The organism is Rhizobium sp. PP-F2F-G48 (genome assembly GCF_004342335.1).
Classification (GTDB): Bacteria; Pseudomonadota; Alphaproteobacteria; order Rhizobiales; family Rhizobiaceae; genus Ferranicluibacter.
Genome location: NZ_SLVH01000011.1, coordinates 1 through 57156, shown reverse-complemented (window position 1 = coordinate 57156; position 57156 = coordinate 1). Strand labels below are relative to the sequence as shown.

Genomic DNA, 57156 nt, shown 5'->3' with positions numbered 1-57156 from the left:
CGCCGCTTGTCCTCGTCGAGGCGCGCAAGCTCCTGGCCGTCGAACAGGCAGCGGCCGGAGACGATGTGGCCGGGCGGGCAATCGACCAGCCCCATCAGCGTGCTGGTACTGACACTCTTGCCCGAGCCGCTCTCGCCGAGAATGACCAGCGTCTCGCCGCGCGCGACATGGAAGGAGACGTCGTCGACCGCGCGGACGGGATCGCCATCGGAGAGAAAGTCGACCGTCAGTCCCTCGACCCGAAGGAGGGGAGCGGGCATTCCCGCGTCTTCGATCCTGCTCATCGGGCAGCCTTTCTCAGAGCCTGCAACCGCCAGCGCTGCTGCGGGTCGGCGACGGTGCGCGCCCAGTTGGAGAGAATGTTGAGCGACAAGGTCGTCAGCATGATCGCAAGGCCCGGCCAGAAGGCGATCCACCACGCCGTCTGCAGATAGCCGCGCCCGTTCGCCACCATCGCACCCCAGGTGAAATCGGGCGGCTGGATGCCGAGGCCGAGGAAGCTCAGTGCGGATTCGGCAAGGATCACGGTCGCGAAATCGATGGCCGAGATCGTGACCAGCGTCGGCAGAACGAGCGGCGCGATATGGCGGAAGACGATGCGCATCGGCGAGGCGCCCATCGAGCGGGCCGCGCTGACGAACATCCGCTCGCGAAGCTCCAGCACCTCGGCGCGGGCGGTTCGCAGGTAGATCGGCAGGCGCGTGATCGCCAGCACGATGACGAGGTTCGTCATGCTGGGCCCGAGCGTATAGAGAACGATCAGGGCGAGGAGCAGCGACGGAAAGCTCATGATCACATCGGCGAAACGCTGGATGACGTGGCTGTACCAGCGCTCGGAATAGCCGGCGACCAGCCCGAGCGCGCCGCCGACCAGCATGGAACTGAACACGGCGGCCGCAGCGATGAAGATCGTGTTCTGCGCGCCGACGATCAGCCGCGCCAGGATGGGGCGCCCGAGCGTGTCTGCCCCGAGCACGTAGAGAAAACCGCCATTGAAGGTGAAAGGCGCCAGGTTCCGCTGCCGCAGCCCGAGCCGTGCGGCGGCGTCGCCGACGAGCAGGGGGCCGAACATGACCAGGAGCAGGAGCAGGAGCAGGACCAGAAAGAGGGCGGACGCGAAGGCCATCTTGTCGCGCCAGAGATAGGAAAGGAGCGGCATGCGCGGAGAGATCGCCGCGACGGGAGCCGAAAGAAGCGTCATCGGGCGAGCCTTCTAGTAGCGGATGCGGGGATCGAGGAATGCGTAGAGGAGATCGATCGCGATGTTGAGCAGGAAGATCGCGACGGCCGTCACGAGGATGGTCGACTGGACGACCGCGAAATCGCGCTGGATGATCGAGTCGATCATCAGCTTGCCGATGCCCGGCCAGCCGAAGATGGATTCGACCACGACCGCGCCGTTGACGAGCCCTGTCGCGAGGTCCCCCGCAACCGTGACGATCGGCAGCAGCGAATTGCGCAGCGCATGGCCGAAGATGATCTCGCGGCGCGGCATGCCCTTGGCACGGGCCGTCTTGATATAGGCGGCGGACAGGGCCGACAGCATCGTGCCGCGAACCACCTGCACCAAGAGACCGAACGGCCGCAGCGTCAGCACGAAGATCGGGAGCACCCAATGCGAAGCACTTCCGGTGCCGGAGGTCGGCAGCCATCCGAACCCGACCGCAAAGAGAAGGATGCCGACGATGGCGATCCAGAAATCGGGCGCGCTGGCGCCGGCAAGCGAGACGAGGCTGGCGATGCGGTCGAACAGGCTACCCGGACGGGCCGCGGCGAGCGATCCGACGACGATGGCAAGCGACGTCGCCAGCGCGATGGCGAGAAAGGCAAGCTTCAGCGTTTCCGGAAACGCCTCCAGCGCGACCTCCATGGCCGAGCGGTTCTGCCGAAGCGACTGGCCGAAATCGAGTTGCGCCAGATTGCCGAGATAGGTGAAGAACTGGACGATCGCCGGCTGATCGAGCCCGTTCAGCCGTGCGAACTGGGCGCGGGCATCGGCGCTCGCGTCCAGGGGCAGGTAGAGCGCGGAGGGGTCGCCGGTCAGGCGTGTCAGGAAGAAGACGAGCGTGACCAGGCCGATGATCGAGATCAGGCTGTACGACGCACGACGTCCGAGATAGCGGAGCATGGCAGGCCCTCGTTTGAGACCGTATCAGCCGGCGGAGGGCCGGCATGGCGGACAGACGCGCGGCAAGGCACCGCGCGTCTTTTCCGTTCTCAGGACTTGATGCCGATATTGGCCAGCGGGATTTCGCTGTTGGTGGTGATATCCGGCTTCCAGTCGAGGCGCTTGCCGACGCGCGTGTAGCCGATCATGTGGAACATCGGGATATCGGACACAACATCGGTTCGGACCTTGGCAAAGAGGGCCTTGAACTTCGCCGTGCGGTCGTCGCCGGTTGCCGCCAGCGCCTCGTCCACCTGCTTGTCGAGCGCCGGATCGTTCACGGTCGCATAATTGCCGGTCGAGCGATAGAAGATCGGAAGGGTGAACGCCGCGTCGCCCTTGTTGTTGTCGTGCATCATCTGCAGCATGTTGGCACCCCGGTTCTCCGGATAAGGCTTCTGCAGGTAGCGCAGCCAGTCGGCGACATCGAGCATGGTCAGCTTTACGTTCAGCCCGGCGTCCTGCCACATGGCGACCATGGCCTCCATGGCTTCCGAGCCGTTGGGATAGATGCCGTTGCGGCCGATGAGGGTGATCTCGGTTTCGACCGGGACGCCCGCAGCCTTGGCCTCTTCCACCAGCTTCTTGGCCTCTGCGGCATCATAGGTCCAGGGCGAGAGGGCATCGTCATGGCCGTTGATGCCGGGCACCACCATCTGCGACGCGCGCTTGATGTCGTCTCCGAACAATTGGGCGAGCCCCTCCCAGTCGATGGCGAGGTTCAGGGCCTTGCGGATGCGCAGATCGTCAAGCGGCGGCTGCGCCGCATCGATGCGGATCGCCGTCGTCTCGGAGTTGAGATAGGAGAAGTCCGTTTCCGGATTGGACGCATCCTGGATCGCGATCGACGGGGTCAGGTCAGCCTCGCCGGTTTCGATCATGGCGGCCCGGATCGAGGACTCTGCGCGCCAGACATAGGTCGCCGCCGTCACGTTCGGTTTGTCGCCCCAGTATTTGTCGAAACTGACAAGTTCGACGGTCTGCGTGTTGAAGGTCTTCAGGCGAAACGGCCCTGTGCCGACCGGATCGTTGACCGCCTTGTCGGCCGGCGTCTTCGGCGACACCACCATGACCACGCTGAGCAAGGTGGGCAGGATCGGCTCCGGGCGATCGGACTTGATCTCCACCGTCAGGTCGTCAACGGCGCTCACCGTCAGCTTGGCATCGCCGAACTTCGCCATGTTGTTGCAGTTCAGCTTGCCGCCCGTCATGCGCTCGATCGAAAAGGCCACCGCCGCCGCGTTGAAGGGCTCGCCATCCTGGAAGGTCACGCCGTCCCTGAGCTTCAGCCGCCATGTCTGCGGATCGACCTGGCTCCATTCGGTCGCGAGCTTCGGGCGCGGCTGCCCGGTCGCCGCATCGATGACCGTGAGCGGTTCCACCACGTTCTGGGCGAGAATCTGCCCGACATTGGTGATGATAGTGCCGCAGGGCTCGAGGTTTGCTGGCTGCTCCGGCAGCACGATGCGGATCGCCGTGGCGTCCTGCGCCATGGCATAGGATGCCGACGCCGCGGCCAGCAGGCCTCCTGCGATAAGACGTAATGTGATGCCAGTCATGTTGCTCCTCCCGATTGAACACGATGTCGTCTGAAGTCGTTCGGACCGCTGCGCGCGATGGTCAGGGCGCTGTCGTCCGATCCGTGATCCGATGGATGCGGCCACCGCCTCTCCCTGCGCGGCGGCGGCACGCGTCGTCAGGCGCCGGCGGCCTCGATGAGGCTTGCCAGCATCTGCTTTTCGTCAGGGGTCAGGTCCGTCAGGGGCGGACGAACCGGCCCCGGCGTCTGGCCGATCAGGTCGACGCCGGCCTTGATGATGGAAACGGCGTAGCCGGCTTCGCGGTCGCGCAGGGTGGCGAACGGGAAAAAGAAGCGGTTGAGGATATCCTCCATCGTCGCCCGGTCGCCCGCCCGCATCGCCTTATAGAAGCGCTGCGCCAGCGCCGGCACGAAATTGAACACGGCGGAGGAGTAGGTCGTGACGCCGACGCTGTTGAACCCTTCGGCAAACAGCTCATGCGTCGGCATGCCGCCGATATAGCAGAGCCTGTCCCCCAGCTTGGCGGTGACGTGACGGACCAGATCGACCCGTCCGGTGCCGTCCTTGAAGCCGATCAGGTTCGGGCAGGCCTCGGCGAGCCGCGCGACGGTGTCGGCGGTCGCAACCGAATTGGCTCTGTTGTAGAGAATGACCCCGAGCGGCGTGGACTGGCAGACCGATTTGACGTGCCGGTAAATCCCCTCCTGCGACGCTTCCATTAGATAATGCGGCAGCAGCAGCAGGCCATCCGCGCCGGCCCGCTCCGCCTGGCGCGCGGTGTCTATGGCAAGCGTGGTGCCGTAGCCGCAGCCCGTGATGATCGGCACGCTGCCGGAGGCCTCTTTCGCCGCCTTCGTAACCAGGCCGACTTCTTCCGGCGACAGCGAAAAGAACTCGCCCGTGCCGCCGGCTGCAAAGAGCGCCGCCGCATCGAAGCCGGAAAGCCACGCCACATGCCGGCTGTAACTCTCCAGGTGAAGGCTCAGGTCCGCGTTGAAATGGGTGACCGGAAACGACAGCAGACCCGATGCGATGGCCGATTTGATTTCCTCAGGCGACAACAGAACCTCCCAGTCGTTGAAGGCTCAAGTCGTATTATGACTTTTGAGATGAGTCAATCCTTAGTCGGCGGCTTATACTTCGGTTGCGACACCAGGGAGCGGTATCGCGCCATGCCGGTCAGGAGATGCAGGCGCATGGCTTCGCGGGCGGTTTCAGGCTCCTGCGCGGAGATGGCATCGGCAATGGCACGGTGCTCGTCCAGAATCGGATGATCGCGGCTCGGCAGGGGATCGACGCCGCCCATGACGCTTTTGAACTTCACGCGCGGGATCATCCGGCGGCCGATATGCTCGAGGAAGGTGCGGAAGCGGGCATTGTTGGTGGCGGTGGCCACCGCCATGTGGAACTGGAAATCCACCTCGTCCGTCGGCTTTCCCATGTCCATCAGATCCCCGAAGCGCTGGACCTGCGCCTGGATTTCCGCCTCCTGCGCCGGCGATCGACGCGACGCGGCAAGGCCTGCGGCTTCCACTTCGACGCCGATGCGAAGCTCCAGTTCTTCGATGATGTCGGAGATCCGATCCGTTTCCCGGCTGAAGAGATCCTGCAGCGGGTCGCCCTGTCGCGACGCGATGACGAAGACACCGGCTCCCTGGCGCGACTCGACCATGCCATCGGCCCGCAGCGCCGCGATCGCCTCGCGGATGACGGTGCGGCTGAAGCCGAAGCGGCTGATCAGAACCGGTTCCGTCGGAAGCTTGTCCCCGACCGTATAGACGCCCTCCCTGATCTGGGCCCGGATGATGTCGACGACGTCACTCGAATAGCGTCGCCCCCTTTGTGGTGCTGCGCTCATGGGAGAGGCCTTGCGATATCGGATGACTGTCTAAAATTCGTATGATGACAATGGTGCATGAGCGCGCGTGCCGGTCCACTTCCTCGTTGTGAGGGTGAAGATCTGCTCGTCACGAAACCAAGTCAATGCATCCGGTGCGATGCCGATCGAGATCCGGTCGCCGGCGGCCGCAAAACGCAACCGGGGACGCCATCGTCATTCGCCATCGTCGTTCGCCCACGCCGGACAAAGGCAAAACCTTGGGCCGTGAAGGCAGGACCGGGAGCCGTGAAGGCAGGATATGCGGCCACCTTCACGGCCGCATATCGAGACGATCTCGTTGGTCCGGGAACGGTTACATCGCCGGGAGGATCGCGATATCGCGAAGGTCGTTGCTGAGGCCGGTGATCGCACCGATTTCCGTCGCGGCACCGGTCTCGAGATTGACGCTGTAGAGCGTCTTGCCGGCGGCGAGATAGGCGGCGTTGCCGCCCGTCTCCATGCCCTGGATGTCGAAGGCGCAGGTGGCCGGCTTGTCCTTGAGGCCGAGCTTGCCGATGGCTTTCAAGGTGCCGTCATTCGGCTTGGTCTGCTGGATCAGGCCGCCGATCGTCGCATCGATGTTGTACATCGCGGTCTTCTCCGGCTTGCCGATCGAGTTCGTGTAGGCCGCAGCGACGATATCGGGCGTCTCGCCCTTGTGCATGTCGCCCTCTTCATAAGCGAGCGTGCCATCGACCGTGACGGCACCCGTATCCGGGTGGACGCGGTGGTTGGTGGTGCCGGTCATGAAACGCAGACGATCCGCCACCGGGTTGAAATCGACCACCACAGGTGCGGCCGTCATCGCCAGCGCCTTGTCCATCTTGGCAACCGACGTTGCGGCACCCGTCTCAAGGTCGATCGTGACGATCTCGCTTTCCGGGGTGACGCCGATGACGGTCTTGTTTCCGGGACGGAAATCGATGCCGACCAACCTGTCGACACCGGTGACATCCATGCTCTTCGTGACGGCGGGCTTGTCCGTATCGAACAGGACGAGGGTCTTGTCGCCGGTCAGGCCGAGGACCGGCGCGGCAAACAGGCTGCCGGTGCTGGCAACCAGAAGAGTGGAGGTGATCAAGGCGAAGCGAACGGTCATCATGGAATTCTCCCGTTGTGTTGTTCCATTTCGGAAGACATCTGCGCGCGCACGGCGATGCTTCCTGTCTTGAAGACACGGGAGCAGGGCCGTTTGGATGCAGCCACATGAAAAATATTCTCAAAGCGCATCCAATCCTGCGCGCCGGCGGGTAGAGTGGGTCAGACCGCACGGATGGTGCGGCGAAGGAAAAGGATTTCGATGTCGATGGGCTCACCGCCGGACGATCTGACGACGGCCCTTGCCGCCTGCGCGAAGGGTGACCGCACGGCATTGCGCAGGATCTTCGATCGGGAGGCTGGACGTCTGGTCACCGTCGCCGAACGCATCGTGCGGCGGCGCGACCTTGCCGAAGAGGTGGTTCAGGAAAGCTTCATCCGCATCTGGACGCAGGCCCACCAGTATCAGCCGGATCGCGGTTCGGCCCGCGGCTGGATCTATGCCATCGTTCGCAACCGCGCGCTCAATCTGCTGCGCGACGGCAGTCGGGAATATACGGTCGAGGATGTCGAGGTGCTGCGCGAGCGCGAACAGGTGGATCATGTCATGGCGGCCTGGCACCGGCTCGATCGCACCTCCCGCCTTCACGATTGTCTGGGTGCGCTCGAGGAAACCAAGCGGCGCGGCATTCTCATGGCCTATATCGGCGGATATTCCCATGGCGAGATCGCCGGCCGGCTCCGCATTCCGCTGGGCACGACGAAGTCCTGGATCCGGCGCGGCCTCTCCGCATTGCGGGAGTGCATGGCATGAGCGACGAGCGGGTCGATCAGAACGGGCGGGGCGATATCGGCGTCGTCGCCGACGAATATGTGCTGGGCCTTCTGGATGCGGCGGACATGCTGCGGATCGAGGCCGATCTGGAGAACGATCCCGATCTCAAGGCCGCCATCGCCGCCAGCCGCGAGCGATTTCTGCCGCTGGACGATACGGCGGAGGCCGCCATCGTCGGGGACCAGCTCTGGAGCCGCATCGAAACCGGGCTTTCGGCGCAACATGCGGGCAGCACGGGCAGGCACAAGGCGACCGCAAACGACAACAGGCCGGGCGGCTGGCGCGCGACGGCGCTTGGCGCCACGGCGGCGGCTGTCACGCTCGCCATTGCGCTCACGTTCAGCCTGATTCGCACTGTCGATCCGCTGGTGGTGGCTGTGCTCGTCAACGAGACCGGCGACATCAAGGCGATCGTCGAGGATTTCGGCAACGAGACGGCGGCCGTCCGGCTTCTGGCGGATTTCGCCGTTCCCGAGGGCAAGACGATCGAGGTCTGGACCCTGCCATCGCCCGAACGCGGCCCGGTTTCCCTCGGCCTGATCGACGACGCGCGCTCGGCCCGGCTGGACGGGCCCACCCTCCCCAAGCCGCACGACAGCCAGCTCTACGAACTGACCCTGGAACAGACGGGCGGCTCCCCGACGGGCAGGCCGACAGGCCTCATCCTCGCAAAGGGATTTGCGAAGATGGCGCGGTGAGGGACGGTTGGGGAGGAAAATAGCGCTTGGCAGCGCGTTCACCGTCGCGGATAACCGTCCTGCGCGTCTTGAAGCCCGCGCCTGAGCCTCTCGTCCCCTCGGCGCGGGAAACGAGACCATGACGGTGGCTCGACACCTCGGATCTATGCAGATCCCCTTATGTGTGCGACGGAAGACCGTCATCGACTTCGGCGACGACCGCCCACCACGCTCTGGCCGGTGCGGTAAGATGTGGTGAAACGATATTAGGGCCGGCATGACCATCGCAAAGCCAATTCGTGCCTGTCTGAACGGCTTTGCGCTGCTGGCAGCAGCGGCCATCATCACCGTCGCCTTCGTTCCAGAGGGCAACCTGCACTGTGACGAGCCTTACTTGGTCGAAAAGAGCCCCGACGGACACTGGACACTGACGGTTTGCGGCCGGCCGATGTTCTTCGCCATGCCGGGTAGCGGAAGCGATGCACCCGGCTGGATCGTCCTTCGCGATGAGAATGGCGCCATTCGAGGCGTTTCAGACCTTGGAATGCTGCAGCTTTATGGGGGAGCCGTGTCCGGTTCAAAGCTCGAATGGTCGAACGATCGCGTGACACGCAGGATGGTTCTCGATCTGCCGTTGGACCGGGCAACGAACCTCTTGGAGCGCTGGTGGACCGACCGCATCTGGCGGCTGCGCGCACTGGCCGGCCTGACACCGGACGACGACGCGCTTCGCTAAAAGCCGTGCGGCTTCGGCTGCGGGAATGGACGCGCCGCCACACAGGACGGTGGTCGCGTGCACTGCCACGCCCGAATTCGTCGCGGCTGGAGCACGTCAACCGCCGAAACAGTCTTCGGCGTCTGGCTTGTCATCAATACAATTTCTCACGAGTGGTGCCTTCGGCAAAGCCGGATCTGAAGATCAGCCTGATGCCTTAAAGGACAGCCGCGGGCGAGAGGTTGCGGATCTGCCAGGTTGAGTTCACGTGTCAACGCATCCGGATCGGGCGTTTCCAACGGCGTGTCGGGAACACCGTTCGAAGAATCCGCGATCGCCGATGCGTTCGCAAAATCTGTCTGCTCTGCGGCGTCCAGCACGACGATCGCAACCGGCGAGGCATTGAACAGACGGCGGCCCGAAAAATCGCTGAAACGAGTTCTCCTCAACCAACGTTTCGGGCCTGTCCGAACGGGTTCAACCGCACGATCCGCGCCATAGATGAGCGCGAACCAGAAGGTTACAGTTATTCCCAAGGAACGAGTTCGGCAAAGCGATCGCCCGCGCAATATCCCGGGGTTCAAAGAACTCGTACAAAAAATGCGGCGGCAATCGCGGGCTTCGAAGCCCATAAAAACACCGAACCGCCAAAAGTTCCATAAGATTAATTATGCCATCGGCATGTGTAGCCGCAAAGTTGAAGTGTCCTGTTTCTGCAAAGTTAGAGTGTCACACTCCCCGCGTTTGATAACGCGGAGACGAGCAGATGGGATTGATAGCGATGAGCGAGCGCGATCTTCAGCGGATCGAGGTTTTGTCAAAGGTTGTTGCCGGCCGGATGACATTGGTATCGGCGGCGCATGTGCTTTGTCTGAGCGAGCGCCAGATCCGCCGGTTGCTGGAGCGCATGCGCACGGGTAGTGCAGCGTCGATCCGCCACAAAGCGATCGGCCGGCCATCGAACAATCGGATCAGCGCCGGTATTCGGAATTACGCTGTATCGCTGGTTCGCGAACGATATGCGGATTTCGGACCGACCCTGGCGAGCGAGAAGCTTGCCGAGCGGGATGGATTGCGTGTGTCGCGCGAGACGTTGCGTGGCTGGATGTCGCAGGCGGGACTTTGGCTATCGCGCAAGCAGCGCCGCACGTTTCATCGGCCACGGCTGCGACGCGAAGCCTATGGGGAGCTTGTGCAGATCGACGGGTCGGAGCACCGTTGGTTTGAGGATCGCGGGCCGCCATGTTCGCTGCTGGTGTTTGTCGATGATGCGACGGGCAGGTTGATGCAACTGCATTTCGTGCGGTCCGAAAGCGCCTTCACCTATTTCGAGGCGCTGGCGCTCTATCTCACGCATCACGGTGCGCCGATCGCGTTTTATTCCGACAAGCATTCGGTGTTCCGGGTGGCGAGACAGGATGCCAAGGGCGGCCAGGGCATGACCCAGTTCGGGCGTGCGCTTTGCGAGCTAAACATCGAGATTCTCTGTGCAAATTCGAGCCAGGCCAAGGGTCGTGTCGAGCGGATGAACCGCACGCTACAGGACCGGTTGATCAAGGAACTGCGACTGGCCGGCATTGACACCATGGAGGCCGGCAATGCGTTCCTGCCGGGATTCATGGAGGCCTACAATGCGCGATTTGCGGTCGTCCCTGCCCGGCCGGACGACGTGCATCGGCCGATGAACCTGGCGCCGGATCGGCTGGCCGAGATCCTGTGCAAGCGGGAACAGCGCTATGTCGGCGCACAACTGACGTTTTCGTTCGAGCGCAAGCGGATCATGCTAGAAGAGACCGAGGTGACGCGTGGTCTGGTTGGTCACTATGTCGAGACCTATGCCTATGCGGACGGCCGGCTGGATGTGCGCTGGAAGGGCCATTGCCTACTCTATACGGTGTTCAACAAGGATCAGCGGGTGACGCATGCGGCGATCACCGAGAACAAACGGCTCGGTGACGTCCTGGCCTATATCAAGGAGCGTCAGGAGACGCTCGACAAGCCTGACGTAAAGACCAACAGCAACAAGAACGGCTATGTCAAACGCGCTCCCGGATCCAGCCGGCGCACGGACGTCACGAAGGATCCGGCGGTTATTGCGCGACGGGAGAAGGCATTGTTGCGGCGGCAGGCTGCCGAGTGAATGACGGATCGGATCGTCCAAAAGCTCAAGCCGAAGCGGTGTGCCCCACCCGCCCCGATCTGATCTTGCAGTTGCGATCAGCCGACCAGATCGGGGCTGGTCGCGAAGCCGTTTGGTGACCGGTCGGACATTTCTACTTTGCACAACGCCGGACATTTCAATCCTGCTGCCATAGCATGTGTAGCGGGGGCAGATTCCATTTTCAAATGCAACGAGGACAACAATAGCCCTGGTTTCAGGAGGATGGAATGGCCCGCTCTTTTGTGCAGTTGAGTTTGGATGAACGCCGCATCATCGCGCGGATGCATGAGAAGAAGATCAGTCAGGCGGAGATCGCGCGCGCCCTTCACCGCGACCGCTCAACGATCTGCCGGGAACTGCGACGCAATTTCTGGCATGATCGTGACGTTCCGATTGCCGAAGGATACTGGCACGTCACTGCACATGGGATGGCGGTCGACCGGCGGCGCAAATACCGCAAGCTGCTGCGCGATCCTGGTCTGTGTGCCGCCGTGATAGATCGCTTGAAGGATGGCTGGTCGCTGGAACAGATTTCCGGGCGGCTGCGGCTTGCCGGCGGTGTTGCCACCCGGCTGAGCGATGAGACAATCTACCCGTATGTCTATTCCCAGGAAGGCCAGGATCAGCAGCTGGGACAGCATCTGCCTGAGCGACGCCGCAGACGGCGATCGAGATAGGCACGCAAACCCAGAAGCCTCGTCTTTCCAATGGAATGCGCCATTCGCAACAGACCTGACATCATCAATTCCCGAAGTGAATTCGGTCACTGGGAAGCGGATTTGATGATCTCCAGAAAGGAGCATGGCGCCGCAAACATCGCCACCGTCGTGGAGCGCAAGAGCCGTTACACTCTGCTGTTTCGCAACAACGACCGGCGCTCGAAACCGATCATGAGCCAGTTGATCCGGCATCTGGCACCCCTGCCCGTCCAAGCCAGGCAAAGCCTGACATTCGATCGAGGGTTGGAGTTCGTATCATGGCGCGAGCTCGAGCACGGCATGGGAACGACCGCCTGGTTCTGCGACCCCGAGGCTCCATGGCAGAAGGGCACGGTCGAGAACACAAACAAGCGTGTTCGACGATACCTGCCGCCGGAAACGATCGTGCTGGATGTCAGCAATCAGGAGATCCGTTCCTTGTGTGACCGACTGAATGACACGCCGCGCAAGTGCCTGGGATTTCAAACGCCAAGGGAGATGTTCAGCAGACATCTATTGGCTCTGGAAAGGCAATGCGTGTAGCTTTCGAAGTAAAGTTGCATTCGATCTGGAACCAGCAGGCTTGCAACGGTGCTCAATAGCGCGGGTCCCTCGCGAGAACGACGCGGATTTGAAGCTCGTCTCGCTGCATCGACGACCGAAGGCATGCAGTGGGATTTAGCGCTTCGGGAACAAATTCGGCGCCGGCGGAAAACGAAATCGCTCCTGAGCCTGACTAAGAATCTCTCGTTGCACCTGTGTGCCGAGCGCCTGAACCATACGAATATCCACCCCGCGCTCGATCGTTAAGCCGAGGGATTTTGCAGTTTGGGCAACGTCACCCTTGTGTAACGCCGAGCGCTCATTTGGAGAAAGCCGTCGGTTTAGCGCGAGCATCAAGCTGGAAAGCTCACGTCTGAGACCAGGGCTTTTGCGCAACAGGTGAGACTGCCCGTCAGGATGCGCCTCAAGTACCTCCGCCAAGGCTGGCGATGGCACCTTGAGCTCCTGACGCTGGCGGTGCTGCTCCTCTCGATGGCGAGACAACAATTGATGCCGCTCGAACTCCACCTTCTGACCATAGTCGGCCAGGGCCGCGGTCAGTTGTGGCGCATGCGCTTTCGCGGTCTGGCGTGAGGGGCTTTCCGACCGGAACCAGCTTCCGCCTTCTCCCGCCAAGGGTCCGAGCTTGCCGGACCGCATATCCTCTGCAGCCGAAGCGCCCTCAGACGCCGATCCGATCTGCCGCGTCAGAGACGCGACGGTAGAACTTTCCCCGTAGACGAGACGCGCGATCTCGCCGCGCTTTTCCGCAAGTCGGACCGACGCATCGAGCTTCTGCCTGATCTCTCCCTCGTCAAGATCCGGCAGCTCACGGGCCGGGATCAGGACGCCCGAGGTCGGGAGGCGCACTTCGGCCGGATGCAGCCGATATCCCGTACCAAGCCTGCGTTCGTTGTCGGCGACACTGGTCACGAACTCGTCCACGTCTCGCCGTCGGTTCGGATCGAGTCGGTCCTGGCGAGTGGTTTCGGACAGGACCTGCTCCAGCATCGCCTTGGCCGTCGCGCGATGGGCGATGTCCTGTGCCCGCAAGCGTAGATCCTCGCGCACCTGTCGCGCCGGCTGACCTTGACTATCGACGATCATCGCGGAGAGCGCAGCGCGTTCCATGACGGAGACATTGCGCTCGAGCTTCTCCTCTGCGCGACCGGCCGCCTCGCGATAGCCGGGCTCGACGATCCGCGTCATCGCCTCGTCGGGCGACATTATGCCAGACGCGACAGCGTTCGCGCCTTTGGCCAGGCTTGCCCGCATGCCGGCGCCTTCCATCCAGGCATCCGCTACATTGGCGATCCGCGACATCAGGTCGGTCGGAGCGAACACGTCGCGGTCGATGGCCACGCGGTTGAGAGGCACGGTGAAGAGATCGGTGAGACGGGTCTGAGTGCCGTCCCCGGCCTCGACTGCGAGATCGGCGGGCATTCGACGCGCGGACGGAAACTCCCGGCTGGCGCGCTTGTCCCGGACCATCGCCCGCGTCGCAGCAATCTCGCCGTCCTCCGGCAGCAGACCGAGTTCGCGTGCGGCCTTGACGAGTTTCAGGGCGGCGTAGCTCTGGGCGAGCCGACCGGCCGCGTGCGCTTCGACATTGCCGATCGGACGGCGCGAGGCATCCCGCACGGCATTGTCGTAGAGTTCGACGAACAGTGCTAGAACGTCCGGAGCACGCTCCATCACGAAACGGCCACGGGTCCCGCCCTCGTCCCTGTCGGCATCGCGCCGCTGCGTCCGGAAATGCGCGACGTCTGTCTTGGCCTGAATCTCGACAGCGGCTCGCTTCTCGTCGGGTGCGGCACGCTCGTCCATGCGGGCGAGGACATGACTCCAGTCGTCGGCGAAGCGCTGCAGGGCGCCCTGGGCCAGAGGACGCTCCCGCTCTCGCTCCATAACGATGGCGGCCTCGGCCGGCTTTCGCCATTTCCCTGCCTCCAGCACATTGTCGTAGATGACGTCGCCTGTCCGCAGACGGATCTGAACGCGATTGGCGAGCCGCTCGGCCTCGACCTTCGTCAGGCTGGCGACGACGCCGGCAGCTCCCGCATCATGCACCTCGCGCGGCGGTATGCGAGCGGGCTCGCCGGCATGGTGCATCTCCTCGAAACGATAGTGGCAGCCCTGCCAGCTGATACGCGGATGGACGGCGACCACCCGGGCCTCGACGCGATATCCGGCCTCGCGGCCGCGCTTCATAATGTTCGCCACGGCCTCTGGCGTGCGCATCGTCGTCTCGAACACGACATGGACCTGGGCCTTCAGCGCTTCCGCCAGCAGCTTCTCGGTCCAGCGGCCGGCATCGCCTTGGGTGAACTGCGAGGCAGTCTCGGCATCACGGCGCTGCAGAACGGCGAAGGATGGATGATAGGCGCGCAGATCGTCGCCGACGATCCGGACGGCCGGGCCCGTCTTGGCCAGTTCGCGCTGGCTGGAGGTGAGGATCGCGGTCTTGCCGGCGCCGGGCTGGCCGCCGAGCACGATCAAGGTCGGGCGCTCCGCCCGCGCGAGATAGTCCGGCAGATAGTCCGGCGCGATATCGGCGCGAAAGATGCGCTCGTTCTCGGTCGGAGTGAGGATCTGGGTTTCGCGGGGCTCGGACATGGCTCAGAGCTCCCGCCAGAACCGCTCCTCGTCCCGGACCCTTGGCCCCCATTCCGCGATGAGCGGCTCGACGGTTTCCGGCATTCCAACGACGACGCCGTGCTGGAGCCCCAGCAGGTCACGCCGGCGCGACCGAAGGCGCTCGGCTTCGACCGGATCGCCATCGCCGATGTCGTGCAGCCGGGCCGAGATGATCCCCCGCCCCCGGTTCATGATCTCGATCGCGAGGTCAGCCCGCACGATCGCGTCGAAGTCCACAGTATTCCCCGTCATGGATTTCTCCTTGTCCTGATGATCACACCCGTCATTTCGGTCGCCCGCCGTTCATCGATCGATGCCCCGCGCCTGGTCGATCGCACGCAGCCTCCGCTCGCTCGCGACCGCATGCCCGATGACCGCAGCCACCGCGTGCTGGATCGTCCGAAGCTGGGGCTGCAAGGCCTTGAAGGCGGCCTGCTGCGCCAGCGGCACCATGGCGATCGCCGTCTTCTCGTCACGGCCGATTGCGCCGCGGCCGAAGCGGGCGTCGAGCGCTTTGGACACCGCGGCGAACTCCGCCTTCACGGCTGGCGCGAGCGCAAGGACCGCCGCATCGAAGTCCTTAGGCTGACGTGACACGAGCGTGACAAGCCGCTTTAAGCCGGCCCCGGCTGCGCGGGAGAGGCCTGGGACCGGCACGGCCATGCGGCTCCGCTCGGACTCGATCGCCTTGGTCTCGCTGGCGACCAATGTCGCGAAGGCCTGCGCCAGCGAGCGCGCTTTCCAAGCCTCGTCCTTCGCGGTGGCGACGGCCATCTTACGCTCCCGTCCCTGCCCCGTCAGCCGGTCGACCAGTCGATCCGAACCGCGCAAGGGGCCGAGCGTCGCCGGGCGCGCGGCCATGTCGGTCTCAAGCCTCGCGGGGCTCGCGCCGGCGCGCACCTTCTCTTCAATGGCGACGACAGCCGCCTGCGGATCGCGCCAGATGCGAGCGGCGACTGCAGCCAGGGCATCGCGCTCCGCACGATAGAGCGGAGACGCCGGCACACGGGCCCTCGCCTCTTCCTCGGCGCTGGTCGGGAAGGCGGTGACGGCCGGAAGGAGAAGCGCGTCGGGACCGGCGGCGTCACGCGAAGAACCGGGATCGTACGCGGCCGCTGCCACGAAACGGGAAGGATCGCGCTGCTCTGCAAAGTGCTGCTCGGCCGCGAAACGCCGAACCGCAGCAAAGCGTACTTCCAGTTTTGGCCGCTCCGCCTCCGGGAGATCGGGCAAGCGCTCGGTAACGATCCGTTTGGACGTCTCGTCGGCCTTGTCGGTGAAGGCGCTCCAGCCGAAACGGGCGGTCAGCGCCTCGGCGACGGCCTTGATCTCCTGCACGACACGGCGATCCTCTGTGGCAAGCATGAAGGCCGTCCGGTAGGCACCTGCGCCTCCGGCCCGACCGATGGCCTTGATCTCGTCGAGGCGCGCAACTGTGACCTCGGATAGCGCCGGCACGCCAATGGCCATATGGCTGCGCCGGCGCTCCTCGCGAGCGATGAAGCGCCCCTCGTCGGCACGGAACGTGGTCGCGAGTGCCCTTGCCGAAACCGCAAGGTCCGCGACGATGGAGGCGCTCTCCTTCGATGCCGCGTCCGTCCTGAGCACACCGAGCACCGATGGGACGCTGGCGATCCGCTCGCCGAGCGCGCGCGGATCGGTCTCCGGCCGCGTCGCCATGTCGCTGAGCCGCGCAAGCGCCGCCTCTGGCTCGACATAGAGCCGGGCGAAGAGCGGCAACAGCACCGCCTCACGCTCCTTCCAGGCGGGTGCCTCGCGTTGTGCTTCGCGCGCATCGTCGTCCACGCTTCGCTCAAAGCGGATCGCTGGCACCAGAAGATAGGCAGGGCCGTCCGTCAACTCCGCACCCTCCCCTTCCGGACGACTCTTCGCCGACATTGCCGCAACCGTCCCGCTGGCCGCCGGTCCGCCGATCGTCACCGACGCCGACGATCCCGACCCGAGCGGTGACACGACGGCGGACTCTCCGGACACGTGTTCGGGATCGATCGTGAGCCGTCCAATCTGAACCCGGAAGCGGTCCTCGACATGACGGGCGAGATCGATCATCTGGTTGACGCCCCGGCGATCGGCATAGTCGCGGATCAGAGCCCGGTATGTGTCCTCGTTCTCGAAGTCGAGCGTGGTGGATTTCTCACCGGAGCGGCCGAGACGATCGGCAAGCGCCTTGAAGATCGCCGGATGCTGGCTGGCGTCGACAGCCTCGGAGGAACCAGCCTCCTCGACGCCCCTGTGGACGAGGACCGCGCTCCAGACATTGCGCTCGACGGCGCGCTCCTCGAAACGTTTGGCGCCGGTTTCCTCGTCGATGACGGGCACTGTCTTCACGACGGTTTCCGTGCCATCCTTGGTAAGCGTCACCGTGTCGCCCACGGTGACACCCTCCTTGTCCAGAGCAGCCGGCAGGCTGACGCCCCAGAGACGGCTGTTGCGGCCGTCGGCGAGCTTCAGATCCACAAAGGGCGATGGCTCGACATCCAGATCGTCGCGAAACTTCGCCATACCGGTGTCGACAAGAACGCCGGTGACTCCGGCGGCGTGATCGGGGCGCGGCGCTCGTGCCCGAAAAAGTTCGGCCGGGAAGTCTTCCACCGCCGCGTAGAGATCGGCGCGCTCGCGATGACGCGACATGGCGACATAGGCCAGATGCCGGTCCATGCCGCCGGTCGCCAGCACGAAGGTGCGATCGACAGTGGCGCCCTGGCTCTTGTGAACCGTCGCGGCATAGCCGTGATCAATGTTGCGATAGATGGCGGTGGTGAAGGCAACATCGCGACCGCTGTCGAGCCGCACCGTGAGAAGGTCGGCGCGCTTGTCGTCACCCGTCGAAACGACCGTTCCGAGCATACCGTTCTTGACGGACTGCACGCCCAGATGCTGCACGATCGGCTCAACGAAGCGGGCATTCTCCAGAAAGATCATCCGGTCGCCGATGGCGAAGTCACGGGCTCCCCGCTCCGTCGCGAACGTGCGGGACGAGGTCAATTCCTCCTGCTCGATCCGCATGTTGCGAATGGCCGTGTTCAGTGCCTTCACGTCGTCGTTGGTGTGGGCCAGGACGAGAAGCGCGTCGCCCGCCGGCGGCCGGTTCTCTCGCGCGGCCTTCGCCTTCGCGTCGGTCCAAGCGCTCGACCAATCGGCAACGATCCGGGCGACGGCGTTCTCGCGCGTATCGGTTTCGACGACATGACCTTGCGCGCTGTAGCGGGCAAGTCCGTCCTCGACATCGCCGCGCGCAAAAGCTCTGGTCGCCTCACGCGCCCAGTCCTCGCGCTGACGGCGGACACCGCTGAGTTCCGCATGCCCGACGCGCGACGCGACGGCGCGGAAAGCGGCGCCCGCCTGGATCGGCTGGAGCTGCATCGCGTCGCCGACGAGAACGATCTTCGCCTGTGCCTCTTCCGCGATCTTCAGGAACCGCCCCATCTGCTCGGAGGCGATCATCCCGGCCTCGTCGATGACGAGAACGTCGCCCTTGCCGAGACGATCGCGGCCGTTCGACCAGGATCGTTCCCAAGAGGCGAGCGTGCGCGAGGCGATGCCCGAACTCTGCTCCAGCGACTCCGCCGCCTTGCCCGCCAGCGCAGCGCCGATGACGCGCCGGCCATCGGCCTCCCACGCGATCTGAGCCGCATCGAGAAGCGTCGATTTTCCCGCGCCGGCAAGACCGACGACGGTGGCGATGGCGGCCTTGCCCGTGACGTGGCGGACGGCATCGACTTGTTCCGCATCGAACCGGAACGGACGGTCGGGATCGCGCGTCTCGACCGCAGCGACGGCGCGCGCGACCGTCCTGTTCGATGCACCAAAGCCGCCGCGTTTCGACAGCGTGTCTGCCGAGCGCCCCATCTCGAATTCGGTGCGCAGCATGTGCTTCGTCGTGAACACCGCCGGCGCCACGACCTTGCCGGTTCCCGCCTCCTGCTCGGCCGGGCGCAAGGTCACGAGATCGCTCGACGCCATCAGCCCGGCGCGAACATTCGCGAAGGTCGCGGGATCGTCGATATGGCGATGGAGAGCACGCGCGATGTCGCGCTCGTCGAAGGTCGAGCGTTCGCCCGAAAGCTGCTTCAGGAGGATGCCCGGATCGGCGGCGATCTGGTCGGCGACTGCAAAGCGTCGCGCCATTTCCGCGGGCGCGGAAAATGCAAGGCGACCATCGCGCTTCAGCGCGGCGCGGGCGGGGCCGAGGTGTTTGCCGGCGAGCATCTCCAGTCCCTGTTCCGCGTAGGACCGTCCGTCGATACAGACGTCGTGGCCGGCGAGCGCCAAATGCCGGTTGGTAGTTTCGGCCCAACCGAGCTTCCAGCCCTTCATCGTCTCGGCGTCACCCGCCCAGAGCCGATAGACAATCTTGCCGTTCGGCCGATCCGGCGTGACTACTCGCAGCGGCTTGCCGTCCTCGCCCAGCACCGCGACCTTCTTCGCGCCAAACCCCTCCTCCGTCAGAAGCCGCAGCGTCGTCATGACATGGACATGCGGATTGCCTTGCCTGTCGTGATAGACCCAGTCAGCGATCATGCCTTGCCGCGTCAGGTTCTGTTCGACGAACTCGCGCACCAGCGCGATGTTCTCCTTGCGCGACAGCTCCTCCGGCAGTGCGAAAATCATCTCGCGAGCCAGCTGCGCATCGACGCGCGTCTCGAACGCATCGACCGCATTCCACAATGCCTCGCTGGCGCCTGCCACCGATCGTCCGTCGATCGCCTTGCGCAGCCAGGCCGGCGTCACCACTGGCAGCGCCAGTTCCTCGTGCACCAGCTCCGCCGCACCCCCCTCGTAGCGAAACTGCGTGCCGGCCCGCTCGTCCATCATCCGGCTGCGATGGCGATAGGCGGCGGCCGAGACGACGCTGCGTCCCGTTCCCCGTCCGATCACCTGCGCCCTGACGAACATGATCGCCACGCGATCCCACCTCCGAAGAATGTCGGCCACGCCGACGTATATTGCGCCCTCGAACAGATCGGACCGAAGGACCGATGCCGCTCTCGGGATGAGCCCCGGCGGGGCTCGACCATTTGCAGCGAGCTAATCGCTTGCAGCTTTCGCCAATTTTTACTATCTCATTCTGGTCATTTAAATCAATCAGAGTTGGACGAAATCGAGATGCAGACCAAACCATCACGCCGCACGTCAAGGATTTCCGATATCGATGCAGAAATCGAACGGCTCCGAGAGCGTCGGAAACAAGTCATTATGAAAGACAACGAGCGCTTTGCCCGAGCCGCTATCAAGGCAGGCCTTGCAGAACTCGACATTCCCGACGATGCGCTGGACGCCGCTTTCGCGGAGATGGCCGCTCGGTTTCGCAAAGGCCGCGCCAAGCCTTCCTCCACACCCGGTGGCGCGGATTGATCGGCGCCTTCTCCACCTCGAACGCCAAAGGCGCCGTGCGATGACGGCCGATCGGAAACGCGACGCCCGCGAGAAGATCACCCTTGGAGGCCTCGTCGTGAAGGCCGGATTGCGCGAGGCCGATCGGGCTTTCTTGCTCGGCGTTCTCATGGAAGCTGCCACCATTGGAGCGGACACGCCGACGCATCGGCGGCTCGCTTCGGTCGGGCGGAAGGCGTTTCACGCGGACACGCTGGAGACTGCGGAAAGCGAAAAGAAAACGGCTTCCGGAAGGGAACGGGTGTGATGCGGCGGTGGAGGCTGAAGCGGCAAGCTGTGGTGGCCATTGCGACCGCGCTGGTTCCTCTTCTGGTGACCGCTATGACGCTTGGCATGACCGCGACACGATGGGAGACGTTGGCGGCCGGGTTCGATCCACAGACCTCTTATTGGTTCCAGCGATCCGCGCCCCTGCCGAACCTCCTGTTCGGGTCAATCGCTGGCCTCGTCACCGTTCTCGTTCTGCCGCTCCACAAGCGCAGACCCGTCGCCATGGTGACGCTTCTTTGTTGGCTGGGGGTCGCGGGTTTCTATGCGCTTCGCGAGTTCGGGCGACTGTCACCGTCCGTCGTCGACGGCGGCATGCCGTGGTCGGATGTTCTTCCCTATCTCGATGCCTTTGCTGTCGCGGGCACCATCGCCGGGTTCATGATCGTCGCGCTGACGACCCGCCTCTCCGTCGTCGTTCCCGACCCCGTCAAACGGGCGCGACGCGGCATCTTCGGCGATGCCGACTGGATGACCCTGCGCGAGGCCGCCCGCGTGTTTCCGCCCGATGGCGAGATCGTCGTCGGCGAGCGCGCCCGTGTCGATCGCGAGACCATCCGCGATGTGCCATTCGACCCCACGGATCGCGCGACCTGGGGACAGGGTGGATCGAAGCCGCTCCTCACCTATCGCCAGGATTTCGACTCCACCCACATGCTGTTCTTCGCAGGCTCCGGCGGCTTCAAGACGACCAGCAACGTCGTGCCGACGGCGCTGCGCTACACCGGCTCCCTCATCTGCCTCGATCCCTCGACCGAAGTCGCGCCGATGGTCGTCGAACACCGCAACCGCACCCTCAAGCGCGACTGCAAGGTGCTCGACCCCGCAAACCCCGTTATGGGTTTCAACGTCCTCGACTGGATCGAGACGTCGAAGACCAAGGAGGAGGATATCGTCGCCGTCGCGCATATGCTGCTGTCGGAGAGTTCGCGCATCGAAAGCTCCACCGGCTCCTACTTCCAGAACCAGGCGCACAATCTCCTGACCGGGCTTCTCGCCCATGTCATGCTCTCGCCGGAGTATGACGGCCTGCGCACGCTGCGAAGCTTGCGGCAGATCGTCTCCGAGCCCGAGCCGTCGGTGCTCGCCATGCTGCGCGACATTCAGGAGACCTCGCAAAGCGCCTTCATCCGCGAGACGCTCGGCGTCTTCACCAACATGACCGAGCAGACCTTCTCCGGCGTCTACTCGACCGCGTCGAAGGACACGCAATGGCTGTCGCTGGAGAACTACGCGGCGCTCGTCTGCGGCGTGGCTTTCCAGTCGTCCGACATCGTCACGAAGAACGTCGATGTCTTCCTCAACATTCCCCCTTCCATCCTGCGCAGCTATCCCGGCATCGGCCGCGTCATCATCGGCTCGCTGATCAACGCCATGACCCAGGCCGATGGGCATTTCGACCGTCGCGCGCTGTTCATGCTCGATGAGGTCGATCTGCTGGGCTACATGCGCATTCTGGAAGAAGCCCGTGACCGCGGTCGCAAATACGGCATCACACTGATGCTGATGTACCAGTCTGTCGGCCAGCTCGAAAAGCACTTCGGCCGCGATGGCGCGACCTCCTGGATCGACGGCTGCGCCTTCGCTTCCTATGCCGCGATCAAGGCGCTCGACACCGCCCGGAACGTCTCCGCGCAATGCGGTGAAATGACCGTCGAGGTGGAAGGCCGGTCGCGCAATGTCGGATGGAACACCGGCAAGGGCTCCGGCAAATCCGAGAGCGTCAATTTCCAGCGCCGGCCCCTGATCATGCCGCACGAGATCACCCAGTCCATGCGCAAGGATGAGCAGATCGTCATCGTCCAGGGCCATGGGCCGCTGCGCTGCGGGCGCGCGATCTGGTTCCGGCGCAGGGACATGAAACCGCTCGTCGGACGCAACAGATTCCATCCGGAAGGAAAACCATGAGAACGAGGTCTATCGCCTTCGCCGTCGTCACCCTGGCCGCGTTCGGCGGCGTCTGGATCGCGTATGATGACGGCCTCAGTCGGCCGCAGAAGTTCGTGGAAAGGGAGGAAGATTTCCGGACGATCCCAATCCGACTGCCGCGTTCTGATCCGTATGCTGCGACCTTCTCGCTCTGCTCCGGTCCGGTTCGTGTGAACTGCGTCATCGACGGCGATACGTTCTGGTTCAAGGGTGAGAAAGTTCGGATCGCCGATATCGACGCGCTGGAGATCTCGGAGCCGGAATGCCCGGAGGAAAGACGAGCCGGCGAAGCGGCGCGCGACCGCCTCGTTACCCTGCTGAATGCCAGACCATTCTCGATGACCTCGGGCTGGCGGGATCAGGATCGCTACGGCCGCAAACTGCGCAACGTCATCCGCTGGGAGAAATCGCTCGGGGAGACGCTTGTCGAGGAAGGGCTGGCGCGGCGTTGGGACGGGCCGAGGTTCGGCTGGTGCGACGGTGACGGATCGTGAGGACGTGGAGAAGGGCAAGACGATGAGGCGGATTAGGATCGGGGGATCGGACGTGACGGCGGACGGGAGCGACTTCGCCAGGCGACTGAGCGAAGCGTTCGACAGTGGCGAGCGTCCGCTCTGCCTTTGCCAGCCGGACGGCGTGCCGATGTATGTGGCTCGCAGCGGCCAAGGTCATGTCCTCAAGCGGATGCCGGGAAGCAGTGCCCGTCATGGCATCGACTGCGACTCCTACGAGGTGCCGGCAGCCTTGTCGGGGCTCGGCGAGGTCGATGGCAAGGCCATCGTCGAAAGCGAGGAGACCGGCGAAACGCAATTGAAGCTCGGGTTCAGTTTGACGAAGCTGACCAGCCGCAACGCATCCGAGGCTGCGCGAAACGCGGCCGAGGCCGACAGCGTAAAGACCAACGGCTCGCGCCTATCACTGCGCGCCCTCCTGCATTTCCTCTGGGACCAGGCAGAGTTTAACCGCTGGCGGCCGGCGATGGAGAAACGCCGCAACTGGGCGGTCATCCGGAAGTACCTCTTGCAGGCGGCCGAAGGCAAAATCGCCAAGGGCAAGGGGCTGGCGGATATGCTCTACATCCCGGAATTCTTCGACCCCGACAGGGAAACCGAGATTGCCGCGCGCCGCGACACGTTCCTCAGCCAAGCCGTCCGGTCGCAGGGCAAGCGCCGGTCCCTAGCGTTGGCGATCGGGGAGGTGAAGGAGGTCGCTCCGGCCCGGGCCGGCGCCCGGATGACGATGAAACACGCGCCGCGATATCCGTTCATGCTGCCCGACGACCTACATCGTCGCATGAACCGGGTCTTCGAAACGGAACTGTCTCTGTGGAATGCTACGGACGGCAGCCACCTGATCGCGGCGGCAACCTTCGGCATCGACGCCGCGGGCATTGCCGGCGTCGAGGAGATCGCATTGATGGTCGTCACCGACCGGTGGATTCCGTTCGACAGCCGCTACGACCTGGCGCTGCTCAGCGCCCTGACGCTGCGCGGCGCGAGCTTTGTGAAAAGCCTGCGCTATAACCAGCCGCGCTCTACGCCGATGGCCAGTCTCGTGCTGCGTCCCGACCGTGCACCGCCGATCGCCATGTACATCGTGCCCGACGACGCGGACGAGGCCTATGGCCAGGCTCGCGAGGCCCTGGCCGAGGAGAGCGGGATGGCATCCTGGGTGTGGAATGTCAGGGACGGAGCCATGCCGGACCTGACTGGATAGAGTTCCAGCCAGACGATTGATGCCGTGTGTCCATAACCATGATGAATCAATCGACGCGGATCGATTCATCGAAGTCGTTGGACGATATGATGGATCGAAGTCAAACTTGGCTTATGGACAAGCCTGTCGATGAGCCGCTGCACCTAACCCGGATCGATCCCGAGCGCAACATGGCGCGTTTCTACCTGCTCTCACTCCAGCCGACGCTCTTCGGCGATGTCTCTCTCCTACGGAACTGGGGACGGATCGGCACGGGTGGGCGGACGAAGATCGACACTTACGACGAGGCGGAAGCGGCAAGCGCTGCCTGCGACCGTCTCGAGCGCAGCAAGCGGCGTCGCGGCTACCGCTGAGTGGCATCGCTCCCGACATGGGAAGAGAGGCTTACGCCTCCGCCTCCTTCGCCTTCTCGATGAGGCTCGCGAGGCGCTTCAGGCTCTCCGCGCGCTCGCGCTTGGTAAGATAGCAGGAAGCCAGTTCGGCGCGCAGTTCAGCGATGTCGAGGAAGATGTCGTAGGTCATGGGAAGCTCCTTCGTTGATAAGGAGGTCCGGCGACGTGTGAGACGGACGCGGGTCAAGGATCGCGGCCACGCGACCGGCGGAGCCGGCGCATGGGGGAGCCGAAATGCGCGAGCATTTTGGGGTAACCGTGCGTCCTTGAGGCGCGACGCCGAGCCGTACACTGCCGCTCTATCAGGGAGGGAAAGGTCCAGTGTGGCACCCGTCGGCACCCTCGCGACGCGAAGCGGCGCCACTTAAGGAGCAATCATAATCTCCGCCAGATGCGGATCCAACGATTGCGCTCGCATCACTCAGCGTGCGAGGGACGATCGCTGCCGCCGAGCGATGGGACGACGGTGGTCAACTCAGCTCGTCGAAGACTGTGAGCTCGCGCAGGCGCAAGGTGTTTTCCATCAGGACGACCTCGTAATCGTCGGACTTCCAGTCGAAGTCGCCGCGACTGACGTCACCGAGGCGAGCCCAGGCGCCGTCGGGCCAGAAGGCGATGTCCTCGGCGTTCGGGGTGCGGGTGGATGTGGATGTGGATGGTTCGGCCATGTCGATGCTCCGGTTGTCGGCCTAGAGAAGGTGGCCCCGCCCTCTCGGGCGAGGCCCTTGCGCTGTCAGGCGTCGCGCTTCTGGCGGGACCAGACGAGGGCGTAGTCGCCGTCGGTCTCTGCAGGCCAGAGGGCAGCGGTGATCGGAGCTGGGAAGCTCGGATCGTCCAGCTTGACCGAGATGTAGGGCTCGCCGTCGCTGGACGTGGCCTTCCAGGCAGCGCCGACCTCGGCCATGCCGCTCATGACCCGGAAATCGGGCGCGTCGCGCGAGGTGCGGTCGATGGGGTTGAGGCGGGCCTTGAAGCCGACGGTGAGAGTGCGGACGGTGCCCAGGATGGTGTTGCCGCTGGTGGTGAATTCGCCGATGACTGCCATGGTCGTGATCCTTTCGGTTTGCTCGGGCCGCGCCCCTGCGCGGTCTCGATGGGGTGTCGAAGACCGCTGGCGATCGCCACCGCATCCCGAGGGGACCGAAATGGAATGTAGGACGGCCGGGAGCGGCTTTCTTGGACCGCGAGGAATGGGAGCGCAGCGAGCAGGGGAAGAAAGGTGCGGACGGTCGTTGCGGTCAGGCGATCGAGACGCAGTCGTCCCGCGGTCACACCCATACATCGAGGACGTGCCGGGGCGTGCCGATCATGGAACGCGGAAGGATCTCGATCCGTGGCGTGTCTGTCATCGACGAATTGAAGCACAGCCGGCCGCAGTACCGCCGTTGATGCAGGCTTTTCCTCCCGTCGCACAACTGCCGACCTTGATCTTATCGATCGTACCGTCGACGCCGAAATTCGGACAATTGCCGGCGAGAACAAAGCCCCGGAAAGCCCTCGAGCGCCCCGAACTCGCAAGCTCGCTCGCCGGGATCCGAGTTTCCCGCCCCTCATCGTTTGGCCTTGAAGGAGGTCGGGACCGATGGTGTCGCTCGCTCCCAACCGGGGCCTGCGCGGATGGCTGACAGTGCGAAGCTCCGCCGTCGGGGCGAGGTCGTCAGGAACGATTGACGCTGGATATGGGACGGCTGGCGGCGGCTTGCCTGATCGCAGCCGCGACGGCTTTCAGAAAGGCAGGACTCAAAGCGCCGACCGGTGTGGTGGACTCGAAATCGAAGGCCTTGTCGAGATCGACTCGATTGTACTCGTCGAGGATCATCCAGCAGGGAAAGTCGAGGCCGGCGCGGCGGCACTCCATCGGGCTGATGGCAAGGCTCATACGTGAAGGATCGGGATGCTGCGAGGTGATCGGAAACAGGAAGACTTTCCCGGGTCGGTCTGGTGTCCGGACGACGACGCAGACGGGGCGAGCCTTGCGGCCAGATTCCTCGCCCATGTCGGCTTGGCGCTTCCAGAGATAATAGAAGCGAACGATGTCGCCGGGCTCAAGCATGACGGTCTTCGCCGGCTAGCAAGGCATCGAGACCGGTCATGAGCTCGTCGTGAACGGATTGAGGCGCATCGTTCAATCCATATGCGACGGTGTGGGGATCACCGACGAGTTGGCCGTAGCGCTCAGCCGTCATGATCACCAGCTTTTCCTTGCCATGTTTGGTAAGGGCGACAGGTTCCATGAGCGCGGCTTCAAGAATTTCGCCGGACGCCCGGTTCATATCGGAAAAGGTGAACTGCTTCATGTGGCCTCCAAGGAAGTACCTACTATACGTAATTTACCTGATTCAGCAAGAACGTGATCATACACCGCACAGGTCCTCGCACTCATTGAGCCAGAGATCGAGCTGATAGCGATTGGCGGCGGTCGAGAGGTCGGCCTCATCCAGGGGGTACGGCCGAGCGGTGGAGGTAGACCTCGCCACGAATGCCGCGCAGGCCGGTGCGGATAGCCCGATCGACCGCGACGGCATCGAGCCAGGCTTCGGAGTCCTCCTCGCGCATCGTCCGCCAGCCCGCCGATCCCACGCTATGGCCGGATATTCTACGCTGGGGCTACACAAAAGCCGCCGATCGCCGCTCGATACACTGCCCGTCATTGTGGTGAAGAGCGGACGCAATCGATGAAAGCTCGCATCACGGGCCGCATCAGTCTGCGGCTGGGATAGTAGAGATAGAAACCCGAAAAGGGCTCGCACCAGTCTTCCAGAACGCGCACCAACGTGCCGGCCTTGATGCTGTCCAGCACCTGTCCCTCGAACGCGTAGACGAGGCCGGCCCCGGCCAGCGCCGCCTCGACGATCAATCCGTCGTCGTTCAGCGTGATCGGCCCTTGCATCGCGACCGTCATCGCAAAGCCGTCCCTTTCGAACTCCCAGTCATACAACGCTCCGCCCGCGAAGCGCCGGCGGATACCGACATGATCGGCGAGGTCGTGCGGTGTCGCCGGCGTCGGATGCGTCTCGAAATAGGCGGGCGACCCCACTATTGCCGTGCGCTGACGCGGTCCGATCGGAACGGCGATCATGTCCTGCTCCAGGCTCTCGCCGAACCGCACTCCGGCGTCGAAGCTGCCGGCGACGATGTCGGTCAGACCGTCCTCGACCCGCATGTCGACCGCCGCCCCCGTATGGCGTTTCGTAAAGGCGAGCACGAGCGGTAGCAGAACGAGTTCGGCCGCCGAACGTGGCACCGACAATCGGATCGTGCCCGTTATCTGATGGCCGGTTTCGCCTGCGCCTTCGATGGCATCGCTGATCGAGGCGAGCGCGGGGGCCAGGCCTTCGAGAAGGCGGCGGCCGGCTTCGGTCGGAGCGACGCTTCGGGTCGTGCGGTCCAGCAGTCGAAAACCGAGGCTCTCTTCCAGCCCTCGCACCGCGTGGCTGATCGCCGACACCGATATCCCCTCCGCACGGGCGGCCCCGCGGAAGCTGCCATGCCTGGCAACCGTGGCGAAGATCGACAATGCTGGGAGATCGGTCCGCTTCATTGGTGAGCAGAATAGAACAGGTCATTGAGCCTGTCGCGGCTTATCGATCAGTCTCCTGCCCTCTATTTTGAGGCTCTGTTCAACAAGGAGCAACATCATGGACAAGCGTCATCTTGGAACGGAGCTCGCGGTTTCGGCTATGGGCCTTGGCTGCATGGGAATGAGCTTCGCCTACGGCGGACAGCCCGAAGCCGATTCGATCCGCACCCTTCACCGCGCCGTCGACATCGGCGTCACGTTCCTCGACACAGCGGAAGTGTACGGTCCTTACGAAAACGAAGAACTAATCGGCCGGGCGATCAAAGGCATGCGCGAGCGCGTCGTCATCGCCACCAAGTTCGGCTTCAAGATCAGCGATCACGGGCATGGAACCGAGCGGATGATCGGCCTCGACAGCCGGCCGGCGCATGTGCGTGCCGTTTGCGAAGCCTCGCTGAAGCGGCTCGGCGTGGATGCGATCGATCTCTTCTATCAGCACCGCGTCGACCCCGACGTGCCGATCGAGGAAACGGTCGGTGCGATGGCGGATCTGGTGCGGGCCGGCAAGGTCCGGACGCTTGGATTGTCGGAGGTCGGCGCGGCCACCCTTCGTCGGGCGCATGCCGTTCATCCCATCGCGGCGGTCCAGAGCGAATATTCGCTGTGGAGTCGCGAACCCGAAGCCGAAATCTTGCCGACGTGCCGGGAGCTCGGCATCGGCTTCGTGCCCTATAGTCCGCTGGGACGCGGCCTGCTGACCGGGGCGATCCGGGAGCGCGAAAGCCTTGCGGCGGATGATTTCCGCCGGACATTGCCGCGGTTCGAGGCGGCGAACCTTGCCGCAAACCGGCCGCTTCTCGACGTCCTCGCGGCGATGGCCGCCGACAAGAGCATGACTCCGGCACAACTCGCGCTCGCCTGGGTCCTGCACCAGGGTGAGTTCATCGTGCCCATCCCCGGCGCCCGCAAGATCAGGCACCTCGAAGAAAATGCGGCGGCCGCGACGGTGACATTGTCCACCGAGGACCTTGCGGCGATCGAGCGGGCGATGCCGAAGGAAGGGATCAGCGGCGGTCGCTATACTGCTGAGGCTCTGGCTCTGGTAGATGGCTGAGTGCCGGTGGACAGTGGCTGCGGCCCCCGTCCACTGCATCCTTGCCAGGGCCATGGATGCTGCGTTAGAGGGCTATCGCGTAGACGTAGTGCTCATCATCGTCGCGCATCGTCCGCCATTCGGTATCGGAATGAAATGGGCAGCCGATACAGGCGCTCGTCGGCAGGCGGTGATAGCTGTGCCGCTCGATCATCGGCCAGCGGTTGACCTGCCAGGCCTCGCGCGAAGGCTTCATGCGCACCACTTCGTCCAGCGAAATCCCGAGCCATTGCTCGACGATGGCGTGCCTAGGCGAGCGCCGGCGGGTGAGGCCGGCAAGCTCGCGCACCTTCCTGCGGATCGGCACGATCTTGAAATCGCCCGTGCATTGGCGGCGGATCATGCCGATGGAGGCCGTCTCGGGTACCGTGCGCCGTGTCGAAACCTCGACCAGTTCGCCCTCTTTGTCCTCATCGAGAACTGGCACCTCGGTTCCCGCCGGCGTCACGATCTTCGTGAAGGCCGGGATCGACGCCCAGCGTCGCCCCCTCGCGGCCTCGATGAGGCCGTCGCGGATGCTCCCGGCCGAGACGATATGCTCGGGGAACGGCAGGCCGTTCGGCGACATCAGCCAGGCGAGGTGGTCGTAGACCGCTCGGGGCTCCCAGCCGGTATCGGCGAAGATGGCGCAGTCGGGCATCGGTCCGATCTCGCCATGCGCCGCCATTAGCGCCAGCGTCGTCGATTGCAAGCCGGCGCCGAGGCTGAGAACATGCAAGTGCGGAGATAAAGGTGCGGAGGCGCCCTCCCCTCCCCATATCGAAGCTGGAGACTGCAACATCAGGCGACCTCCCGCTCTTCCTGGGTCGCCGGCTGCAGCGCGTGCAGGAAGGCGACAGCGCGCTGCGCATGGGCGGCAGCCTGGAAGATCGCCTTTTTGTCGCCGGACAGGACCTTCAGCCAGGAGGCGAGATAGCTCGCATGATCGTCGCGAGGCTCCAGCTCCGGCACGATGCCGAGATCGGCGCAGAGGAAGCAGCTTCCGAGCTCGGCCACGAGTTCCTCGCGCGCGCGTTCGCTACGGTCCTTGTGGTAGCGCGAGAGATCGCGGCCGACGCGGTGGGCCGGCGCCGTCCAGTGGGTGGCCTCATGGCTGAGGACGGCGACATACGAGGCCGCGTCCCGGAAGGTCTCGAAGGGCGGCATTTGGATGATATCGGCGTCCGGCGCGAAGAAGGCCTTCGTGCCGCCATGGCGGATCACCGCGCCGGTCTGGGCGAAGAAGCGATCCGCAGTGGCGATCCGGGCAACGGGATTGAGGACGGGCTGGACCGGGGCATGATAGCGCTCGGATAGCCCGTCGATCTGCTCGACGTTGAAGACGGTATAGGCGCGTATGAACGGGATGTCCCGTTCCACCTCGCCGCCGGCGCCGTCGCCTTCCGTTTTGGTAAACCGACTGGCGAAGACGACCGTAGCGCCACTCTCGTCCTTGCGGACATGGGCACCGAGCTCGACGGATTGCTTGAACGTCATCCAGATCGGGGACGAAAACCCGCGCGCGACCGCCTTCGACCAGAGCAGGAGAACGTTCATTCCCGAATAGTGCTCGCCGTTATGGCGCAGCGGCCGAGTGATACGGCCTGACACATTCGCAGCGCTCCAGGGCTGCATCCAGGGTTTGACGCCTTTTTCCAGATCCGCGACGATGCGGTCGGTAATCCGCGCATAGATGTCGATGCGCCCCGCTTCATCCTGTTTCTTCTTCATGTCCTGAACCTCCGTCTGGAGGCCGCGCCGATCGCGGCCCCGTCACGGAGGTCCGTCAGCCGGGGCATTCAGGGAGATGGCGCACCCGAATGCGGCCGAGTGCAGCGAAGGATGCGAAGGGCCGGAACGCAGAGGAGGACGGCGAAGCCGTTGTGCCGGCGCCCGGCCCCGGCAGGACCGCCCGCCGGGACGGGGCCGCGAAACGCGGTCTGGCTTTTTTCCGCTTTGTTCCTCTTTCGCCTTTTACTTAAGGTGCAGGTCTATCGCTTAAAGACATGCTTCCTGGACGCACACGCGACGACTACATTCAAAAGAATGACTCGAAGCCACACGCGCCCCGCGAGGCAACTTGGTTCCTTGCGTCACTGACATCCGCCCTGCCCCGCTGGCGCTAGGTCCTGTTGACAAAGTGGATGCCCAAATTATCTGAAGTATGATTCAAGACTGCCTTTCAGGAGGCAGTTTTGGCTCGCGGCGACTTGACGGATATGTAATGGCGGATCATCGAGGGGCTGTTGCCCACCGAGCGTGGGAGGAAGTCTCGGCCTTCTCACGATAATCGACGATATCTGAACGGCATGCTGCATGTTCTTCGGGTAGGTTGTCCCTGGCGCGATATGCATGAGCGCTACGGAAAGTGGAATTCGGTCTATGTGCGTTTCCGCCGTTGGGCCGAACAAGGCGTTTGGGACGCTCTGCTTGAGACCCTCGTCGAACTGGGGCTGACGGATGACTGGCAGCATATGATCGACAGCACCACGGTTCGCGGCCATTCTCAGGCTGCGGGCGCTAAAGGGGGGCTTATCAGGAGGCTTTTGGTCGATCACGCGGCGGCTTTACGACGAAAATCCACGCCCGTGCAGACGGTCAGGGTCGCCCTCTTGGCTTCGTCCTGACGGGTGGCGAGGCTTCAGACTACAACGCCGGTCTGGATCTACTGGCAATACCGGTCTGCAAGCCGAGGCTGTTCCTTGCTGACAAGGGCTACGACGGTGATTTCCTACGTGAAGAACTCCTGATCCACGGGATCAGGCCGGTTATTCCCCCAAAAGCAAACCGGAAGAACCCGCCTCCCTGCGACTTCCGGGTATACAAGGATCGAAACCGTATCGAGCGGATGTTCAACCGCCTCAAGCAGTTCCGTCGCGTTGCGACCCGATACGACAAGACCCGAAAATCCTTTTCCGCATTCCTCGCTCTGGCCGCCGCAAAGATCTGGCTGCCATACTTTGTCGACAGGGCTTAACTCTATGGAAAGAGACACTTATCCTCCGGTGATGAAATCTTCTTTGAGAAGTTTGAATGCGAACGGGAACCGACCAAAAGGTCCGATCTCTTTGAAAAGGCGATCAAATTGAGCGCGCCATATCTTAAAAAATTCGTGCCCGAGCGCCTGTTCAACCGAACCGGTCTTTAGCGGCTCAGTCGTGATTCCTAGTCGAACAGACACGAGCCGGTAGCCTTTGCCGAAAACGGCTTCGAGATTTTCTGGTTCTACCTCCACCGCCGTTGAGGGATCCGTTGGGTCTGTGAAGGTCACCAATGTCGGAAAGCTTGCTCTCGGAATTTCCCGTGTTTCTCGGGATGCTCGGATAGCCTCGTTTTCCGAGCGGATTTGATTCCTGAAGCCATCCGCGGTGCTGTAAGGACGCTTAACGGGCTGCGGACGAAAGACTTTATTTCCAGAAGGAGCGTCATACGTTTTCAATAGCGCGAATAAATATTTGTTAGGGGCAACCTCGACAAAAGCGGCTTCGCCTTCCAAATCATTCGTGAACCAGCCGCCGCTATCCCCGATCTTTGACCAATGTGGACTTTCATACCACACGACATTTTGTACTGAATCGCCCGTTCTCACACCGTCCGGCGTCTCCACAATGATGGTGACCTTCTGGTTCCATTGCCACGAATGGAACCCGAGCATGTCACAACCTGTCAACAGGCTCGTGAGGCACATAACAGTGGCGCAACGAATAATACGATGTCGGGACATCATCTATCTCTTGGTAGAAAAACCTGAAATGTTCGACAGGAAGAAACAAATTTGTCGGACACTGTTAAAATTCGGAATGCCCGTCTCGGTAAATCCATCACCCCGAGTATCCAATAGATCGCGACGGGCCAACATAGCCTCCTAAAACGCAGGCTTGAGTCGCGCTTCTCCTGATTTTAAAATCCACTTTGTCAACAGGCCCTAACATCGCTCCAAGTTCCATTGAGAGTGGCAGGCCCGGCGGCATATCGGACGACTTTCCCATCCACATCTGCAAACAGGAATTCCAGGACCGAATGTCACGCGCGAAGGGAGGCTTCACCGTCGAATTGAAGCGGCCGAAACGGCATCTGCTCAACAGGTCGGCGATGCCGAAGGCAAGCTGGATGGAAAGCAACATCCATGGGACGGAGCCGCGCGCCGACCCGGGAACACGACCTGGCGCATCGTCGGATCACGATGCCCGAGCGATGGCGGAAAGGCTGTTTGCGCCGCGAACCGCCGGACAGGCGCGTATCCTGCCTGAGCTGTCGCCCATGGCTGCCGTTTCCCAGACGTCCGATGCCCCTCACGAACCGGTCGAGCCGCAGCTCCCGGAAGAGAAGGATGTCTCACATACGACAGCGGCAATTGCCGAGAAGGACGGTCCGTTCGTCGCGAACGATGCTGCCTTGGAGGTAAGGGAGGATGCCGTCTCCGTCTCCGAAACACCGGAGCCGGGCAAGCGGCAGAAGACACGCAGAGCCCCGGCGGTGGACCTGCCGCCGGGAAAGCGGTGGATGCGGCTGCTTCCGTCCGTCTTGCAGGAACGCGCCGTGCCCCGTTGGAAGAGGATGCGGAGCGCGCGACTCGCATCACGCGAGGGTCAACGCACCGACCAGACCTCCGACGAGAGCCGGTAAGCCGCGGAGCGCAGGAATACCGGGGTTGCCACCTATGGCACGACGTCGAGATCGGTCTTTGTGAACGCGTCGGCCGTCGCCAGGATCGGCACGCGATAGTATTTGGCGCAGGCATAATGCAGGCAGTCGCCGAGATTGAGACCATGCCGCCCGGCGCGATAGCGATAGGCGGCCGAAAGCGACAGGGCGACCGTGCGCTTGGCCGGCGGCAGATCCCGGATCTCGATGCCCCGCGCCTCCAGGAATTCGAGGACGATCAGTTCCACCGCCTCGACGCTCAGGCCGAACTTGTCGGGACGGGCGAGGCCGAGGACGGCTTCGAGGATGGCGACCGGCGAGGTGATGCGCTTGGCGGCGCCCGCCAACGCCGCAGACACCCGCTCCGCCTCTGGCTCGTCGGACAGGAGCGCGATGATCGCTCAGGCGTCGATATACATCAGCGGTTCTCCCACATCTCGTCGAAGGCTTGGGCCCCGAGCGGCATACGCGCAGCCTCGGTCAGCGTGATCCCGTCTCGCGCAGCCTCGCGGCCGTCTGAAGCGGCGTCTCGATGTTGCGCCGGCGCTCGATCGCCTCCTTCATGGCGATTACGATCGCTTCGGTGATGCTGAGGTCCGCCATCTGCGCGAACTTGCGTGTGAGGGCATCGGCCTCCGGATTGTTGACGTTGATCGGCATGAGGCCCTCTATGTAGGGAAACTGACAATGCAATGCAGATGACTGCGTCTACATCGCCGAGGATGCAAGAGCTTGCAGGCTTTCCCAGCGCGGTACGCGAAGCGGACAGGCGAGGCCGAAGCCCCGCCCGCCTTGGCTCTCAGCCAAGCGCCGCCATCTGGAGATCGGCAGCCTTGCGATCGACGGTCGCGCCGGCGTTCTCGATCTGCCGCTCGAAGGGCTTCCAGCGCTCGCCGACGAGCTGCTCGTAGGCCGCGACCGCGCCTTCGGCCGCCATGCGCAGGCTGTGGGACTGAAGCGCCATGTCGGCGGCGAACTCGCGCTTGCGCTGCGCGGCGCTCTGGAAGCCGGCGGGACCGTCGAGATCCTCGTCGCGCGTGTCGTTGGCAAGCTTGGCGGTGAGGTCGCGCGCCTCGGTCACGGCGCGGGAGTAGAACTGCCCGGCACCATAGGCCGAGCCGACAAAGGCGCCGACGATGCGCTGGAGGTGGATCTGCATCGCCCGGTCGCCAACGCCCTCCCGCATCGCCTCGGCGGTTTCGATCAGCAGGCGTTCGTGCCGGTCGCGAATGCCGTCGCTGTCGAGGAGGGGCAGGCCGAAACTTTCCGAGATGAGGCTGGCCTGGGTTGCGTCCGGGCAGGCGAGCCGGACCATTTCGAGGGTCGTACCCTTGCGCAGCTGGACAACGCGGGCGTTGGAGGAGGCAGTAGAGCGTGCAGCCTTGGCCATGGTGTGATCCTTTCGAGGGTCGTTTCCGAAGCAGCTCCGGCCCTTGCCGGTCTTCCCTTCGGTGCGGTCACCAGGAACCGGCGGAAGACGGGGGCTTCAGGGTCCGGGTTCTGCCAGGCGAGCGGAGCGGGCTTGCGGCCAAGCAGGGCACTTTGAGCCCTTGCGCGGGACGCGGGTGCGCTTTGCGAGATCGGCGGGACCCGGCCGCCCCGCGGCGCGGCACGCGGCCTTGAAGCCAACGGCCGCCGGTTCAGACCGCAGCAAACCGGAGGGGAGACCGACATGGGCCGGAAACGGGAAGCCGGGATCGAGAAGGGATCACGCCAGGGCGTGGTGAGGGAGCCGCTCGGCCACTGCCAGCCTCCCCGGGCAGTCTCGAGCGGAAAAGGTCATCAAGGTCCGGTCGACCTGACCTTCACGCCAACCCGCCTCGCTCGGAGGCCGCCTTCCCGCCGCGACCGGGGCGTCCGCGACGCGTCCACAATGCCGGTCGAGATGGTGGAGTCGGAAGAGAGGGGCACCGATAAGGCCAGCACAGGCCACCGCCGCCCGACGCTGACCGGCCTCGGCTCTGGCACAATGCAACAGGTCGCCTCGATCGTCGGGAACCGGCATGATGTCCTTCCGTCGGATCTGCTCAACGACGGAGGTCAGATCGCACGGCTTTCACGCGGCGGACTGCGCTGACAGCAGGCGACGTCGCCAGTGCTCGATGGCTTGATCCTGGCCGGGGAGCTTGCGCGACAGCGCATCGATCTCGGGTTGCCGCTCGGCCGTGATGGCGGAGAGGATCTCGCGATAGCGCCGCATGAAGGCGGCCGGGTCGGGCGACCTGTCGCGACAGGAACGCTGGCGTCTGTCGCGTAGCGCGGGCATCGCCGCCGTCATGGCGCGAACGATTTGTCGCTCGATCAGGTCCAGCTGGTGCCGGGTCTGCCGCCGTGCCTCCTCCATTCGGGCGAGCGCGCCGGGATCGAGCTTTCCGGGGTGAGGATGGTGCCGCATCATCGCGCGCGCCTCCCCTGCCATCCAACAAATCCGGACGGTCCGTCCGGTGTGCGAACGTCGCGTCGGGCGAGCGCCAAGCGCTCGCGGCGGTCGTCGAGATGCCGGTCGAGATGAAGGCGGAAGTCGGCTTCATCCGCGAGATCGCCGCCATGGCCGTAGACGTCAGACCGTGTCCACGTCTCGATGACCCCGGAGAGCCGCCAACCGGTGGCAAGGTAAAAGCCACCGATCCGGCCGGGGACCATGACGAAGGCGTCGTTGGCGACGCGCGCGGCCACCAGTCCGTCGGCCGTGCGCCCGAAGGTAACGACGGCGTCGGAAGCGGAGTCCAACGTTGCGCCGGTCATGCGACAGCCCTCCCCTCGACAACATCGGCGGCATGCTCGTCAGCCGTGACCGGATCGAGCACCGCCTGACGATAGCCACTGAGCTCACGCCACCGCTCCGCCGCGGTGAGATCGTCGGCGAGATGCAGAAGCTCCCGATCGTCGCCTTCGCCTGAAAGAACGCGCACCGAACCAATCCGGGGACGCTCAATGATCGTGAAGGTCAGGCGGCTGCGGATATCGAAGGTCTCGTGCACCCGGACGAGGATGATCCCGCCCTGACCGAGATCGCCCTTGTGGAGCGTGAACGTCGCCGAAAACCCCTCGATTCCGCGATGGCCTCCCGGTTGCTTGCGGATCAGCTGTCCGGCATTGTTGGTGTTCTCCCAGAACTCGAGCTTGCGCCGGTGATGCGCGGGCGGTCTTGCCATACCGTCGGCGTAGTGGATGATCGCGCCGAGCGGCGCGAGATCTTGGATGTGCTGTGCGGACATGAGCGCCAGAAACTCGCGGGCAGCCTGCGCCAAACAATGGCCGGGCACGACCAGCATAGCCTTGGCGATCAGGCCGAGCCTTCGCTGCTCCATGATGGCGGCGGCCATCGTCCTCGTCTTTCCCGCGCCGACCGCATGCGCCAGATAGGTCGAGCCTGCCGAGACGATCCGCCAGATGCCGCGCTTCTGATGGCCATAAAGCTGAAAGGCGCCACTGGCGCCGGGCAGCTGCAGATGCGATCCGTCGAAGGCCCGCGGGGCGATGTTGTTGAAGCGGTCGTTGTAGATCCGGGCCAGACGGTCTGTCCGGTCGGGATCGGACCAGACTCAGGACTGGAAGGCCGTCTTGATCTTCGAGAGCTTCTCCTTCGCCGCCTCCGTGTCGACGACGTTCAGCACCCGCCTCTCGCTGTCTCCGTCCCTCACGATGTCGAAGATCTGCGGGACGGACGAGTTCAACGCGTCGGAGAGAAGCTGGCCGGCATGGCGGCGGTCGGTGCCCCATTCGGACGTGCCGGCGGCGCTGTATCCGAGCTGATGCGCCTCGACTGTCCAGCACGCAAGCTCCGGCATGTGATGGATGCGGATCTCCGCGCCCATCGTCTTGGCGACGAAGGCCACGACATCGACCGCCGGTATCCACGGCGCACCCAGACGCGCGGTGATGTCGGAGGGCCTGAGGTCAGCAGGCTGCACGGCCTTGAGCGCGGCGACGTTGCGCTCATAGACGGGATCGAGAGCCGCGCCCGCTTCAGCCCCCCTCAGCTTGTCGCGGACGGGGCCGGAGAGATAGGCGTCGGCCGTCTGCCAGGACCCGTCGGACGGGTCGCGGAAGATGGCGCCTCCAAGCTCCGCGACGATGTCCTCCACAGGCCGATGCAGCAGTTCGGCGATATCGTCGGGATCGACATGGCCGCGTTCGTTGAGCACCACGGCGAGCGCGTCGGCGGCGGACGTGATGACCGGTGGCGCGGGCGGCGCGATCACCCGCTCGGTAAAAATCGGTCCGGGCTTTGCCATGTTCGTCTCGAGGTCGTAGTCCTCGATCGAGGCGACCAGCCAGCAATCGGGATCGTCGCGGAAGGGGATGAGGTTGGGCTGGCGGTGGATCTCGCGCACCTCGCCGGTCTCGGCATCCTCGCTGCTCGACACCACGGTCAGGTTGATCGGGCCGAAGCTTCGCACGAATGCGCTCCAGGCGATGCGGAGCCGGACCTGCGCATCGCGCCATGGCCGGTCCAGTTCCTGCGCCTTCAACACCTCGCGCAGAGCGTCGCGGAGGGGGATCAGTTTCCGGATGATCCGGACATGCTTTTCCGGCAGGCCATCACCGCTTCGGCCCCGGCGTGTGGGAACCGCGACGGGGATGCCGTCCACGATCTGCATCAGGCCGTGCCGGACATCGACCAGATAGCTGCCCTCGCGGATCGTTGCGCCATCGGCGACCGTGCCGATGCGGACGGGCTCGGTAACGTCAGCGTCGTCGTCGGCATCGATGGGCTCGGGTTCGCCGTCGTAAAGGGCTTCCGGAAGAGAGAGGATGGCGTCGTCGAGGGCGGTTGCCAGATCGGCGTCCGGTCGGGGCTGGCACGTGTAGGTCTCGCCAAATGGACCCGACGTCAGCGCGTGGTCGCCAAGCACGAAATCCGCATGCCGCGCAAACCAGCGGTTCACGCGGATCGCGCCCTCCTCGCCGGTCGCGGCGCGGACCTCGTCGATGTCGAGCCATGTCTGATCGCCCTCAGGCTTCCCCGCCTGGCGTTTGCGGAAGAACAGGATATCGACCACGACGTCCGTGCCGGCGTCGCGCCGGAAGCTGCCTTCGGGCAGCCGGATCGCACCGACGAGATCGGCCTGCCCGGCGATCGTCTCGCGGGCGCGGGCATCCGCCTTGTCCATCGTACCGCTCGAGGTGACGAAGGCGGCAAGCCCGCCCGGCTTCAGCCGGTCGATCGCCTTGACGATGAAGTAGTCGTGCAGCCTGAGGCCGAGTCTGCTAAAGGCCGGATCGCTGCGGACCGTCCGCTCGGAGAAGGGCGGATTGCCGATCGCGAGATCGAACGCAGCGGGCAAGTCGATACGAGCGAAGTCGGCGGCAAGGATGCGGGCGCGGGGCTGGAGAAGCCGGGCAATGCGGGCGGTCACCGGATCAAGCTCGACGCCGGTGACATGGCTGACGGCTCGAAGCGCCTCCGGCGTCAGGGCCGGGAAGAGGCCCGTGCCGATCCCCGGCTCCAGCACACGCCCTCCCCGCCATCCCAGCCGCTGGAGCCCGGCCCAGATTGCCCGCACGATGAACTCCGGCGTGAATTGGGCATACTGGGTGCAGCGGGCGAGCGAGGCATAGTCCGCGGCCGAGACGGCAGTCTCCAGTTCCGAACCGATTTCCTCCCAACCCTTGGCGAAACCATCCTCGCCGGGGCGGCGGAAGATGCGGGTCGCAAGCTCCGAGGCGCCGAAGCCTGTAAAGCAGATGAGCTTCTCCTGCTCGCCCGGGTGGCCGGACGCACCGCGCCCTCGATCTCGGCGGCAAGCCGGATAGCGGCCAGCGCGTCGCGAGCCCGCGCCTTCCAGGAGCGGGCAAGGCCACGCACGCCGTCGAGGTGGAAATTCTCGCCGCGCTCCCGTGAGACGGCAGCCGTCGCCCGTCGGCTCGCCGAAGGCGTGAGCGCCGCCGCTGGAGAAGCAGGTGGTGGATCGTCATCGTCGGGCGCTAAATCCGGCCCCGGCGCGAAGGCCGTGACACCGAGGTGGAAGCCGGAGGACAGCGACGAGCTGCCGAAGAGGTCGAGCGTGAAGGGATCGTCGTGAGACATGGAAATTCTCCTGAATGAACGGCGCGCACTGTCGCCCCGCCGGAAGAGCCGGCAGGCGACAGAGCGTGGGCGGGTGAAGGGGATGGTTCCAAAGGTCAGGGCATGACCGCGTCGGTCGGCCCGCCAGTGGTCAGAAAGAGCCAGGCAAATCCGTCCCAGCCGGCGAAACCGGCGAGCGATGGCACTCGGGCACGGGTTTCCCGGCTTTCGGCGATCAAGCCGAGGCCATCGGTCGAGACAGGATCATCCGCTCGAGCACCCTCCTCTCACGCGGCGACAGCATCAGGGAGATGGCGGAGCTGCACCGGCAGCTTGGCAGCGATCTCCGCCTCCGTCAGATCGTCGAGACGCTTGAGGAAAGTGCCGTCGCCATAGAGCAGGACCGTGCGCGTCCCGCGCAGGGCTTGGGGCCAGCGTGAACCGGCATAGCCGCGATAATCGTCATGGGTCGCGCTCCAGATATGCTCGAGCCGTTCCTCGCGCGTCATCGCCCGGACGGGCCTCGTCTCCCGCTCGACAATCGCGGTCTTCATCCGATCCGGTGAAGTTCTGTCGGAGAGATCGCAATAGCCATGAAACCAACGGATGCGCCCGTCGATACTGAGCGTGAAGAAGACGTTCGTGACGTCGCCCGCGAGAAACTCGCGCATCGCGAACATGTCGCCGCGCATCCAGAGCGGGGGCAGGATCTCGAACATATGGTCGTGCTCGGCCTCGCCGATCTCGAACCATTCGCCGGCATGCAGCACGCCGGAGCGACGGCATTTCATATCCGGATCCTGCGCGTGGCGATCAAACAGGCGGTACATCTCATGGCGCTTCGCGACGCCCTGAAAGATCTTGATGGAACGGAATAACGGTCTTTGCATCAGGGGCGGCTCCTTCGGCCTGTCCGGGCTGCAAGCGCCAAGCGATCCACCTGACCGCTCATCCCTCTTCAGCCCTTCCGGACCCATCCCCCGCGGCCGCCATTCCGTCCGGTCGGGTCAAGGGCCGGCGGAGCCGGGCGAAGCTTCACCCTTGACGCGGCCGGCGGGTATGCGGCGGCCGGGTTTTCCCTCCCCTTCTTCCCCGTCCCTCCTCTCGTCTTTTCCGCTCTTCGATCCCTTTCGTCTTCAGCACCGCGTTCCAGTCCTCCGCCGACGGCCGCAACCGCAGCCAGCCGCAATCCGCCCCTTCCGCTATCTCTTGGCAGCGGGCAGCGAAGGCCTCGCCTTGGCTGTTGGCGTCGGTCGCCGCGACGAGCTGCGCGCCTGGTCGGGCGACCAACGCGCGAATGGCCCTGTCCGTCGCCGGCGACCAGCCGCCGCCGGTGCTGAGATAGAAGGTGTCCTCCCGCAAGCCCTCGATCGCGGCGAGGCTCATAGCATCGATCGCCGCTTCCGTGACACAAAAGCGTTCGGCATCGGGTGGACCGAGACGGAACAGCGTCTTGGCGCCGCCGCTGGCAAAGCCGCGCCAATCGGGGCCGCGCTCCTCCCAGCCGGTCACGGCGCCACCCTCGTCGATATGCGCCGCCCACATGGAACCCTTGGGACCTTCGCGAAGGACGTCCTGGGTGAGCGCGGCGCGGATGATCGCATCGGGGAGAAACCGTACCTCCGAAAGGTAGCGCCAAGTCGCAGATCCGGGCCACGGCTTGCGGCGCGTCGTCCAGCGGTCGGGAACAGAGGCCTCCGGATCGCTCGTGCGGGACTGGCGCTTCCAGGCTGGCTCGCTCGCGACGAAGCCGACCAGATCGGAGATCCGCGTCACGGCCTCCGCGAAGTCGACGCCATCGAGGTGCATGACCAGCGAGAACAGGTCGCCCTTGGCGTCGGAAAGCGGGTCGAACCAGCCGCGCCCGTCATGGATGACGATGACGATCTCGGCGCCGCGCCGGTGCTTGATCGCGCGCCGGGTGCTTTCCTTCACGTCGATCGCGAAGCCGGCCTTCTCCAGCACGGCGGCGCAGGCCACCCGGCCGCGCAAATCCTCGATATCCCTTTTTTCCATTGCGTTCACCGGTACTCTCCAGCCCGGTCCTCCTTTCATTCCAGCCTATCTTTTCCGCGGAACTGCGGAAGCCGCTCCGTCCCGCCGCGGCGAACGGCCGGGGGCAAGGGCGCGGGCATGCAAGGCGGGCGGGAACCGCACGGCCTTGTCCGCGGCAAAGCCTCCCTTGCGGCTGTCCGGACGCCGGCGGCACGCCCCCGGAAGGGCGAACCCGGCTCAATGAGCCGGGCCGAATTCGAAAGGATCGTACTCGGCAAGCGTTTCGACGTCGGCGCTGTCGAGCTCGTCGCTTGGCAGGACGGCGAATTCGCCGTCGACCCGGAAGAGTGTGACCGGAACCATGAGGATGCGGGCAAGGGCGAAGGCGTGCGACTGTGCGAGGGAAAAATCGTGCGACATCTGAGGGTTCCATCTTGGGAAGCGAGGCCGATCCCCGCTCGATGGCTCCGTCAGTGTCCTTGCCCGGCCGCGATCACCGCAGAGGCGAAGCCGGAAGCGGCCGCACGCTTGCGTAGCGGACCCCGAAGCGGGTTGATCGTGGAAGGCCGGGAATGGACCAGGAACGCCATCCAAAAAGAGCGGGTCGGGCTTGCTTGCGAGGTGTCCGATGCAGCTGCACGCCTTTCCCTGACGCGGTCTCGGCACGGATCTTGTTGGATAGCCGCTCGAACGCGACACGCATCCTCCCGGCGCGGCCTCACGCCAACAAGAAGACCCTAAAAGTTGCAGCGTCGGAGTTCGGCGATGGTTATGATGTTGTGCGCGCTTGGATTTCGGCGTCAGCGATGTCTAGCACGACCGTGAAGTCCATTCCTGCCCGCACTTCGAGCTCTGGCCATTCGTCGATGAGCCTCGTAATAGGCATGCTGTGGATCGGATGCCGAAAGGTATTCAGCGTCAATGCGGATCCGTCGGCGCCTCAACCGTCGCTTGACGAGCCACCCCCTTATCAGACGCAATATATATTACGTCCTGCTAGAGACGACCGGAGCAGTACGTTGCGGTCTATTCGCCGACCACTTCTGGCTATCCACCCTCCCAAGGTGGTCGGTAAAAACGCTGTATTGGAAGTCTAGCCCCTGATCCATGATCGACCTACCAGCGAACGGCTTCCTCCACCTCTGCATCGACTTGGATGTCGACTCCAGCCACGCTCAGGTCCATGGACGCAATCGGGGCCAGATCCTTCCGACCTTTATCCGGTTGGGCATCGTCTACCAGTCCCGACCGATCTTCCCGTAGAGCTATGCGTAGCATTGCTCAATGTCGGAAACATCTCTCTACCGGGCGTCCGACCGCCGAGACGGAGATCGGCTATCGTCAAAGACCTCTGGATGCCTGACGCCAGACGTCGAGAAGTTGCTGATCGGAGATCGTGAGACTATCATGTCGTTCACTAATGGAATCCCAATCGACGTCGATCGAGATGAGCCCGGAGCATTCCAGGGCCTCGATATGAGATCTGAAATGTTCGCGTGGCCCGGCAACCCGTTCCAATGCGGCCAGCGAAAGCGTTCCGGCGGATCGTGACATATCCATAATGACCAGAAAAATACCGAGTACGGCATGCAGATCGACGATCGCGGGGAGCCTCCGGTGTAACCGGTCAATCACCAACGCAAGGACATCGTTGCCGGCATTCACTCGCAGTGGTGCGCTTGCGTCCTGGGATGTTACGCGCTTTGGCATAGAACGCTCTAACAGCTGGGGCGGGGAGACCAGGGCCATAGTTCTACCTGGAGGATGCGCCATGAACATACGAAGTGTCCTTCGATCACGCGGGGGGTCGATCGTCCTTAAACGCGAGCACGTCACCAAGGTCAGAATACGGCTCAGGCTTGTAGACGTATTCACCTGGTACAGCGGGCGCGATCATTGAGGACAGATAGCGGTAGAGGTTTTCCTCACTGTCACTTGCCGCAAGCCCGTAGAAATTACCGCTATTCCAGGTGATCATGCAGTACTGAAACAAACTGAGAATCGCAGTTGCCATCTCACTCAGCGTGATCTCACCCCCGTACATCGTCGATAAGACATCCCGTGCTTTTCGCTCAATGGTCGAAGCGTCGAAGTAACGCGCCTTAAAGCCAAAATCCTTCTGCAATTCGCGCCGATGGTAGTCGGCATTGTCCTCTGCCCGGAACTTTTCGACGAGCAGCAGAATGCCATCGGGTTTGAGGTGCTGTTTCACGAAAGCAAGCTGACTACGCCGATTTGGGGAGTACATCTGGAAGGTCGTGTCCTCCAAGATGACGTCAAACCCTTCCTCGAATATGGCCAAGTCCGGTTCATTCCGAAGATACTCTTTCGTCAGTCGGTGGAAGGGGCCAAGAAAGAAGTGCGCATTAGGTGGCGAGCCGAATGCCAGGAAGCTGGCGCGGTTGGCCTCCGTTGGACTGCAGGAGAGAGACCTGATCTTTCCGTCAGTTAACTCGGATAGCGTGCGCGCCATGGTTCCTTCAGCCGTGCCCAAGCTGTAAAAATTGAGCTTCCTGGAGCGGGTTTGGCTGTAGCACAAAATAGCATGACCCATCCTGCACTCCTCTTCCAGACGGTATGGGATGCTGGCGTGATAATGCTGATCAAACTGACCTTGCCGACGAGCATGGCGCTCAACGAAGCGATATAGCGACGGATCCGCAGGCATAAGGCGCATGTCAACAGCGGGCCTGACGTGTGGCACGTCTCGTCGGCCAGCAGCGGCGTTTTCGAAGAATTCAGCCATGCCATTCAATCGCGGCGCGCGATCGCACTCTTCGAGGAATTTTTCATAATCAGACGCCACGATTATAGGATCTCCCGTGCACGCGGCCCCCAGTCGCTTGGCCGCAGGACCACTCCGGTCCCGAACGCTCAAGAACTGCGAAGCAGCCGATGCCGACCATAGGCCATGAACACGGAGCGCGCTTTCATCTGAGCGCCATGCTTTCATTAGAGGGCCATGAAACACCATCCGGGACTACTTTCAATTGAAGAAAAATGCGCTCAGCTATATGAGCGATGCATCACTGATGATGGGGGTTCGTCCATATTGGCCGAAGCGCTTGAGTTTCATCCGATCGCCTACCGACGATCCCGATGCAGTAGTGTCGTCCACAATCGTGCTGAATGGGGCGCCGTCCGCGCGGATATCGTGCGTCGCACCGGCCTGGGGCGTCAGGAAAACGAAATCGCTTCTGTTGGTCATGCGTTCCTGCTGAATATAGAGGGCAAAGCCTGCACAGGTGAGGATTTCATCAATGGTCGCCGTGTCGACTTCGCTCCGCGTGAGCCCGGCTCTGTGATTTTTCTGCCTGCGGGCAGCGAATGGAAAGGCTGGGACGAAGGCGACGCGACAGGCGCCTATTTGCATGTTTCGATCAAGGCCGATTTCGCGCGCTTCGCGGCTCTTCCCGTTACAGCCAATGCGCTAAAGCCGGTGGTGGGTTTGCGTGATGAGCTTATCGAGCAGGCTCTGCAGCGAATTGCGGCAGAGCTCGAACTCCAAGACGTCTTCAGTCCGGTCATGGTGGAGGGTCAGGCTGCTCAGCTGATCGCGCAGATGATGAGACGATGCGGCGTCGGCTTGGACAGAGCCAAGGGTGGGCTGAGAGCTTTTGACCTCAAGCGTGTGACCGCCTTTATGGAGGCGCGTTTCTCGAACCCGCCCACGCTGGCTGAAATAGCGAATGAGATCGGTCTAAGCCGTCGTCACTTCCTACGTGCGTTCAAGCAGGCAACAGGACAAACGGCGTTCGAATTTATCGCTCGTCTGAGGATTCAGCGAGCGGTGGATCTGCTGCGCACCACGGAACTTCCGGCAACAGCGATCGCGGCAGACTGCGGTTTTGCAAGCCCCAGCCATTTCACCGTCGCCTTCAAGAAAGCCGTCGGTGTCGGCCCGATGGAGTTCCGGCGGATCTGGCGGAGCTGATGACCATGTCTTGTCCGCACGATGATGAAAGCCGCAAACGGATCATCTCGCGCGCGCCAGCACGACCGCATGTGAGCACAAACGGAGGTAATCGATGGTCCGCTTCGGATTCAGACTACTTCCAGCACTGACAGAAGATGGCTTCTGCTGGTTTCTCGCCAGCATCTTCGCCTCGTCGTTCGCTAGAACCGGCTATCAGATTGTCTGCGCCTGGCTGCTGGTGGCAGGCGGGGATGGCAGTGCGGCGGTTGCGAATTTCTTTCTCCTCGTGAGCATGACGGAATTGATCGCCAGCCCCGCTGCCGGCTGGCTTGCAGATCATTGTAATCGCCGAAAAATCTGCATGGTCGCCGACACAGCACACGCGGCAGCCATGATCTGTGTTGCGATGACGCAACCTGAAACCGCAACGCAGCATGTTATCTGGATCTCTGCTGTTCTGTATGCGGTAGGAGACCGCCTGTCGCTGACGTCGTCGCAAGCCATGATCCCAACGGTCGGCATCACACTGACGCTGGCTGCGCGCAATGCCGCCGTCTTCTTTATCATGCAAGCGGGCGCGTTATGCGCTGCTATCCTAGTCGGCGTGATGCTCCATGCGTCAACGGCATCCGCGGCTTTCCTGTCGCTCAGTGCGGCATTTCTCGCGGGCGGGCTATTCATGGCTGGAGCGACCTCCGGCGACCGGCGCAGCGCGGATCCCCAATTCCCATCCGCTGTGCAGGCGTTCGATCAAATGGATGTGTTGCGCATCGGGTCCCTTTATTCTCTCCTTTATTCGACAGGCCTGATCGTCAGCGTGCTTGCGGCCGGCTTCGTTCGGGATGAGCTCGTTGGTACTGCCCTGGATTTCGGGATGGTGGAGGGCGCCTGGTCGATTGGCTCGGTCATCGGCGCCATCATGATCGCACGGGTCGCGCGGTCCGCCGGGCTGGAGAGTATCCAGATCACCTGTCTCACCCTTGCGGCACTGAGCTTCTTTGTCCTCACGCTGGCGTCTCTTCCGAGCGTCATCGGATTGTTCGTGGTACTCGGCGCCCTTTACAATCTCGGGCGGGCCGCAGCCGAGATGCAGCTTCAGTCGGCTATTCCATCCAGCCACCTTGGACGCGCGAAGGGCTGGGTGCACTGCGGCTGCGTTGTGCTGGGCCTTGCGCTGTTTGCGTCGATCTCCCTTGCTCCGAAAGGAACAGGTGTCGCCGCCCTCTTTCAGCTTTATGCGGCCGCTCTCGTCTTCGGGACTGTTACGTTCGCCATTCTTGGCCGTTCCAGAAGCTGACAAACGCCGCCCATTTCTGGCGGCTACCGATCAAAATCCCTTGGCAGTGCTGATGCTTCTCGACTAAACTATTCAGCGAGGCAGTACGCGCTGCCTTGGGGCGTCGAAACCTCTCTGTGCGACTGATGCTGGTCGATTCAGCATCGAACTCTCTGACCTTTGGGTCGGGGAGCCTGTGGCGTATGTCCAGGTTCCCCGGAACTAAAGGCCGCAGGGCTGTCACAGACGGTTTCGAACTCCCCGATCATTCGGAGGTTAAGCGAGTTTCGCGGGGGCGCACCGCGACAAACTCTCTATCCCCGGGAGTGATCGAGGATGGACCGTGGTTCGGCTCCCGACGGCAAAGCCTTCCCAACACACCAAAGCCAGCTCTTTCGGGAGGTTGCACCTCCGCGTGCGGCGCTCTTCAAGGATGGTGCATGCCGAAGCCTGCGGCGGCGAGAGCGAAACTGGGGAGCGGTCCATGCCGAACATGTTCACCGAACCGGCCTCGGCAAGGAAGAGACGGCCTCCCTGTCGTCCAGACACCTGATCCTGCTCAATCTTCAGGGCGAGGCAGAACAGGGAGAGTATTTTCTCGATGGACGCCGTGCTTCTTTCGTTCGACGGCGGCCTGGGGCCGTCCTGTTCGTTCCGGCAGGCTGTCGCTGGCAAGGATGGGAAGTGGGAGCGGCGACCGCATCCTACCTCGCGGTCTCGATCGAAGTCGGCTTCGTCAAAGGCGTCGAAGAGACCGCATCACGCGCCTTACCTTCCTTTTCACCCGATCTCGGACATGTCGATCCGATTATCGCGCAAGCAATTCGCGCAATCGGCTCGGAGCTCGCAGGCGAAAATCCGTATGCGAAGCTTCTCGTCGAAGGGCTCGCCGTCACGATCATCGCGCAGCTCGCGCGGAAGGAAGGTCTCATCACAACGAGGCGGACCGGGGGTTTGTCGACCGCAAACCTCAACCGGATCCTTCGAAAGATCGATGAGAATCTTTCTGGGGATTTGTCCTTGACCGAACTCTCAACGCTCACAGGCCTAAGTGTTCCGCATTTCTGCCGCGCGTTCAAGGAGACAATAGGCACCCCTCCCCACGCTTATATTCTTCACCGGCGCATTGAACGAGCCAAGGATCTTCTCGGCCGATCCCGACGATGCCTTACCGACATTGCGCTGGACTGCGGGTTCTCAAGCTCGAGCCATCTTTCAAATAATTTTCGTCGGTCCGTCGGCACGACCCCTTCTGAATACCGCGCCGCTCTCCAGCCGGCCATTGCCTTTAAGGAGTGATAAGATTCTGTAACTCCGTCAAGGAACTGCAATCAGCTAGGGGCCGCATCTGCCAAAACTTGTCCATCCAAACGGTGGGAGCGAAGAGGCATGAAACGGTCGGCGCCATTGCAAGATCTATCTCCCGGCCTTCCACCGGCTCTGCGCGTCATCGGCCTGCATAAGCGGTTCGGCCTCGTGGACGTCGTCCGCGGCATCGATCTGACAGCGGAGACGGGTGCAGTGATTTCGATCCTCGGAAGCAGCGGCTCCGGCAAGAGTACCTTTCTTCGCTGCCTGAACTGCCTGGAAATACCTGACGCGGGGGAAATTTGGCTCGCAGACGATCAGGTGATCGGCGGACCAGAGACAACCCCCTCCAGACAGATCAGCTTCCTGCGTCGACGGCTCGGCATGGTTTTCCAAAGCTTCAATCTCTGGGAACAGAAGACCGTCCTCCAGAACGTCATCGAGGCGCCGATCCATGTCCGCGGCCTTGCGCGGCGAGAAGCCATCGAGCAGGCAGAACATTGGCTGGCGCGCGTTGGACTCTCCGACAAGCGGAGTGCTTATCCGGCTCAACTCTCCGGCGGGCAGAAGCAGCGCGTCGCTATCGCGCGGGCGCTCGCAATGGAACCGAACGTCCTCCTCTTTGACGAGCCCACATCCGCGCTCGATCCGGAGCTGGTTGGCGAAGTCCTAAGGGTTATCCGCGGCCTTGCTGAAGACGGCCGGACCATGTTGATCGTCACGCATGAGATCGGATTTGCACGGCAGGTATCGAGCGAAGTCGTCTTCCTGCACAAAGGTCGGATCGAAGAGCGCGCGACGCCCGCATGCTTCTTCGCCCATACGAACTCCGCACGGTTGAGGCAGTTTCTCTCCTCGCATCCCACGGAGCCTTTCGCGTGATCGATCTCTTCGGTTTTGGCCCTCAGCTGCTCGTTGGAGCGACCGTAACTCTGAAAGTGGCTGTAACGAGCCTGGTTTGCGGGCTCGTCGTCGGCCTGCTCGGCGCTGGTGCCAAATTGTCAGGCGTCTCTTTCCTCAGACGCGCGGCGAGTGTCTACACGACAATCGTCCGCGGCGTGCCGGAACTCCTGATAATTTTGATGCTGTATTTTGGTGGTGGCGTTGCCGTCACTGCTCTGTTTGGACAGCACGCTGAGCTTAATGCATTTGCCGCCGGTGTCCTGGCCTTAACAGTTGTGTTTGGCGCCTATGCGACCGAAGTGTTTCGGGCATCGATCCTGGCGGTTCCGCAAGGACAGACCGAAGCCGCTCGGTCGCTCGGTCTGACGAAAGCGCACGTCTTGTGGCTTATCGTCCTGCCGCAAATGTGGCGCCATGCTTTGCCTGGACTTGGGAACCTCTGGCTCACGCTGCTGAAGGATACGGCGCTGATCTCGGTCGTCGGGCTCGACGATCTAACACGAAAGGCCGGCATGGCCGCTGGCTCCACGCGCGACCCGCTGACCTTTTACTCGGCTGCCGCAGCAATCTACCTCGCGTTGACAACCGCGTCGCTCATCCTGTTGGCGATGCTTGAGCGTCGCGTCAACATGCCTGTGAGGGGTTAAGATCATGAACTGGTCACTCATCATAAGCTCCCTGCCCGTGCTGATGGAGGGAGCAACGCTGACACTCATCCTGACGCTGGTCTCGCTTTTCGTCGGGCTCACGCTCGCAATTCCACTCGCACTCCTTCGTACGGCTCGGTCATTTTGGCTGTCGGCGCCTGTGTTTGCCTTCACCTATGTCATGCGCGGCACGCCGTTGCTCGTCCAACTCTTTCTCGTCTATTACGGTCTCGGCCAGATCGACTGGGTCCGCTCAAGCATCGCCTGGCCGGTCCTTCGCGACCCGCTCTGGTGCGCCCTCATTGCCTTTTCGCTGAATCACGCAGCCTATTCCACCGAGATCCTTCGCGGCGGAATCAACGCCGTGCCGACAGGGGAGGTCGAGGCCGCCAAAGCGCTGGGCATGGGTTACACGCTGCGGACACGACGGATCGTTCTCCCGATCGCCGCCCGTTTCTGCCTTCCAGCCTACAGCAACGAGGTGATCCTGATGGTCAAGGCGACCTCGCTCGCCAACACCGTCACTCTCATGGAACTGACCGGCGTCGCACGTAAGATCGTGGCCCAGACCTTTTCTCCATATGAAGTTTTCCTGTCGGCGGCGATCGTCTATCTGGCATTGACCTTCGCAGTCACGCGTCTCTTTGGGGTTCTCGAGAAATCGGGCTCGCGGCATAGACAGCGTCGAAATTCTGAGCGCGATACAATCATTGCCTCCAGCGTTCAGCCGATAAGCAAAGGGGCAATCCTGTGAGAAAAGACGCCCTCCACCCGATTGGTGCTCTGGATCCCGCCTATCTCTCCGCGGCCACGCTACGTGGCACATGGTACGAGATCGACCTTGGCGCGATACGACGCAACTACCGGGCGCTTCGGAACCACCTTGCGACCCGCGTCAGGATCTACGCTTGTCTCAAACGAAATGGCTATGGATGCGGCGTCGGCCCTGTCGCGCGGACTCTGGCACTGGAGGGTGTGTCCGGGTTTGCGGTCGCCTCGGTTTTGGATGCGGTCGAGATACGCGCATCCGGCGTGCGGGAAGCTATCCTTCTCTACCCCGGCGCCACGCCCCTAAGTGTCGCCCTTCTCGAAGATCTTGACCTCACTGTGACGATCTCCAGCCTTGATGAAGTTGCCCAGTGGCAGTCCGTCGCTCGCAGGCTTCCGGTCTGCATCAAGATCGACCTCGGCTTCTTTCGCGCTGGTGCAACACCAGGGACCGCCATCGACCTTATTTCCGCAGTCAGAGGCTCACAAACTCTCTGTCTCCAAGGCATCTACGCTCATGTAAGCGAGCTTCCCGGGCAGACACGATCGCATGCACTGGCGCAGCTCTCTCGGATGAACGCGCTGTTGAAGGAGCTTGGCCGATCCGGCCTGCCCGCTCCCATGACGATGATGTCGAGCACCGAGAGTGTGCTCACCTACCCGGAGATGGACTTCGACGCCGTCGATCCCGGTGCTCTTTTTTTCGGCCTGCCGGAAGCTGTGTATCCGGTGAGGACCGTCGATCTTGAACCCGCACTCAAGAAGATATCGACGAGCTTGGTATCCGTTAAGGCAATAGATTCATCACTCGGGCCGCTGCCCGAACTGCCGGGTTTTCGCGATGGCATGCGGATTGGCGTCATTGGTATGGGCTGGGGCGATGGCGTCCCGCGCAACCTCCAGACACCGAGTTTCGCCCTCGTGAGAGGGCGGCGCGCTCAACTTCTTCCCCCGGCCCATCTCGAACATCTACGCATCGATCTCACCCAAATTCCGGACGCGTGCTTCGGCGACGAGGTCGTTCTGCTCGGTTGCCAGAAAGGAGAGCGAATATCGCTTGAAGAACTGGCCAAGGACTGGGGCACCGATGCCGTGGGTCTCTACGCCAACCTGCGGGACCATGTGCCGCGGATCTACACCTGACGATGACAGAGAAGGAAAAATCATGCGTACTATCGGGCTCGCAGTTTCGATCTATCTCGGACTTGTTTCGATCGGTCCGGCACAGGACAGAACAATCACCATTGCCACGGAAGGCGCTTTTCCGCCGTGGAACGCCGTCGATACAAATGGCGCACCCATCGGTTTCGACATCGATGTGGGCAAGGCGCTGTGTGACGTGGCGAAGTTAAGGTGCACATTCGTGACCCAAGCCTGGGATGGCATCATCCCCGCCCTCTCGGTCGGCAAGTTCGACGCCATTATGGCGGGGATGTCGATCACCGAAAAACGCAAGCAGGTCATCGGCTTTTCGGATCCCTATGCGCTGACATCGAACTACTTTGTCGTTTCGAAGGACCTCGGACTTCCACCCACGGATTCAGATGCGAAGCTCGATTTATCGCAAGCCGGCACCTCAAATGCCCTCTTGCGGGTGCTCAGGGAAAACCTGAGCGGGCGAACCATTGGCGTGCAAGGCTCGACGAATGCGGAGGCTTTTGTTCGCGATTATTTGGGAGATGATGTGACGATCCGGACTTACGACAAGCAGGACAATCTCAACCTCGATCTCGTCTCCGGTCGGATCGACGGAGGGCTTGCGGATTACTCCGTCTGGAAGACATTCCTTGAGAGCGCAGACGGGCAGAAAGCTGCGCTCTACGGGCCTCGGATATCCGGGGGTCTGTTTGGACCGGGCATCGGTATCGGCCTGAGGAAAGACGACAAAGAACTCGCCACGCTTTTCAATGCGGCACTTCAGGAGTTACGTCGGACGGGGCAGCTCAAAGCGTTGAGCGAAAAGTGGTTCGATGCCGATCTTGTGTCCAATTAGCTCTATGCAGTTGGAACCGGCCCATCGCCCGGAGCGATTTTGCTGGATCTCAATTTTTGACGCGCATCGCACAAGGTCGGTGCGCGTTCAGCTCCTTTCCGCGTGGGGGCAGATTGCGACACATTGCGGTGGCCAGCACAAGATCTCGCATCTGTGCTTAGTATTAGACACGAACAGGGGAAGGGGTGTTGGCCATTTCCGAGCTTGCGCTGATCTTGCGTAGACGGATTGAAAATCTAATTTGAGAACCGTTCGAGCATCTGCATAAGGCGCCTATGTTCTGCCACAAGCCGTTGCTTCAGATGCGTTTTGAGTACCGCATTTTCAGCGTCGAGTTCGGCAAGCTGCGATCGCGAAATCGGTACTGCGGATGCCGGACGTTCTTTGGATGCGTAAATTTCATTATGGCGGATGTCTGCGCTCAGACGGTCAGCATCTGAGAAATGTCCGTGCTGCCGATGCGCTGCCGGAGCCGAAGCCATCTGTTCCCTCAGCCCGCGTTCCGGTTGCAGGAGGTGACCGGTCGTGTCACTTTGATCGCCTTCGATCAACAAGGGCTCAACGTCCGGCGAGGCAGGATGAGGGTCAGCGGCGGCCTCTGGAGCAATGCGTTGCTCCTGCGACATTGATTGTTCGCGTGCACTTGAGCGCTCGTCGTCAGCACAACAGATGACATCGGCGCTCGGTGTCGAGGCGAGATCGTTATCGATCTCGCTTTGAAACGAACTGAAGTCGACGCCGCCCCATATCGATTTGGTTGAATCCTTTCGCGGGCGCCGACCGCCTTTGTATTCCACCACGAAGTTCGGTTGGTTTCTACGCATATGGATTATCAGTCCAGCTCAAGGCGTCTGCGGAGCTCGGCGTTTTCTGCTCGAAGCTTTTCGCCAAGGAGTTGGCGCAGTCTTTGGTTTTCTTCCTCAAGTTCAATGAGGTCGGCGAGTTCATTGCTCAGGGATGGCGTTGCGGCAGCCTTGGACGGAGATGAAAGTTTAGGCGTTGAGGCGCCTTCCGCAGGTTTCTCGCTCCGCTTCCACTGGTAATAGGTCTGATCGGAAATCCCAACGGCTTCAACGGCAGCCTTTAGCGAAACCCCGCCATTTCCAAGGGCCTCTTCAATACGTCGCAATTTGTCGGTGCGCTCTGCAGCCGTGTGACGTTTGATTTGACGCGTCGTCGGCTCACCACGGTCAGCATTTTTCGGCTTCCGTCTCGGGGATTTCGAGACGGCACTTTCCAGATGCTGTGTTTCCGTTCCAGACCCGCCACTGGAAACACGAGATGCCTCTGAGGGGAGGTCCTGTTCTTCATCGCCAATCATTGGATTCTCCAAAGCCTTGCACGCGTCGCCCGGTCACGTTCATCTGCTAGCGTTAACAGCAAAGTAGGGCCGCCGTTTAGGTGGGCAAGATAACAAAGGCGCCGGCTCTTCTTGAGGGCCAGCGCGGTCATGCCGCTATGCCAGGTAAAGAGTATGACAGCAATGGCTTGCGGGAAACCATTGCCAGCGTGGGGGCTACAGCTGCAATCTTATCAAACGGCTCGCCCAAGATCATGGTCCAGCATTAGGAACGCGTCAACGCTTGACGGCGCCACGACATCGACGGACGGATCACGGCAAAACAAAGGTTTTATGACCCCGCATTTCATCGATCAACAAATACCAATATTAATGGGTTATAAACGATAATATTCTCATGTAGACGTATCTTATAAGACCATGGTCGGTATCTGACGCCAGCCAAAATTCTGATGTCCGATCAGTAGCGTTGAGTTGTCGTGTCGTTTCCAAAATCTCGGCCCAACTAGGAGGCTCGAATGTCGAAAAGCTCTCATACTCATACGTCGCCGCATGTTCAGCAGGACACGGGCGATGGGTCGGGTGGTGGATCATCGACGACGCGGAACATCGAGCGTCGTCTTGAGTTTATGGAACTCGATGCCGCCGGTCGAGCCAGTATCCGTTCCCTGAAGACCCTGGTTGCGCGCGAGCTGCCACGAGGCCTGGACAAGTTTTACGCCCAGCTTCGGAAGAGCGCTGAGGTCAAGCGCTTCTTCTCGTCCGAAGAGCACATCGCACGTGCCAAAGGCGCTCAGCAAGGACATTGGGTAAACATCTCGGACGGCAACTTCAACGATGACTATGTAAGCAAGGTGCGGACCATAGGGTCAGTACATGCTCGTATAGGACTGGAGCCGCAATGGTATATCGGTGGCTACGCGATCATTCTCGATCATCTGATCACCAGCGCAGTTGAGGAAATCTTTCCGAAAGCGGGACTTTTTTCGAAGAAGACAATGAAGCCCGCAGACTTTGGCAAGGCACTCGCTAGTCTGGTTAAGGCCGCGATGCTCGACATGGATCTGGCGATTTCGGTGTATATTGACGAGGCGGAAGTCGCGAAGCAGAAGGCACAGGCCGAAGCAATTGCAGCCGAGCAAAACCTTGTATGCGATTGTTTTGGCAGGGCGCTGTCAGCGATCGTCGATAAGGATGTCAGCTACCGCATCGACGACAATCTGCCTGAAGCCTACCACCGTCTGCGTGATGATTTCAACAATGCAATGGAGCAATTGTCCGCCACCATTCACCAGATCAACACCAGCGCCTCGCAGATCCATGCCGGCGCCGAGGAAATGCGCGTCGCCGCAGACGATTTGTCCAAACGGACCGAACAACAGGCGGCATCGATCGAAGAGACCGCGGCAGCGCTGGAAGAGATCACGACGACGGTCAAAGATTCAAGCAAGCGGGCAGACGAGGCAGGCCGGTTGGTCGCCAAGGCCAAGTTCGGCGCAGAAAAATCTGGAGAGATTGTTCAGCAGGCGATCTCGGCCATGAGTGCAATCGACACCTCGTCGCGCGAAATTTCAAGCATCATCAGTGTAATCGATGAAATCGCATTCCAGACGAACCTGTTAGCGCTGAACGCAGGTGTTGAGGCGGCACGTGCAGGAGAGGCGGGCAAGGGTTTTGCTGTCGTTGCACAAGAGGTAAGAGAGCTTGCTCAGCGTTCTGCCAAGGCGGCAAAGGAGATAAAGGACCTAATAAACAATTCCGGGGAGCAGGTTAGAGGTGGCGTTGCCTTAGTCGGCGAAACCGGAAAAGCCCTGACGATCATTGTCGGTGAGGTGAAAGAGATCGACCGGCATATCAATTCCATTGTTGAAGCGGCACGCGAACAGTCGATCGCTCTTCAGGAAGTTAACACATCCGTGAACGCTATGGACCAAGGCACGCAACAGAACGCAGCTATGGTAGAGGAATCTACAGCCGCCAGTCATGCACTTGTTCAAGAGGTCAGCAGGATCGCGCAGATGCTTGGTGAATTCAATATCGGGAAGATACCAACGAATCGGGCACCGCAACGGCAGATGGTCGCGCTCGGCAAGCCTCAAAGCGCTCCTATACACGAGTCCCGAGCCAGGCTTGCTCAAGCCTACGGAACCCAAGGCAATGCGGCTATCGCCGGTGACGAATGGCAGGAAATTTGACGCGTGTATCCAGTCTTGCTCGCCTCATGATCAGGGTTTGCCGATAAAGCGTAAGATGATCAGTATTCTGAAAACCAGCACATCGACTGAGGTCGCTTCCCGGAAGTTTTGCCTGGATCAACCGTGCTAGAGGTGGCGCCTGAACGACACCGTTGGTGCAGGCACGGGACGCATATTCGGAGCGAGTGTGCCGACAACGCTAACTGTGCCGGGGTCGCGCCCAGCCGCTCGGAGATATCTTTGCCAACCAAAGGCAGACGACCGCACAGTTGCACGATCGTCTCGATCCTGACGAAAGACGCCGTACCGCCCTGCTCCAACCAGAAAAGGTGGCTTGGTGTCTCTGAGCAGTTTTTGGCGCATGCTAAGTCGATCCACCCGCTTGTCGGGTCCGGACATCACCCGAATTGCCTCCGGCAGACACGGCACGGTTCAGTCATCTCGTGGAGTTGGTCAAGCATGGATCTGATATCAGTTCTCCAGATATTCGTTATCATGCCCTTTTGCATGGATTTCGCTGCTTAGTTCAGTGGTGAACGATAACAAAATCGGCTGTGCGACTACTTCCCAGAACAAGGTCGACATTCACCATGTCGTTTGATTTAACATGAAGAATGACTTGCTCTAGCGACTTCCCCAGACCGTTCCACCGATCGATGAGCCGACGCTTGAGCGTCTCCCGATAAACCTCAAGCTTCAGGGAGACGTCGAAGTGCAGGGTCGCCCATTGATCTCGATTTAGCAGTAGGTAGTTTCCCTCGACGATCACAGCCCGGACCGACTGTGGGGTAATTCGCGCCTTGGCCCTAGCGATCTCAGTTTCACGATCAAAAACCGGTACTGAATAGCCCCGCGTTTCGTAGACACCCTCGGGTTACGTTTTCTGCTGCTTTTCGAACTCGACGGGCGACAGCATCCCGTTTCTGACATGTTTGC

Annotated in this window: 51 protein-coding genes and 5 pseudogenes (1 of these 56 only partly in view); 22 read left to right on the top strand and 34 right to left on the bottom strand. The window is 62.5% G+C overall.

Annotated features, from left to right (window positions below; all coding sequences use genetic code 11):
• The 7 genes from C8J36_RS20825 to C8J36_RS20795 all read right to left on the bottom strand — a co-directional run.
• A protein-coding gene (locus C8J36_RS20825; RefSeq protein WP_132537365.1) for an ABC transporter ATP-binding protein crosses the window boundary here: on the bottom strand, window positions 1–260 show its start. 1375 nt of this gene lie to the left of the window's left edge; 260 of the gene's 1635 nt are visible here — the first part of the coding sequence; it begins with the start codon at window positions 258–260; its stop codon lies beyond the left edge, outside the window.
• A gap of 20 nt (window positions 261–280) precedes the next feature.
• Complete coding sequence (locus C8J36_RS20820) at window positions 281–1201, bottom strand: ABC transporter permease (RefSeq protein WP_132537267.1); 921 nt, start codon at window positions 1199–1201, stop codon at window positions 281–283.
• Between the two features lie 12 nt (window positions 1202–1213).
• Complete coding sequence (locus C8J36_RS20815) at window positions 1214–2128, bottom strand: ABC transporter permease (protein ID WP_132537266.1); 915 nt, start codon at window positions 2126–2128, stop codon at window positions 1214–1216.
• A gap of 89 nt (window positions 2129–2217) precedes the next feature.
• Window positions 2218–3726, bottom strand: a complete 1509-nt coding sequence (locus tag C8J36_RS20810; RefSeq protein ID WP_132537265.1) for an ABC transporter substrate-binding protein — start codon at window positions 3724–3726, stop codon at window positions 2218–2220.
• 137 nt (window positions 3727–3863) lie between these two features.
• Window positions 3864–4769 carry a 5-dehydro-4-deoxyglucarate dehydratase gene (gene kdgD, locus C8J36_RS20805; RefSeq protein WP_132537264.1) on the bottom strand — a complete coding sequence of 302 codons (906 nt, stop codon included), beginning with the start codon at window positions 4767–4769 and terminating at the stop codon, window positions 3864–3866.
• A 53-nt stretch (window positions 4770–4822) separates the two neighbouring features.
• Entirely contained in the window at window positions 4823–5566 is a 744-nt protein-coding gene (locus tag C8J36_RS20800; RefSeq protein ID WP_132537263.1) for a FadR/GntR family transcriptional regulator, read from the bottom strand.
• Window positions 5567–5900: 334 nt separating this feature from the next.
• A complete protein-coding gene (locus C8J36_RS20795; RefSeq protein ID WP_132537262.1) occupies window positions 5901–6689 on the bottom strand; it encodes a DUF4394 domain-containing protein in 789 nt (262 codons plus the stop codon).
• Window positions 6690–6893: 204 nt separating this feature from the next.
• On the opposite strand from C8J36_RS20795, the gene C8J36_RS20790 reads away from it, so the two are divergent.
• From C8J36_RS20790 to C8J36_RS20780, 3 genes are all read left to right on the top strand, one after another.
• Window positions 6894–7439 (top strand): sigma-70 family RNA polymerase sigma factor, encoded by a 546-nt coding sequence (locus tag C8J36_RS20790; RefSeq protein ID WP_062594162.1) that lies wholly within the window; start codon window positions 6894–6896, stop codon window positions 7437–7439.
• Window positions 7436–8158: an anti-sigma factor gene (locus C8J36_RS20785; protein ID WP_132537261.1), complete on the top strand. Its 723-nt coding sequence runs from the start codon at window positions 7436–7438 to the stop codon at window positions 8156–8158. Before C8J36_RS20790 ends, C8J36_RS20785 begins: the two co-directional genes overlap by 4 nt.
• A 256-nt stretch (window positions 8159–8414) precedes the next feature.
• Window positions 8415–8873, top strand: a complete 459-nt coding sequence (locus C8J36_RS20780) for a hypothetical protein (protein ID WP_132537260.1) — start codon at window positions 8415–8417, stop codon at window positions 8871–8873.
• 146 nt (window positions 8874–9019) lie between these two features.
• Here C8J36_RS20780 and C8J36_RS20775 read toward each other — a convergent pair whose 3' ends face one another.
• Entirely contained in the window at window positions 9020–9484 is a 465-nt protein-coding gene (locus C8J36_RS20775; RefSeq protein WP_132537259.1) for a hypothetical protein, read from the bottom strand.
• Window positions 9485–9618: 134 nt separating this feature from the next.
• Here C8J36_RS20775 and C8J36_RS20770 point away from each other — a divergent pair, with 134 nt between their 5' ends.
• Both C8J36_RS20770 and C8J36_RS20765 read left to right on the top strand, forming a co-directional pair.
• Window positions 9619–10992 (top strand): ISNCY family transposase, encoded by a 1374-nt coding sequence (locus C8J36_RS20770; RefSeq protein WP_132537258.1) that lies wholly within the window; start codon window positions 9619–9621, stop codon window positions 10990–10992.
• A gap of 248 nt (window positions 10993–11240) precedes the next feature.
• Window positions 11241–12254: pseudogene (locus C8J36_RS20765) on the top strand (IS30 family transposase).
• 135 nt (window positions 12255–12389) lie between these two features.
• On the opposite strand, the gene C8J36_RS20760 reads toward C8J36_RS20765, so the two are convergent.
• From C8J36_RS20760 to traA, 3 genes are read right to left on the bottom strand one after another with little or no spacing between them, the layout of a single operon-like run.
• A complete protein-coding gene (locus C8J36_RS20760; protein WP_132537257.1) occupies window positions 12390–14870 on the bottom strand; it encodes a zeta toxin family protein in 2481 nt (826 codons plus the stop codon).
• 3 nt (window positions 14871–14873) lie between these two features.
• Window positions 14874–15143, bottom strand: coding sequence for a hypothetical protein (locus tag C8J36_RS20755; RefSeq protein WP_132537256.1), 270 nt, complete (start codon window positions 15141–15143; stop codon window positions 14874–14876).
• A 51-nt stretch (window positions 15144–15194) separates the two neighbouring features.
• Entirely contained in the window at window positions 15195–19817 is a 4623-nt protein-coding gene (gene traA / locus C8J36_RS20750) for a Ti-type conjugative transfer relaxase TraA (RefSeq protein WP_132537255.1), read from the bottom strand.
• Between the two features lie 201 nt (window positions 19818–20018).
• Between traA and C8J36_RS20745 the strand changes: the two genes are divergently transcribed.
• The 6 genes from C8J36_RS20745 (at window position 20019) to C8J36_RS20720 (ending at window position 24571) form a co-directional block, all read left to right on the top strand.
• Complete coding sequence (locus C8J36_RS20745) at window positions 20019–20267, top strand: TraC family protein (RefSeq protein WP_132537254.1); 249 nt, start codon at window positions 20019–20021, stop codon at window positions 20265–20267.
• A 40-nt stretch (window positions 20268–20307) separates the two neighbouring features.
• On the top strand, window positions 20308–20553 hold the full coding sequence (locus C8J36_RS20740) for a conjugal transfer protein TraD (protein WP_132537253.1): 246 nt from the start codon (window positions 20308–20310) through the stop codon (window positions 20551–20553).
• Window positions 20553–22481: a Ti-type conjugative transfer system protein TraG gene (traG, locus tag C8J36_RS20735; RefSeq protein ID WP_132537252.1), complete on the top strand. Its 1929-nt coding sequence runs from the start codon at window positions 20553–20555 to the stop codon at window positions 22479–22481. The genes C8J36_RS20740 and traG overlap by 1 nt, the downstream gene beginning before the upstream one ends.
• A complete protein-coding gene (locus C8J36_RS20730; protein WP_132537251.1) occupies window positions 22478–22996 on the top strand; it encodes a thermonuclease family protein in 519 nt (172 codons plus the stop codon). The genes traG and C8J36_RS20730 overlap by 4 nt, the downstream gene beginning before the upstream one ends.
• A 4-nt stretch (window positions 22997–23000) precedes the next feature.
• Window positions 23001–24218, top strand: a complete 1218-nt coding sequence (locus C8J36_RS20725) for a DUF1173 domain-containing protein (RefSeq protein WP_245506673.1) — start codon at window positions 23001–23003, stop codon at window positions 24216–24218.
• Between the two features lie 113 nt (window positions 24219–24331).
• The gene (locus C8J36_RS20720; RefSeq protein ID WP_165915128.1) at window positions 24332–24571 is read left to right on the top strand and encodes a WGR domain-containing protein; all 240 of its coding nucleotides are present in this window, start codon (window positions 24332–24334) and stop codon (window positions 24569–24571) included.
• Window positions 24572–24602: 31 nt separating this feature from the next.
• Here the strand turns inward: C8J36_RS20720 and C8J36_RS25050 are convergent, their stop codons facing one another.
• From C8J36_RS25050 to C8J36_RS20690, 7 genes and pseudogenes are all read right to left on the bottom strand, one after another.
• Window positions 24603–24740, bottom strand: coding sequence for a hypothetical protein (locus C8J36_RS25050; protein ID WP_165915127.1), 138 nt, complete (start codon window positions 24738–24740; stop codon window positions 24603–24605).
• A gap of 340 nt (window positions 24741–25080) precedes the next feature.
• Window positions 25081–25278, bottom strand: a complete 198-nt coding sequence (locus tag C8J36_RS20715; RefSeq protein WP_132537250.1) for a hypothetical protein — start codon at window positions 25276–25278, stop codon at window positions 25081–25083.
• Window positions 25279–25343: 65 nt separating this feature from the next.
• A complete protein-coding gene (locus tag C8J36_RS20710; RefSeq protein ID WP_092989911.1) occupies window positions 25344–25655 on the bottom strand; it encodes a DUF736 domain-containing protein in 312 nt (103 codons plus the stop codon).
• Window positions 25656–26267: 612 nt separating this feature from the next.
• Complete coding sequence (locus C8J36_RS20705) at window positions 26268–26663, bottom strand: type II toxin-antitoxin system PemK/MazF family toxin (protein ID WP_132537249.1); 396 nt, start codon at window positions 26661–26663, stop codon at window positions 26268–26270.
• On the bottom strand, window positions 26656–26907 hold the full coding sequence (locus C8J36_RS20700) for a type II toxin-antitoxin system prevent-host-death family antitoxin (RefSeq protein ID WP_132537248.1): 252 nt from the start codon (window positions 26905–26907) through the stop codon (window positions 26656–26658). Before C8J36_RS20700 ends, C8J36_RS20705 begins: the two co-directional genes overlap by 8 nt.
• 57 nt (window positions 26908–26964) lie before the next feature.
• Window positions 26965–27178, bottom strand: a pseudogene (locus C8J36_RS20695) (hypothetical protein); the annotation flags it as partial.
• A gap of 79 nt (window positions 27179–27257) precedes the next feature.
• Window positions 27258–28151, bottom strand: a complete 894-nt coding sequence (locus tag C8J36_RS20690; RefSeq protein WP_132537247.1) for a LysR family transcriptional regulator — start codon at window positions 28149–28151, stop codon at window positions 27258–27260.
• A 97-nt stretch (window positions 28152–28248) separates the two neighbouring features.
• On the opposite strand from C8J36_RS20690, the gene C8J36_RS20685 reads away from it, so the two are divergent.
• On the top strand, window positions 28249–29244 hold the full coding sequence (locus C8J36_RS20685) for an aldo/keto reductase (RefSeq protein WP_132537246.1): 996 nt from the start codon (window positions 28249–28251) through the stop codon (window positions 29242–29244).
• A 67-nt stretch (window positions 29245–29311) separates the two neighbouring features.
• On the opposite strand, the pseudogene C8J36_RS20680 reads toward C8J36_RS20685, so the two are convergent.
• Both C8J36_RS20680 and C8J36_RS20675 read right to left on the bottom strand, forming a co-directional pair.
• A pseudogene (locus tag C8J36_RS20680) lies at window positions 29312–30064 on the bottom strand (hypothetical protein); the annotation flags it as partial.
• Window positions 30064–30993: a zincin-like metallopeptidase domain-containing protein gene (locus C8J36_RS20675; RefSeq protein WP_132537245.1), complete on the bottom strand. Its 930-nt coding sequence runs from the start codon at window positions 30991–30993 to the stop codon at window positions 30064–30066. The gene C8J36_RS20675 and the pseudogene C8J36_RS20680, both read right to left, overlap by 1 nt.
• A gap of 500 nt (window positions 30994–31493) precedes the next feature.
• On the opposite strand from C8J36_RS20675, the gene C8J36_RS20670 reads away from it, so the two are divergent.
• Window positions 31494–32239, top strand: a protein-coding gene (locus C8J36_RS20670) for an IS5 family transposase (protein ID WP_132537244.1) whose coding sequence is annotated in 2 segments (ribosomal slippage) — window positions 31494–31797 and window positions 31797–32239 — 747 coding nt in all. Because the reading frame shifts where the segments join, the coding sequence is not laid out codon by codon here.
• 18 nt (window positions 32240–32257) lie between these two features.
• On the opposite strand, the gene C8J36_RS20665 is transcribed toward C8J36_RS20670, so the two are convergent.
• The 12 genes and pseudogenes from C8J36_RS20665 to C8J36_RS20610 all read right to left on the bottom strand — a co-directional run bounded on the left by C8J36_RS20665 (window position 32258) and on the right by C8J36_RS20610 (window position 44720).
• Window positions 32258–32917, bottom strand: coding sequence for a hypothetical protein (locus tag C8J36_RS20665; RefSeq protein ID WP_132537243.1), 660 nt, complete (start codon window positions 32915–32917; stop codon window positions 32258–32260).
• A gap of 1003 nt (window positions 32918–33920) precedes the next feature.
• A complete protein-coding gene (locus C8J36_RS20660; RefSeq protein ID WP_348631371.1) occupies window positions 33921–34301 on the bottom strand; it encodes a type II toxin-antitoxin system VapC family toxin in 381 nt (126 codons plus the stop codon).
• 23 nt (window positions 34302–34324) lie between these two features.
• A pseudogene (locus C8J36_RS20655) lies at window positions 34325–34566 on the bottom strand (type II toxin-antitoxin system VapB family antitoxin).
• A 139-nt stretch (window positions 34567–34705) separates the two neighbouring features.
• Entirely contained in the window at window positions 34706–35296 is a 591-nt protein-coding gene (locus C8J36_RS20650; RefSeq protein WP_132537242.1) for a hypothetical protein, read from the bottom strand.
• Window positions 35297–35962: 666 nt separating this feature from the next.
• Entirely contained in the window at window positions 35963–36325 is a 363-nt protein-coding gene (locus C8J36_RS20645) for a hypothetical protein (protein ID WP_245506670.1), read from the bottom strand.
• Window positions 36301–36651: a hypothetical protein gene (locus C8J36_RS20640; RefSeq protein ID WP_132537241.1), complete on the bottom strand. Its 351-nt coding sequence runs from the start codon at window positions 36649–36651 to the stop codon at window positions 36301–36303. Before C8J36_RS20640 ends, C8J36_RS20645 begins: the two co-directional genes overlap by 25 nt.
• 473 nt (window positions 36652–37124) lie before the next feature.
• Window positions 37125–39940: pseudogene (locus tag C8J36_RS25450) on the bottom strand (N-6 DNA methylase); the annotation flags it as partial.
• Window positions 39941–40206: 266 nt separating this feature from the next.
• Window positions 40207–40809 carry a DUF1419 domain-containing protein gene (locus tag C8J36_RS20630; protein WP_132537240.1) on the bottom strand — a complete coding sequence of 201 codons (603 nt, stop codon included), beginning with the start codon at window positions 40807–40809 and terminating at the stop codon, window positions 40207–40209.
• Window positions 40810–40954: 145 nt separating this feature from the next.
• The gene (locus C8J36_RS20625) at window positions 40955–41935 is read right to left on the bottom strand and encodes a DUF3991 and toprim domain-containing protein (RefSeq protein WP_132537239.1); all 981 of its coding nucleotides are present in this window, start codon (window positions 41933–41935) and stop codon (window positions 40955–40957) included.
• Window positions 41936–42151: 216 nt separating this feature from the next.
• Window positions 42152–42334, bottom strand: coding sequence for a hypothetical protein (locus C8J36_RS20620; RefSeq protein WP_132537238.1), 183 nt, complete (start codon window positions 42332–42334; stop codon window positions 42152–42154).
• A gap of 921 nt (window positions 42335–43255) precedes the next feature.
• Window positions 43256–43624 (bottom strand): hypothetical protein, encoded by a 369-nt coding sequence (locus C8J36_RS20615; RefSeq protein ID WP_132537237.1) that lies wholly within the window; start codon window positions 43622–43624, stop codon window positions 43256–43258.
• 85 nt (window positions 43625–43709) lie between these two features.
• Complete coding sequence (locus C8J36_RS20610; RefSeq protein ID WP_245506667.1) at window positions 43710–44720, bottom strand: class I SAM-dependent methyltransferase; 1011 nt, start codon at window positions 44718–44720, stop codon at window positions 43710–43712.
• Between the two features lie 156 nt (window positions 44721–44876).
• On the opposite strand from C8J36_RS20610, the gene C8J36_RS20605 reads away from it, so the two are divergent.
• The 8 genes from C8J36_RS20605 to C8J36_RS20570 all read left to right on the top strand — a co-directional run bounded on the left by C8J36_RS20605 (window position 44877) and on the right by C8J36_RS20570 (window position 52725).
• Entirely contained in the window at window positions 44877–45848 is a 972-nt protein-coding gene (locus C8J36_RS20605) for an AraC family transcriptional regulator (protein ID WP_132537236.1), read from the top strand.
• 94 nt (window positions 45849–45942) lie between these two features.
• On the top strand, window positions 45943–47127 hold the full coding sequence (locus C8J36_RS20600) for an MFS transporter (RefSeq protein WP_132537235.1): 1185 nt from the start codon (window positions 45943–45945) through the stop codon (window positions 47125–47127).
• Between the two features lie 315 nt (window positions 47128–47442).
• On the top strand, window positions 47443–48405 hold the full coding sequence (locus C8J36_RS20595) for a helix-turn-helix domain-containing protein (RefSeq protein ID WP_132537234.1): 963 nt from the start codon (window positions 47443–47445) through the stop codon (window positions 48403–48405).
• Window positions 48406–48495: 90 nt separating this feature from the next.
• Window positions 48496–49296 carry an ATP-binding cassette domain-containing protein gene (locus C8J36_RS20590; RefSeq protein WP_132537233.1) on the top strand — a complete coding sequence of 267 codons (801 nt, stop codon included), beginning with the start codon at window positions 48496–48498 and terminating at the stop codon, window positions 49294–49296.
• Window positions 49293–49964, top strand: coding sequence for an ABC transporter permease (locus C8J36_RS20585; RefSeq protein WP_245506666.1), 672 nt, complete (start codon window positions 49293–49295; stop codon window positions 49962–49964). The genes C8J36_RS20590 and C8J36_RS20585 overlap by 4 nt, the downstream gene beginning before the upstream one ends.
• A 4-nt stretch (window positions 49965–49968) precedes the next feature.
• The gene (locus C8J36_RS20580) at window positions 49969–50718 is read left to right on the top strand and encodes an ABC transporter permease (RefSeq protein WP_132537231.1); all 750 of its coding nucleotides are present in this window, start codon (window positions 49969–49971) and stop codon (window positions 50716–50718) included.
• Window positions 50715–51875 carry an alanine racemase gene (alr, locus tag C8J36_RS20575; RefSeq protein WP_245506665.1) on the top strand — a complete coding sequence of 387 codons (1161 nt, stop codon included), beginning with the start codon at window positions 50715–50717 and terminating at the stop codon, window positions 51873–51875. The genes C8J36_RS20580 and alr overlap by 4 nt, the downstream gene beginning before the upstream one ends.
• Window positions 51876–51897: 22 nt before the next feature.
• Complete coding sequence (locus tag C8J36_RS20570) at window positions 51898–52725, top strand: transporter substrate-binding domain-containing protein (protein ID WP_132537230.1); 828 nt, start codon at window positions 51898–51900, stop codon at window positions 52723–52725.
• 236 nt (window positions 52726–52961) lie between these two features.
• On the opposite strand, the gene C8J36_RS20565 is transcribed toward C8J36_RS20570, so the two are convergent.
• A complete protein-coding gene (locus C8J36_RS20565; protein ID WP_132537229.1) occupies window positions 52962–53549 on the bottom strand; it encodes a hypothetical protein in 588 nt (195 codons plus the stop codon).
• Between the two features lie 8 nt (window positions 53550–53557).
• Window positions 53558–54046: a transposase gene (locus C8J36_RS20560; protein ID WP_132537228.1), complete on the bottom strand. Its 489-nt coding sequence runs from the start codon at window positions 54044–54046 to the stop codon at window positions 53558–53560.
• A 497-nt stretch (window positions 54047–54543) separates the two neighbouring features.
• On the opposite strand from C8J36_RS20560, the gene C8J36_RS20555 reads away from it, so the two are divergent.
• Window positions 54544–56220 (top strand): globin-coupled sensor protein, encoded by a 1677-nt coding sequence (locus tag C8J36_RS20555; RefSeq protein ID WP_132537227.1) that lies wholly within the window; start codon window positions 54544–54546, stop codon window positions 56218–56220.
• Window positions 56221–57156: the final 936 nt, after the last annotated feature.

Coding starts and splice junctions, on each gene's coding strand:
- C8J36_RS20820 (WP_132537267.1), bottom strand. CDS start 1,201: ATGACGCTTCTTTCGGCTCCCGTCGCGGCGATCTCTCCGCGCATGCCG.
- C8J36_RS20815 (WP_132537266.1), bottom strand. CDS start 2,128: ATGCTCCGCTATCTCGGACGTCGTGCGTCGTACAGCCTGATCTCGATC.
- C8J36_RS20810 (WP_132537265.1), bottom strand. CDS start 3,726: ATGACTGGCATCACATTACGTCTTATCGCAGGAGGCCTGCTGGCCGCG.
- C8J36_RS20800 (WP_132537263.1), bottom strand. CDS start 5,566: ATGAGCGCAGCACCACAAAGGGGGCGACGCTATTCGAGTGACGTCGTC.
- C8J36_RS20795 (WP_132537262.1), bottom strand. CDS start 6,689: ATGATGACCGTTCGCTTCGCCTTGATCACCTCCACTCTTCTGGTTGCC.
- C8J36_RS20790 (WP_062594162.1), top strand. CDS start 6,894: ATGGGCTCACCGCCGGACGATCTGACGACGGCCCTTGCCGCCTGCGCG.
- C8J36_RS20785 (WP_132537261.1), top strand. CDS start 7,436: ATGAGCGACGAGCGGGTCGATCAGAACGGGCGGGGCGATATCGGCGTC.
- C8J36_RS20780 (WP_132537260.1), top strand. CDS start 8,415: ATGACCATCGCAAAGCCAATTCGTGCCTGTCTGAACGGCTTTGCGCTG.
- C8J36_RS20775 (WP_132537259.1), bottom strand. CDS start 9,484: ATGGGCTTCGAAGCCCGCGATTGCCGCCGCATTTTTTGTACGAGTTCT.
- C8J36_RS20770 (WP_132537258.1), top strand. CDS start 9,619: ATGGGATTGATAGCGATGAGCGAGCGCGATCTTCAGCGGATCGAGGTT.
- C8J36_RS20760 (WP_132537257.1), bottom strand. CDS start 14,870: ATGTCCGAGCCCCGCGAAACCCAGATCCTCACTCCGACCGAGAACGAG.
- C8J36_RS20755 (WP_132537256.1), bottom strand. CDS start 15,143: ATGACGGGGAATACTGTGGACTTCGACGCGATCGTGCGGGCTGACCTC.
- C8J36_RS20745 (WP_132537254.1), top strand. CDS start 20,019: ATGCAGACCAAACCATCACGCCGCACGTCAAGGATTTCCGATATCGAT.
- C8J36_RS20740 (WP_132537253.1), top strand. CDS start 20,308: ATGACGGCCGATCGGAAACGCGACGCCCGCGAGAAGATCACCCTTGGA.
- traG (WP_132537252.1), top strand. CDS start 20,553: ATGCGGCGGTGGAGGCTGAAGCGGCAAGCTGTGGTGGCCATTGCGACC.
- C8J36_RS20730 (WP_132537251.1), top strand. CDS start 22,478: ATGAGAACGAGGTCTATCGCCTTCGCCGTCGTCACCCTGGCCGCGTTC.
- C8J36_RS20720 (WP_165915128.1), top strand. CDS start 24,332: ATGGACAAGCCTGTCGATGAGCCGCTGCACCTAACCCGGATCGATCCC.
- C8J36_RS25050 (WP_165915127.1), bottom strand. CDS start 24,740: ATGACCTACGACATCTTCCTCGACATCGCTGAACTGCGCGCCGAACTG.
- C8J36_RS20715 (WP_132537250.1), bottom strand. CDS start 25,278: ATGGCCGAACCATCCACATCCACATCCACCCGCACCCCGAACGCCGAG.
- C8J36_RS20710 (WP_092989911.1), bottom strand. CDS start 25,655: ATGGCAGTCATCGGCGAATTCACCACCAGCGGCAACACCATCCTGGGC.
- C8J36_RS20705 (WP_132537249.1), bottom strand. CDS start 26,663: ATGCTTGAGCCCGGCGACATCGTTCGCTTCTATTATCTCTGGAAGCGC.
- C8J36_RS20700 (WP_132537248.1), bottom strand. CDS start 26,907: ATGAAGCAGTTCACCTTTTCCGATATGAACCGGGCGTCCGGCGAAATT.
- C8J36_RS20690 (WP_132537247.1), bottom strand. CDS start 28,151: ATGAAGCGGACCGATCTCCCAGCATTGTCGATCTTCGCCACGGTTGCC.
- C8J36_RS20685 (WP_132537246.1), top strand. CDS start 28,249: ATGGACAAGCGTCATCTTGGAACGGAGCTCGCGGTTTCGGCTATGGGC.
- C8J36_RS20675 (WP_132537245.1), bottom strand. CDS start 30,993: ATGAAGAAGAAACAGGATGAAGCGGGGCGCATCGACATCTATGCGCGG.
- C8J36_RS20665 (WP_132537243.1), bottom strand. CDS start 32,917: ATGCTCGGGTTCCATTCGTGGCAATGGAACCAGAAGGTCACCATCATT.
- C8J36_RS20650 (WP_132537242.1), bottom strand. CDS start 35,296: ATGGCCAAGGCTGCACGCTCTACTGCCTCCTCCAACGCCCGCGTTGTC.
- C8J36_RS20645 (WP_245506670.1), bottom strand. CDS start 36,325: ATGGCAGGGGAGGCGCGCGCGATGATGCGGCACCATCCTCACCCCGGA.
- C8J36_RS20640 (WP_132537241.1), bottom strand. CDS start 36,651: ATGACCGGCGCAACGTTGGACTCCGCTTCCGACGCCGTCGTTACCTTC.
- C8J36_RS20630 (WP_132537240.1), bottom strand. CDS start 40,809: ATGCAAAGACCGTTATTCCGTTCCATCAAGATCTTTCAGGGCGTCGCG.
- C8J36_RS20625 (WP_132537239.1), bottom strand. CDS start 41,935: ATGGAAAAAAGGGATATCGAGGATTTGCGCGGCCGGGTGGCCTGCGCC.
- C8J36_RS20620 (WP_132537238.1), bottom strand. CDS start 42,334: ATGTCGCACGATTTTTCCCTCGCACAGTCGCACGCCTTCGCCCTTGCC.
- C8J36_RS20615 (WP_132537237.1), bottom strand. CDS start 43,624: ATGCCAAAGCGCGTAACATCCCAGGACGCAAGCGCACCACTGCGAGTG.
- C8J36_RS20605 (WP_132537236.1), top strand. CDS start 44,877: ATGAAACACCATCCGGGACTACTTTCAATTGAAGAAAAATGCGCTCAG.
- C8J36_RS20600 (WP_132537235.1), top strand. CDS start 45,943: ATGGTCCGCTTCGGATTCAGACTACTTCCAGCACTGACAGAAGATGGC.
- C8J36_RS20595 (WP_132537234.1), top strand. CDS start 47,443: ATGGACCGTGGTTCGGCTCCCGACGGCAAAGCCTTCCCAACACACCAA.
- C8J36_RS20590 (WP_132537233.1), top strand. CDS start 48,496: ATGAAACGGTCGGCGCCATTGCAAGATCTATCTCCCGGCCTTCCACCG.
- C8J36_RS20580 (WP_132537231.1), top strand. CDS start 49,969: ATGAACTGGTCACTCATCATAAGCTCCCTGCCCGTGCTGATGGAGGGA.
- C8J36_RS20570 (WP_132537230.1), top strand. CDS start 51,898: ATGCGTACTATCGGGCTCGCAGTTTCGATCTATCTCGGACTTGTTTCG.
- C8J36_RS20565 (WP_132537229.1), bottom strand. CDS start 53,549: ATGCGTAGAAACCAACCGAACTTCGTGGTGGAATACAAAGGCGGTCGG.
- C8J36_RS20560 (WP_132537228.1), bottom strand. CDS start 54,046: ATGATTGGCGATGAAGAACAGGACCTCCCCTCAGAGGCATCTCGTGTT.
- C8J36_RS20555 (WP_132537227.1), top strand. CDS start 54,544: ATGTCGAAAAGCTCTCATACTCATACGTCGCCGCATGTTCAGCAGGAC.